Here is a 57104-nt window from a genome sequence, read left to right on the forward strand (position 1 = left end):
TGGACCTTCGTGACCTTGGTGTTTTCCGAGATCAGCGCGCCGCGCTGGCGGGCGCCCTTGGCCAAGGCCATCGCGATGTTGGCAGGGTCGCACTGCCCGTCCAGCGGCAGGTGCACCGCGCCGACGACATCGGAGACGTTCAGGTGCGGATACATCTGCTTCACTTCGGCGGGCGAGATTTCTCGCACATCGACGTCGAAGGCGCGCGCCACGGTGGCCTGGCGGTAGAGCTCGTGCTTGCGCTCCTCGGTCAGCGCCACCGAGATGGAGCCGACCTGGCGCATGCCGGTCGCGACGCCGGTTTCGGCCTCGAGCTTGACGTAGAGGTCGGCCGAATATTTCGCCAGCCGCGTCATGTTCTGCGAGCCGCGCAACTGGCCGATCAGGCCGGCGGCGTGCCAGGTGGTACCGGAGGTGAGCTGCTTGCGTTCGAGGAGAACCACGTCGGTCCAGCCGAGTTTGGTGAGGTGGTAGGCGACCGAGCAGCCGGAGACGCCGCCGCCAATGATCACCGCGCGGGCCTTGGACGGAAGTGCGGTCATGCAAGCCCTCTCAGGGAATGCCGCAGGATCAGCTTGTGCGGAAGCAGGACGGCGGCGAGATAGAAGCGGCCGGACCAGTGGTTGAACCAGATCCGGGTGGTGACGGCGGCGCGGCCCCCCGAGAGCGCGGTCTCGATCGCGAACGTCAGGTGTTTGTCGGCGAGGCCGACTTCAAGGCGGTCGGCGCTTTCATGAACCACCGGAAGCGTCGCCATCAGCTCACCGCCCTCCGCGCCCTCCGTGCGCAATCCGAACGGGGCGACGATGCGGTTGCGCAAGCGCAGCGCCATCCGGGCCCATGCGGGAAAGCCGTGGATCGCCTTCAGATAGGCGGTGCGCGCGTCACGGATCGCGGGACTGACGCTTCCCTCATGCCGGTCGCTCCAGTTCGGCGCGCGGTCAGGCCGTGCCAGACTGGGACGATTGCCATGAACGGGCTCTGCCATCACATCGAATCCTGGCCGAGATCGACGATATGCCGCTTTAGCCGCGCCGCCGCCTCGCGCAAGACATCCTCGGGCTGGCAGAGCGAGATGCGGATGCAGCCGGCGGCCGCGTCGCCGAAGGAGGAGCCGGGCATGACGGCGACTTTCTCCGCGTTCAGCAGTCCCCAGGCGAAGGCCTCGTCGTCGGGCTCGACCGCGCGGATGTCGAGCATGACATACATGCCGCCTTCCGAGCCGCGGACCGTGATGCCGTTGATGCCGCGGATGGCGTCGAGGAAGGCGAGGCGTCGTGTGTCGTAGATCCTGGCGATTTCCTCGACGCCCCAGTCGTTCTCCAGCGCCTCGATCGCCGCGCGCGACACGAAGTCGGGCAGGCCGTAGGTCGAGACGAGGTTGAGGCTGATCAGTAGCGAGATCATCGGCTCGGGGCCAGTGAGCCAGCCGATGCGCCAGCCGGTCATGCCATGGCTCTTGGACATCGAATTGATGACCAGCGTTCGCTCCGCCATCCCCGGCAGGCTGCGCGGCGAGATGTGTTCGCCATGCGCGATGGTCCAGTAGACCTCGTCGGCGAGCAGCCAGAGATCGTGGCGGCGGCAGATGCCGGCGATGGCTTCGAGGCTTTTGCGCGTATAGACCGCGCCGGTCGGGTTGTTCGGCGAGTTGATCAGCATCGCCCGCGTATTCGGCTGGATCGCCTTCTCGATCGCGGCCGGGTCGGGCTGGAAGCCGTCTTCGGCATGGGCTTCGACCACGGTGAAGCCGGCGCCGGCGGCGCGGAACGTGCCGGGATAGGTGGCGTAGTAGGGCGCGACGACAATCGCGTGCTGGCCGGGATCGAGGGCCGCCTGCACGGCGGCAAAAAGCGCGGCCTGCCCGCCGGGGGTGGCGAGGATCTCGGCTGCGCTTGTCGCTACGCCGGTGCACCGGGTGGAGAGCTTCGCCATCGCCTCGCGAAGACGCGGCAGGCCAGGAAGCTGGGTGTAATGATGATAGCCGCCCCGGACATATTTCACCGCCGCCTCGACGGTCTCGGAGGGCGTGTCGAAGTCGTGGTCGCCGACCGACAACATGATGATGTCCTCACCAGCCTGCTTGCGTGTCATCGCCTCGAAATGGACTTCCCAGCCGTCCTTGCCGGAGGGGGTGATGCCGGAAATACGGGAGGAGGGGTAAGGCATCTTCGATCCTAGTCCGGTCGGGTCAGACGTTCGATCGACGACACGATGATCGGCCAATCCCGCGGGTTGAGCTCGTGGCCGGCTTGCTCGAGCGCCACGAGTTTCGCGTTCGGCAGGGCATCCGCCAAGCGCTCGGCATGCTGGAAGGACAGGATCGGATCGTGACGGCCGTGTATGACGAGCGCTGGAACCGTGATCCGGCCAAGCATTCCGCGCCAGGCATCGCCGCCCACAAGCATCGAATGATTCATCGCCGACTGCGGATTTCGGGCGCGGTCGTATTCACGCTCGGCCAGCGAACGTGCCGCTTCGCGATCGAAGGCGGCGTCCGCGCCGGGGCTGATGCGATAGTTCTCGACCTGGAAGTCGACAACCGCGTCGCGATCGCTCCAGTCGAGATCGGCCATCTTCTCGTAATGCGCCATCAGCGCCGGGTCCATGTCCGGCAGGCTTGGATCGTCCTCGTCGAAGCGCGAGGAGCTGATGGCGGTGAGCGTGAGAACACGCCCCGGCTGCTTCAACGCCGCGAGCTGGCCGATCATCGCGCCCAGCGACACGCCGACGAGATGCGCGCGTTCGATGCCATAGGCGTCGAGGATGGCAAGGGCGTCGTCGGCCATGTCATCCATCGAATAGTCGATATTTCCCGGCACGCCGGTGGTCGACTGTCCGGTGTCACGGTTGTCGTAGCGGATGACGAAGCGGCCTGTGGCGGCAAGCGCTTCGCACAGGTCTTCCGGCCACCACAGCTTCGACACCGTGGCGCCCATGATCATCAGAATGGCCGGATCCGCCGCATCGCCGAAGGCTCCCGTCGAGAATTCCAGCCCGCCGTGTCGGACGGTCTTGATCGTTTCCATGCGTCTATCTCTTCGCCGAGCTGAACATCAGCCGGCCGGCGCCTTCGAGGCGGGGCTGGACGTGGTGGTAGCTGGCAATGGTGGGGTGGGGCGTCTCTGGCGCATGCGCATGGGTGGCGGTGACGACGAGCACCCGCATTCCGGCTGCCTCCGCGGCCGCGATGCCGGCGGCGGCGTCCTCGAAGACGAGGCAGTCGTGCGGGGCCTGGCCCAGACGTTCTGCCGCCAGAAGAAAACAGTCGGGCGCGGGCTTGCCGTTGGAAACATCCTCTCCGCTGACCATCGTGGCAGGCACCGGCAGGCCGGCGGCCTCCAGCCGGCGCAGTGCGAGGCGGCGCGGCGCCGAGGTAACGATCGCCCAGCGGTCGGCGGGGAGCGCGGCGAGAAAGGCTTCCGCGCCGGCGATGGAGACGACGCCCTCCACGTCGTCGATCTCCGCCTGCGCCAGCGCTGTGGCCTCGGCGACGATGTCCATTCCGGGGATGTTCAGCTGCCGGATCGTCTCGCTCGCCCGCCTCCCATGGATTGTCGGCAGGAAAGACGGCACATCGACGCCGTGCCGCATCGCCCAGGCCGACCAGACGCGCTCGGCGGCGGCGATGGAGTTGAGGATCGTGCCGTCCATGTCGAACAGGAAGGCGCCGAAGCTCTCGTCCGGGAAGGGCAGGTTCGTCATACGCGCAATCTCTCGTTTGTCGGGTCCCAAAGGGGCTCGTCCTTCTGCACGATCGCCCGGAACCGGTCACCGAAAATCTCGACCTCGACCGCCGTGCCCGGCTCCGTGAGGTCCGCGCGCAACATGCCCAGCGCCAGCGATTTGTCGACCCGGTGCCCCCAGCCTCCCGACAGCGTCTCGCCGACGATGGCGCCGTCATGCCAGAGCGTCGACATATAGGGCGCGTCGCAGGGGCCGGGATTCTCGATCACGAGCGTGACGAAGCGCCTCGTCACGCCCTGCTGCTTCTCGTTGAGAAGCGCCGCCTTGCCTTTGAAGTCCGGTTTGTCCCACCTGACGAAGCGTTCGAGCCCACCCTGGAGGACCGAATAGTCGGTCGACAGGTCCTGCTTCCAGGCGCGGTAGCCCTTCTCGAGCCGGAGCGAATCCAGCGCGAACATGCCGAAGGGCTTCAGGCCGTGCGCCTGCCCGGCCTGCCAGACGGCGTCGAAGACGGCCGCCGTCTCCTCGACCTTGGTGTGCAACTCCCAGCCGAGCTCGCCGGCGAAGGAGACGCGCACGAGCTGGAGCCACTGGCCGGCGATCTGGCAGGACTGGTGGGTGAGCCAGGGTTTCGTGAGGTCCGCGTCGGTGACCTTCGAGAGGATGTCGCGTGCGCGGGGGCCGGTGAGGATTTGACAAGTGAAATCTTCGGTCGCGTCTTTCAGAGCAATTTGAGCGCCTTGTGGCAGGTGACTTGCAAGCCACTCGAAGTCGTGCAGCTGCGCGACGGCGGCGGTGATCAGGAAGAAGAAGTCTTCCGCCAGCGCCATGATCGACATTTCGGTGACGATGCGGCCCTTGTCGTCGGCGAAATAGCCTAGGCCGATGCGGCCGGGCTTCGGCACGACGCCGGTGATCAGGCCCGACAGCCACTCGCGGGCGCCTTCGCCCTGCACCCGGAAGCGTGAGAAGCCGGGCAGGTCGAGGATGCCGGCGGCGTCGCGCACGGCGAGGCATTCCTCGCGGATGCGCTTCTGCCAGGGTCCGTCACGGTCGAAGGTCTGGGTTGCTTCCTCCGACGTGTCGTCGCCGGGCTTCGCATACCAGGTGGCGCGCTCCCAGCCATTGTAGGGCGCGAACTGGGCGCCGAGGGCGGCGATGCGGTCGTGGATTGGCGAGAGTTTTCTGTTGCGGCCGTCCGGCCAGGCATGGCGGGGGAAGGAGATGGCGTATTCGTGGCCGTAGATCTCCAGCCCCTTGGCGACGGCGTAATCGGGGTCCGCCGCGAATTGGGTGAAGCGGCGCGGGTCGCAGGACCACATGTCCCATTCGGTCGCGCCTTCGATCACCCATTCGGCGAGCACCTTTCCGGCACCGCCCGCCTGCGCGATGCCGAAGGTGAAGACGCAGGCCTCATAGGCGTTCGGCACGCCCGGCATCGGCCCGATCAGCGGGTTACCGTCGGGCGCATAAGGGATCGGGCCGTTGATGACCTTGGACAGGCCGGCCGTGCCGAGGATCGGGACGCGCGCGATGGCGTCGTTCAGATACCATTCGAGCCGCTCCAGATCGTCGGGGAAGAGCTGGAAGGAGAAATCGTCCGGCATCCGGTCGTCGGGCGTGGCCCAGTGGGCGCGGCAGTTGCGCTCGTAGGGGCCGAGATTCATGCCGGCCTTCTCTTGGCGCAGGTAATAGGACGTGTCGACGTCGCGCAGCAGCGGCAGCTTGTGGCCGACCTCCTTCGTCCAGGCGGCGAGCTCGGGGATCTCCTCGAACAGGATATACTGATGGCTCATCACCATCATCGGGATGTCGCGGCCGAACATCTTGCCGACCTCGGCGGCACGGTAGCCGGCAGCGTTGACGACCTTCTCGCAGCGGATGTCGCCCTTCGGCGTCGAGACGATCCATTCGTCGCCGTCGCGTCGGACGGCCGTCACCGGGCAGAAGCGCTCGATCCGGGCTCCCATGTCGCGCGCGCCCTTGGCGAGCGCCTGCGTAAGCTGTGCGGGATCGATGTCGCCGTCATTCGGGTCGTAGAGCGCGCCCTCGAGGTCATGCAGTTCGATAAAGGGATATTTCGACTTGATCTCGTTCGGGCCGATCACGTCGATCGCCATGCCCTGGTAGCGGCCCATGCCCTTGGCACGCTGGAACTCGCGCATCCGCTCCTTGCCGTGGGCGAGCCGGAGCGAGCCCGTGACGTGGTAGTTCATCGGATAGCCGACGGCTTCGGCCAGCCCGCGATAAAGCTCGGCCGAGTAGCGCTGCATGTTCATCAGCGACCAGGACGACGAGAAGGTCGGCACGTTGCCGGCGGCATGCCAGGTCGAGCCCGAGGTAAGTTCATTCTTTTCCAAAAGCACGCAGTCGGTCCAGCCGGCTTTCGCGAGGTGATAGAGCGAGGACACGCCCACCGCGCCGCCGCCGATGATGACCACGCGGGCCTGGGTGGGGAAATCAGCCAAGACGATCCTCCTCAATACACCGGCGGGCTTACCACCCAGATGACGACGGCGGGCACCGTGCCCGGGTTGCGCCAGCGGAAGGGCTTTTCGCGGAAGCGGAAGGAATCGCCCTCGCGCAGGGCGTGCCAGACGCCGTCGATCTCGATCTCGAAACGGCCCGACACCAGATAGCCGGCCTCCTCGGTGGCGCGCAGCGACGGCTTGTCGAGGGCGGCACCGGGCGCGAACTCCGAGCGCAGGATCTCGAAACTGCCGCCGAGGTCGGGCGAGAGAAGTTCCTCCACGAGGCCGGTGTCGCTCGAGCCCAGCCGGCGGCGGCCGACCGCGCGCACGATTACGCCGCGCTCGGCCTCCGGCCCATCGTCATTGGCGAAGAACAGACTGAGCGGCACGCCGTAGACCGTGGCCAGCGCACGCAGATCGGCAATCGCGGGCGAGGAGATGCCGCGCTCGACCTGGCTGACCCAGCCGAGCGAACGGCCGAGGCGGGCGGCGAGCTCCGCCAGCGTCATGCCGCGCGCCTTGCGCAGCGCCCTGAGATCCGAGGCGAGATGCCTGATCCTCGGTGGCTGGGGAGGCCGTGAAATATGGTTCATGATTTTCATCATTGCCGATGGCATGAAAAAATCAAGCCGGATTTCACTGCTGGCACAGGGGTTGCGGTCGGCTGTGCCTCGTGCGAATTGCAGGGACGCCTGCCCGCCGCGAGTGGGCCGGAAACGAGTCGAAGGGCCACCCGATGGCAGCACCGCAACTGAAACCGGAGTTTGTCGACGAGAGTGCGATCGTCGACGCGGCGATCATGTCGCGTAAGTCGGTGCGCGCCTTTCTCCCAGACATGGTGGACGAGCAGACGATCCGCGACATCCTTACCGTCGCCTCGCGCGCGCCCTCCGGCACCAACATGCAGCCGTGGAAGGTCTATGTCGTCACCGGCGAGAAGCTGAAGGCGGTGTCCGAGGCCGTGCTCAACTCCGGCATCCGTGCCGAGAAGATCGCCTGGGACGAATACAAATACTATCCGGACAAGTTCTTCGAGCCGTATTACGCGCGGCGCCGCGCCGTCGGCTTCGCGCTCTATGACGCGCTCGGCATCCCCAAGCGCGACGTCAACCAGATGCGCGCCCAGCACGACCGCAACTTCGTCTTCTTCGACGCGCCGATGGGGCTGATCTTCACCATCGACCGGCGGCTGAACCAGGGCTCGTGGATCGACCACGGCATGTTCCTGCAGTCGATCATGATCGCGGCGCGGGGCAGGGGCCTGCACACCTGCCCGCAGGCGGCGTTTGCGCCCTATCACAAGCAGATCCGGCCTGTGCTTGGCATTCCAGACGAAGAGATCCTCACCTGCGGCATGGCGATCGGCTACGAGGACACCTCGAAGCCGGAGAACAATTTCAGCACCGAACGCGCCTCGCTGGACGAGTTCGTCACCTTCGTGAAGTGAAGAACGGAAGCCTCAGGCTTCCTCGAGTGGTCCCGGGCTGCGGCGCAGGCGCTCGATGTCGCGGCGCGGCGGGGCGCCGAACAGGCGGCTGTATTCGCGGCTGAACTGGGACGGACTGTCATAGCCGACGCGGTGGCCAGCGGTTGCCGCATCGAGCCCGTCGCCAAGGATCAGCCGCCGCGCCTCCTGCAGCCGCAACTGCTTCTGGTAGTTGAGCGGGCTGACGCCCGTGACCTCCTTGAAGTGGAAATGCAGCGAGGACAGGCTCATGCGGGCCTCCTGCGCCAGCGCCTCGGCGCTGAAGGAGACGGCGTAGTTGCTCCTGAGCCAGGCGATGGCGCGGTTGATCTGGCGCATCCGGCTGTCGCCGATGGCGATCTGGCGCAGTTTTGCCGACTGCGGCCCGCGCAGCAGGCGATACAGGATCTCGCGCTCGGCCAGCGGCGCGAGCATCGCGATGTCGTCCGGGGAGGCGAGCAGCGAGACCAGCCGCATGAAGGCGCCGGCCAGCTCCGGCGTGGTGCGGGCGAGCGCCATGCCGCACTCGCAGCGCCGCTCCTCGGTCTCAGGCAGGCGCATGTCGAGGATGAGCTCCGCGAGCATCGCCGGATCGATGTCGAGGCGGACGCAGAGATAGGGCTCTTCTTCGGTAGCGGTGACGACTTGGCCGACGATCGGCACGTCGACCGAGACGGTGAGATAGTTGTCGGCGTCGTAGACGAAGACCTGATCGCCCATCATCACCCGCTTGCTCCCCTGCGCGATGATGCAGACCGACGGCTGGTGCACGCCGTGGAGCGGCTCCGTCGGCGCGGACTTCCTGATCAGGGTGAGGCGCGGGATCGCGGTCTGGTGGATGCCGTCTGTTGTGGCAAATCGGGCAATCTCAGAGGCAAGTGCGTTTCGCATGGGTCCGCTGCCTTTCGGTGGAACAGGCTGGTTGTACCTGTTTATATAGCATCTGAACTGACATCCAGCTAGCGACTTCGATCGCGACAGGAAAGGCTTGTCAGGCCAGACTTGGAGGATCGTGCAATCATTTGCGACGATCGGTCTACCGCCCGAGAGCCCTGTCGATGCATTTTGCACTGGCCCGATCGGGGCAGACGCAAACGGAAGGAGCCTCCCATGCAGCAGATATCCTCAAACGCATTCATCGGACGGTTCGTGGCTCCTTCCTGGGCGGTGGTTCGCGGCGCTCTTGCGGGCCTGCGCCGCCGGCGCGCTCCGCGCAGGTCGATGAATGGATAGGTCCGATTTCTCCCGGCTGCTGCCGGGATTTGCCGTCGCGGCTGCGATGTTCGCGGTCGCGGCGCTCGCCACTCCAGAAACGATTGACGTCGACAGGTCCAATACAGGAAGCATTCTGATGCAGGCTGACAAGGTCAAACCAGCCACCCACACCTATGCCGGCATGTGGGTCACGGCCAATCGCAACATCCGGCACGAATTGCTGCCGAACGGGCGCTATGTCGAAGCCCGCGGCAGCCGCGAAAAGGCATATCAGGGCCGCTACTGGATCATTGGCGACCATATCGAATATGTCGATGACACCGGCTTCACCGCCAATGGCGACTTCCGCGACGGCGTGCTCTACCACGCCGGGATGGTGATGACCCGAGAGCGGTAGACCGTTCGCCTCTAGCGTATCGCGGCCGTCAGGGCGTTCAGCCCCGCGCGCAGTCGTGCGGGGTCGTCCAGCAGCACCTCGACTTTCCGGTGGGCCTCGATCCAGATCGGCAACGCCTCGGCGAGGCGGTCGCGTCCGGCGTCGGTCAGCGCGAGCATGCGACCGCGGCGGTCGTCCGGGTCGGCCTGCGTGGCGACCAGCCCGCGCTTCTCAAGCGTTTTCAACGCTGCAGTCAGCGTGGTGCGGTCCATGCCGAGCAGGGTGGCCACCTCGCGCATGCGCACGGGGCCGGGCCGGTTCATCGACATCAGCATCGAGAACTGGCCGTTGGTGAGGCCAGCCGGCCGCAGCGCCTCGTCGAAGCGTCGCGCAAGGACCCGAGCGGCGCGCTGCGCGTGCAGGCACAGGCACGTGTCGCGCACGTGCAGTGTCATGAGGATGTCAGGAGGGGCTGGCGTTGCTGTCGACATGGCCCAATTACGTTGATACCAACATAATTGTCCAGCGCCTTCGAACGAGGCAGAATGCCCGGGCGCTGCGGAGCTGGAGGAGATTGGACATGTCGCGCGTGCTCGTTCTGGTCGGGACAAAGAAAGGCGCCTTCATCGCGGAGAGCGACGGAGAGCGCAGGCAGTGGAGCCTGCGCGGACCCTACTGCAACCACTGGCCGATCCATCATTTCATCGCCGACCCCGCGACGGGCGCGCTGCATGGCGCGGGCGGCAATGCGTGGTTCGGGCCGGCGGTTTGGACCACGCGCGACCTCGGCGAGACCTGGACGCATTCGAGCCAGGGGCTGGCCTACGAGGCCGGGAAGGACCCGGTCGCTGCCGTGTGGAGCATCGCGCCGCGCGAGGGCGAGCTGTTCGCCGGTGTCGAGCCGGCGGGACTGTTCCGCAGCGCGGACGGCGGCGAGACATTCGAGCATCTCGAAGGATTGCAGGACCATCCGACCCGGCCTGAATGGAACCCGGGCGGGGCGGGGCTGATCCTGCATTCGATCGTGCTCGACCCGGAGCACCCGGAGCGGATCTGGATCGGCATCTCGTCGGCCGGCGTGTTCTACACCGAGGACGGCGGCAGGACCTGGGAGCCGCGCAACAAGGGCACGCGGGCGGATTTCTTCCCCGAAGGACAGAACTATCCCGAATTCGGCCAGTGCGTGCACAATCTCGTCAAGGCGCCTGGCGGCGGCGACCGGCTCTACCAGCAGAATCATTGCGGCATGTATCGTTCGGAGGACGGCGGCATCGTCTGGGAGAGCATCGAGGACGGTCTGCCGTCGAGCTTCGGCTTCCCGGCCGGCGCGCATCCGCGCGACCCCGACACGCTGTTCCTGATCCCGCTCAACGGAGCGGAGGAGGGACGCTACGTGCCCGACGCGAAGGCGGCCGTCTGGCGGACGCGCGATGGCGGGCGAACGTGGCAGGATCTGCGCGAAGGCCTGCCGCAGGAGAACGCTTATTTCGGCGTGCTGCGCCAGGCGATGACGACCGATCGACTAGAGCCGGCGGGCGTCTATTTCGGCACCGGATCGGGAACCTGTACGCCAGCGCCGACGAGGGCGAGAGCTGGACGGCGATCGCCGACCACCTGCCGACCATCTCGTCCGTCGAGACCTATGTGATCGACTGATGGGCGAAGGCTCTGCCGGCAATCCGGTCATAGTGCGCCTTCAGGGCGTGATGGTTGACCTTTTCCCCGGCTCGACGCGGCGCGTCGAGATGTCGGCGCGGACGGTGGACGAGATGATCGACGAACTCGACCGCCGCTGGCCCGGCATGGCCGACCGCATCCGCGACACGCGGCCGGCGATCCGCAGGCACATGAACGTGTTCGTGGACGGCGAGCGGGCGAATCTGGACACGAAGCTGCCGCCGGGAACGGAGGTGTTCGTGTTCACGGCGATCAGCGGGGGGTGAGAAGCCTCCTCTCTAGCGAGGTCATGTCATTGCAATCCACTTTGTCGTTTCCAGAAGATTGACTACTTCACCTTTCTTTGCATCATTAAAGTAAATTTTTAAAACTCTTGGGAAACGTTCAAAGTATGAATTTTGCGGAGCAATATATCCAAGCCGAGCGTGTTTTGCTTGGGTCATCAAGCGGGCTGAGCGAAAAATGGCTGCAAGATCTGATTGCGAAGGATCCGAGCATCCTGGGGTTGGGCGAACTTGAGCTTCGGCAAAAAGAACGAATTCAGCCAAAAGCCGGGCGGCTTGATCTATTGCTCCAAGATGCTGATTCTAAGCGCCGCTATGAAGTCGAGATTCAGTTGGGCTCCACGGACGAAACGCACATCATTCGTACCATAGAGTATTGGGATATAGAAAGAAAACGCTATCCGCAGTATGATCACTGTGCGGTAATAATAGCTGAGGATATTACAAGTCGATTCTTAAACGTAATTTCATTGTTCAATGGTGCAATCCCTCTCATTGCAATTCAAGTCCAAGCATTTCGTGTCGGCGGTCACTTTACGGTGATGTTTACCCGTGTTGTTGACGAGCTTTCCAGAGGTCTTGTTGACGAGGACGAGGATGCCGAGGCGCAACCCGCCGATCGAAGTTATTGGGAGAATAGAGCATCAAAAATTACGATCGGCGCAATAGATTCGCTCTTGAATTATGCAAAAGAGATAGATGGGGTTTTGTCTCTAAGATACAATAAATACTATATTGGCATCACTAAATCTGACCAAGCGTTTAATTTCATATCATTTAGGCCGAAGAAGAATTTCCTGAGACTTGAAGTCAAATTACCCAAGTCTCAAGATGTAGATGATCACATAGATCAAGCAGGTTTTGATGTGATGGACTACGATTCGAGATGGAGTCTATATCGTATCCGGTTAAAGCCTGATGAGGTTCAGACAAAAGCTACGGCAATTCGACACCTGATCAGGCTCGCATATGAGCGTTGGGCAGCCTAAAGCCACGCTATGATATGCTACCGCACCTCGTATCCGACCTCCGCCGCCGCATGGCACAGCGTTGTCCAGAACGACCGCGCGAAGGAGCGGAAGATGTAGAGGTCGAAGCTGTCGGCGCCGGTGCGCTGGATCTGGGTGAAGACGTCGTGGTGTGTGGTCGAGCGGCCGGCGTGGAGTGGGAAGGCGGGGAGCGCGAAGTCGATCGGGTAGAGCTTTGCCAGCACCCATTCGGCCCTCGGGCCGGCCACGCGCAGCGCGGTGCGGCCGTGCGAGAGGCCGGTGACCGTGCCGAGGGCGATCGGGATCGCCTTCACAAGCTCCGCTTCGATGCCTTCGATCTGCGTCACGACCAGAAACTTGCCCGGGGCGAAGCCGAAGGCGGCCTTGTGCTCGGTTGCGATGCCGCCGCCGGCGCCGTCCGGCAATTTCAGGCCGGTGACGGAGCGGATGGCATCGATCACCGCCTTTTCCTCGCCCGGCCAGGCAGCGACCTGCACGATCGAGCCGGGCTTCGTTTCGGAAAGCGTCACGCCGGGCGCGCCTCCCGCGACGTTATGACGGCCGGGTTTCCAGGCGGACCCGAGAGGGGAAAGCTGCTCAACCATGCATGCGTTTCCCTTCCGGATCGAACATATGGTGGTTCACGATCTCGACGGGGCCGAAGCGGTTGCGGAGCGGATCGGAGACATAGGCACGAGTGCCGTGGCGGGCCTTGCCGCCCTTCACCAGCGCCAGGCCGATATATTTGCCGAGCGAGGGCGAGAAGCACACGGCGGTGATGTGGCCAATCGAGTCGCGCAGGACGGTCGGGTCGTTGTGCTCGACCAGATGCGCGCCGCCGGCGAGCGGCCGCCCGTCGAGCGAGACGAGGCCGACGAGGCGGATGCGGTTTTCGTCCATCAGCCCTTCGCGGTCCATCATCGCGGAGCCGATGAACGGCTTCTTCTTCGACAGCATCCAGTCGAGATAGAGGTCGCGCGCGGTGGTGCGGCCGTCGATCTCGGCACCGGTGACGTGGCCCTTTTCAATGCGCATGGTGCCGAGCGCTTCCAGTCCGTAGGGCACCATGCCGAACGGCTTTCCGGCCTCGGTCAGCGCCTCCCACACCTCTCGGCCGTGACCGGCGCCCGAATAGACCTCGTAGGCCAGTTCGCCGGAAAAGGAGAGGCGGCAGATTATGACGGGGATGCCCGCAACCTGGCCGCGGACGATGCCCATGAAGGGCAGGGTGTCGTTGTCCACTTCGGTGCCGGTGACGACGGAAGCCAGGATGTCGCGGGCGCGCGGGCCGGCGATCGAGGCGCCTGCCCATTCGTCGGTGACGGAGGTCAGCGTCACCTTCAGGTCCGGCCAGTAGACGTCGAGGAAATATTCGAGGTTCTGCATGACCTTGCCGGCGTTGGCCGTCGTCGTGGTCATGAGAAAATCGTGTTCGGACAGCCGCCAGGTCGTGCCGTCGTCATAAGCGATACCGTCCTCGCGCAGCATCAGGCCGTAGCGGGCCTTGTTCACCGGCAGGGTGGAGAACAGGTTGGTGTAGACGCGGTCGAGGAATTCGGGCGCGTCCGGACCCTGGACCATGATCTTGCCGAGCGTCGACACGTCGACGATGCCGGCGGCGGAGCGCGTGGCCCTGGTCTCGCGGATATAGGCCTGCTCCACCGTCTCGCCCGGCGCGCCGTAGACCGCAGGGCGATGCCAGAGGCCGGCGGGATACATCTTGGCACCCTGTTCGACATGCCAGTCATGCATAGGCGTCAGGCGGTCAGGCTTCAAATCGCCGATGCGCTCGGCGCCGATGGCGCCGATGGAGACCGGCGAGAACGGGGCGCGGAAACGCGTCGTGCCGACTTCGGGGATCGGCTTGCCGCTGGCCTCAGCCATAATGGCGAGGCCCGGCACGTTCGAGGTCTTGCCCTGGTCGGTCGCCATGCCGAGCGTCGTGTAGCGCTTCAGGTGCTCGACGGCGACGAAGCCTTCGCGGTGGGCGAGGCGCACGTCGTCGGCGGTGACATCGTGCTGGAGGTCAACGAAGGCCTTGCCGCTCGCTCGGATTTCGAAGACGGGGGCAGGCGCGATGTCTAGGCCGAACCCGCCGGAGAAGTCGCCCGCGGCAGTGCCGACGGCTGTCCAGTCCTGCGCCGGCTTCGGCGGCAGGAAGGCCTGCAGCGTCGCGTCCCATTCGGCCTTGCCGGCGCCCGCCTGGCTGGCGAGATGGATCGCGGGCGACCAGCCACCGGAGACGGCCAGAAGGTCGGCGGAGACCACGCGCGGATCGCCCGAAAGCGCGCCGCTGGCCGCATCGAATCTCTGCACCTTGAAGCCCGACAGCGCCTTGCCGCCTTCGGTGCCGACGACAGCGTAACCGGTGAGCAGTTCGCCGCCGCAGTCGGCGGCGAGGCGGCGCGCTTCGTCCGAGATCGCCGCGCGCACGTCAACGATCGCGACGATCGCGGCCCCTGCCTCGCGCAGCAGCGCGGCATTGGCGTAGGCGCTGTCATTGTTGGCGAAGATCGCGATACGCTCGCCAGGCAGCACGCCGAAATCGGAAGCGAAACGCGCTGCCGCCGAGGCCAGCATGACGCCCGGCCGGTCATTGCCTGGGAACACGATCGGGCGTTCGAAGGCGCCGGTCGCGAGCACCACCTGTTTCGCTCGGATCACCCAGTGACGCTGGCGCGGTTCGCCCTTCGCCGCCTCACGCTTGTGGTCGGTCACCCGTTCGGTTGCCGCGATCGTGTTGCCGTCGTAATAGCCCCAGGCGGTGGTGCGCGGCAGGAGCCTGACGTTCGGCAATTCGCCGAGGCCCGATATGGTCTCTTCGACCCAGTCGGCCGCTGACTAGTACCTTCGATCCGTCCGCCCGACCAGCGTGCCGAGCCGCCCAGCAGCGGGTCGGTCTCGACCAGGATCATGCGGCCGCCGTCGCCCGCCGCATCGCGCGCTGCCTTCAGGCCCGCAGGCCCGGAGCCGACGACGAGCACGTCGCAGAAGGCGTTCATGCGCTCGTAGCGGGCGGTGTCCTTCGCCGTCCCGGCGCGGCCGAGGCCAGCTGCGCGGCGGATGAAGTGCTCGCAGAACATCCAGAACCGGGTGCCCCTTCAGCGGGCCGACCACCGGACCCATAAAGGTCTTGTAGTAGAAGCCGGCACCCAGCAGCTTGCCGCCCAACTGGTTGATTGCTCCGACGTCGAAGGAAAGCGACGGAAAGCGGTTCTGCGAGACGGCTTCGAGGCCTTCATAGATCTCGACCTGGGTGGCCGGAAGGTTCGGCTCGCGGATGGCGCCGCGGATCAGCGTCACCAGCGCATTGGGCTCGTCGACGCCGGCGGTCAGCACGCCGCGCGGACGATGGTATTTGAACGAGCGGCCGAAGACGGTAACGCCGTCGGCCATCAGCGCGGAGGCGAGCGTGTCGCCGGGATGACCGGTGTAGATGCGGCCGTCGAAGGAGAAGCGTATCGAGCGCGAACGGTCGACGCGGCTTGAGGCATTGGCGCGGCGTGGGCTCATTTCGCGCCTCCCGGCTTGCGGCGGCCGGCAGATTTCTTCTCGCCGTGATCGCGAGCGAAGGCGACGGACGAGATCGCGTGGGTGAGCGTGGAGCGCACCACCTTCAGATGCGCTCGGCAGCCGCCGGAATGCTGCCAGAATTCCTGATGGTCGCCCAGCGTGTTGACGCGATCATAGGTGTAGGCGTTCCATGCCGCCTGGTCGGTCGAGGTGAGATCGGGGCGGATGCGGTTGGCATCGCCCTGGTAGGTGAACTCTGAGAGATCGCGAGGGCCGCAATAGGGGCAGGTGATCAGCATGACAGCGACATCTCAATGCAGCCTTGGCGTGGAGCCCTGGCCCTTCTCGTCGATGACGAGGCCGCGATGAAAGCGGTCTAGGGTGTAGGCGGCGTTGTAGGGATGCGGCTCGTCGCGGGCGATGGTCCAGGCGAAGCACCAGCCGGAGGCGGGGGTCGCCTTGAAGCCGCCGTAGCACCAGCCGGTGTTGAGATACATGCCGGGCAGGGGGCCGGTGGTGATGATTGGCGAGCCGTCCATCGACATGTCCATGATGCCGCCCCAGGAGCGCAGCAGGCGCACGCGGGACAGGCCGGGGAACATGGCGGCGATCTCGCTCATCACGTCCTCGACGATCGGCAGGTTTCCGCGCTGGGCGTAGGTGTTGTAGCCGTCGATGTCGCCGCCGAAGACCATGCCGCCCTTGTCGGATTGGGTGACGTAGAGGTGGCCGGCGCCGAAGGTGACGACCGTGTCCATGAACGGTTTCAGCCCCTCCGAGACGAAGGCCTGCAGCACGTGGCTCTCGATCGGCAGGCGGTCGACGCCGGCCATCTTCATCAATTGCCCGGTGTGGCCAGCCACCACGACCGCGACCTTCTTCGCGCGGATCTCGCCGCGCGTCGTCTGCACGCCGATGATCCGGTCGCCGTCGCGCAGGAAGCCGGTGACCTCGCAGTTTTCCAGCATGTCGACGCCGCGCCGGTCGGCGCCGCGCGCATAACCCCAGGCAACGGCGTCGTGGCGGGCGGTGCCGGCGCGGCGCTGCATCAGACCGCCATAGACCGGGAAGCGGCCGCCGAAGTTGAGGTCTAGCGCGGGTACGAGCGACTTGATCTGCTGCGGCGTCATCAATTCGGCGTCGATGCCGACATGACGCATGGCGTTGCCTCGGCGGGCAAAATCGTCGAGCTGTCCCGGCGAGTTGGCGAGGTTGAGGCAGCCGCGCTGCGAGAACATGACGTTGTAGTTGAGTTCGTGAGAGAGGTTCTCCCACAGCTTCATCGAATGCTCGTAGAAATGCTGGTTCTTGGGCAGCAGGTAGTTCGACCGGATCATGGTCGTGTTGCGGCCGATATTGCCCTGTCCGAGCCAGCCGCGCTCGACGACCGCGACATTGGTGATCCCGTGCTCCTTGGCGAGATAGTATGCAGTCGACAGTCCGTGCCCGCCGCCGCCGACGATCACCACGTCGTATTCCGGCTTCGGATCCGGCTTGCGCCAGGCGGGCTTCCAGTCGGGCGACGCCGAAAAGGCGTTCCTCAGCAGGGAGAAGACCGAATATTCCGCCATGAATGCCGACACCTCGCAGATTCCCGGCTACAGTATAGAGCGGTCTCGGTGGCGAAGGCGAGGAAAGCGCCATCGCTTTTCGAAAGGCCGACGCGACCGCCCTCGCGCCTTGCCGCGTCCGGCCAGCCTCACTATTGATGGGCGGACGAATCCGACGGCACGAGCGCGTTGAACACCAATCCCCTCCAAAAACTGGCTGCTCTCCTGATCGCGCTGCTGATGGCCGCGGTGCTTGTCGTCCCGTCGTCCGCGGAAGGGCCGGTGCCCGAGATCGTCGCGACGCAGCAGACGGTGATCCAGGATCTGGGCCGCAAGGCCGACGAGCTCGAGAAGCGGATCGAGGCGAATGCGAATGACGATGCGCGGCTCGCCGACCTTCGTCTGGAACTCGATGCGCTGAACAAGGATATCCTGAAGGCGGGCGTTGCGTTCCGCCCGCGCCTCAGCGAGATCAACGCCCGCCTCGAATCTCTGGGCTCGCCGCCGGCGGAAGGGCAGCCGCCAGAAGCCGAGATGGTGACCACCGAGCGGCAGGCGCTGCTGAGCGAGAAGAGCCAGATCAACGTGCTGATCGGCGACGCGGAGGCGACCTCGCTGCGGGTGAACCGGCTGATGGAGGAGGTCTCGCAAATGCGGCGCGATCTCTTCGCCAACACGCTGTCGAAGCGCTACGAGATCGACTATGCGCTGCTGGGCGAAGTGGCCGAGGATTTCTCCGACGAGCTGTCGCGGCTCTATATGACCGTGTCGTCCTGGCTGAAGTTCGTCGTCCAGTACAAGCTGTCCTCGGTGCTGACGGCCGCGTTCTTCGCCCTTGCCGGCGCGCTGGTGCTGAGGATCGGCGGCGGCCGCCTGTTCGGCCGGCTGATCTATGCCGACCCAACCGATCCGGATCCGCCGTATATCAGCCGCCTGTCGGTGGCGTTCTGGTCGACCTTCCTGCGCTCGGCGGCGATCGCGGTGTTCTTCCTGAGCACCTGGTTCTTCTTCGACTATTTCGACGTGCTGCGCGGCGACATCGGCGCGATGCTGCGGTCGCTGTTCATCGTCCTGGCGCTCGTCCTGTTCGTCAACCGGCTGTCGCATGCCGTGCTGTCGCCGAAGCTGCCGAACTGGCGGCTACTGGAGATCGAGCCGCGCCCGGCACGCCTGCTCGTGTGGCTGATCACGGCGATGTCGATCGCCACGGGCGCCGACTACCTGTTCAGCGAGATCTTCCGCATCCGCGGCGCGGCCCTCGCGCTGACGGTGGGCGAATCGCTGCTGGCCACCGTCATCGTCGGAATCCTGCTCATCCTGATCGCGACGGTAAAGCCCTTCGCCGACGCGGAGGGCAGGCCAAAGGCCTGGCCGGTGCTGCTGCGCATCGCCTTCTACATCGTCGGTGCGGCGACGGTGCTGGCAGCGCTGCTCGGCTATATCGGCATGGCCAAGTTCGTTTCGCAGCAGATCGTCGTCACCGGCGCGATTCTCGCCATGATGTATATCGGCGTGCTCAGCGGTCGCGCGCTGTCGGAGGAGGGTGCCTTCGCCGGAACCGCGCTCGGCCGGCGGCTTGGCGAACGGTGGCGGATCGAGGAGGCGACGTTTGACCAGCTCGGGCTCGCAAGCAGCATCCTGATCAACATCTTCGTCCTCTTCGTTGGCCTGCCGCTGATCCTGCTGCAATGGGGCTTCCAGTGGGGCGACATCCGTTCCTGGGCCTATTCGATCGCCACCGAGATCCGCATCGGCACGGTATCGTTCTCCCTGATCGGCATCTTCACCGGCATCCTGGTGTTTGCGATCGGCTTCTTCGCCACGCGCTGGTTCCAGAGCTGGCTGGACGATTCCGTCATGACGCGCGGCCGCGTCGATGCCGGCGTGCGCAATTCGATCCGCACCGCTGTCGGCTATGCGGGTGTGGCGTTGGCGGGGCTGATCGGCATTTCGGCAGCCGGCATCGACCTCTCCAACCTCGCGCTCATCGCCGGCGCGCTGTCGCTCGGCATCGGCTTCGGCCTGCAGAACGTCGTGTCGAACTTTGTCTCTGGCTTGATCCTCCTGGCGGAGCGGCCGTTCAAGGTCGGCGACTGGGTGGTGGCGGGCACAACCTCCGGCACGGTGAAGAAGATCAGCGTCCGCGCGACGGAGATCGAGACGTTCCAGCGCCAGACCGTGATCCTGCCGAACTCCGAACTCATCAACGCCGCCGTCGGCAACTGGACGCATCGCAACAAGCTCGGCCGCGTCGAGATCAAGGTCAACGTCGCCTACGGGTCGGACGTGCACAAGGCGCACGAGATCATGGCCGCGGTGGCGAAGGCGCATCCGCTGGTGCTGAAGAACCCCGAGCCCTTCGTGCTCTTTGCCAATTTCGGCCCGGCGGCGCTGGAGTTCGAGATCCGCGTCTTCCTGTCCGACATCCTCAACGGCATGCGGGCACAGAACGACATCCGCTTCGCCCTGCTGGACGCATTCGCCGAGGCCGGCATCGAAATACCGTCGACGCCGCGCATGATGCCGACCAAGGAAGAGGACGAGGAGGCGGCACAGGAAAAGGCGCACGCGGAGGAGCAGATGATCGTGGCCGCCCGCGACAAGGCCGCGAAGGCGCGGCCGAAGCGCCGGCGGAGCCGCATCGACCCGGACGGCGACGCGGGCGGGGACGACGAGACCTGAATGGCCCGTTCAGTTGCCGTTCAGGCTGAATTGCATATAAGCTCATTCGCAAAGGACGAGAACGTCCTCGCATTGGACAGAAGGCGGTGGAAACACCGGTTCAGGCAATGAAGAAGTTTCTGGTGATGACCGCGGCGCTGGTTGCGCTTACCTCGCAGGGGAATGCCGCGAGCATCGTGAACAATGACAGCGAAGCGCGCACGGTCGTCGTGACCGAGGGCGGCAGCCAGCAGGAGCTTTCGCTGGCCGGCGGCGAGAGCGCCGAGTTCTGCCCGAGCGGCTGCTTCGTCTCGCTTTCGGGCGAACGCGAGACGCTGCTCGGCACCGAGCAGGTGGAAATCTCCGGCGGCAAGATGCGCATCCGCTAAGCATTGGTCGCTCCGGTTTGGTCTCCCTGGCGGCCGGGCGCTTGCCCGGCCTTTTATGTTTTGCGGCAAGGCTCCGTTAAGAGTAATCTCGAATTCCGATCCGCACGGCCTTTTCACGGCTGGCCCGATTCAGCTTTCCGTAGCGTGCCCCGGCTATGGTCCGGTCAACCGCGACAGGGACGCACGCGGACAGGGATGCAGGGTAAACCGATCATGGACGCCAGGACGGACAACACGGCGATACCGCTCGCCGTCGACCTCGACGGCACGCTGATTGCGACCGACCTTCTGTGGGAAGGCCTGTTCCTGCTAATCCGCAAGAACCCGCTCTATCTGTTCGCGGCGATCTACTGGGCGCTGTCGGGCGGGCCGGCGCGTCTCAAATGCGAGATCGCCGAGCGGATCGACATCGATCCCGCTTCCCTGCCGTACCGGCCCGAAGTGGTCGCCCGCCTGCGCGAGGAGCAGTCCGCCGGCCGGCGGCTCGTGCTCGCGACCGGCACGCCGCGCAAGTTCGCCGACGCGATCGCCAACCATCTCGGCCTGTTCGACCTGGTGCTGGCGACCGACCGGCTCGGCAACCTGACCTCGAAGCGCAAATGCGCGGCGCTGGAAGATGCGTTCGGCGACGGCGGCTTCGACTATGCCGGCAACAGCAGGCACGACCTTGCCGTCTTCGACCGCGCCAGGACCGCCCTGATCGTGGCGCCGGACCGGGCGGCGGCAAGCTGGCACCGTCGCAACGGCGGCGAGCTGATCGAGACGCCGAAGGCATCGGCGAAGACCATCATCAAGATGCTGCGCGCGCATCAGTGGCTGAAGAACGTGCTGATCGCCGTTCCGATGGTGCTGAGCCACGAATACTTCAATCCCAGCATGCTGCTCGCCTGCGCGATCGCCTTCGTATCGTTCTCGTCGGCGGCATCGGCGATCTACATCGTCAACGACTTCTTCGACCTCGCTCTCGACCGTCGCCATGCCACGAAGCGCAACCGGCCGTTCGCGAGCGGGCTCCTGTCGATGCCGTTCGGCCTGGCCTGCGCCGCCGTGCTGCTGCTGATCAGCGTTGGCACGGCGCTGCTCCTGCCATGGGAATTCGGCGCGGTGCTCGCCGGCTATCTGGTGGCCACCACGGCCTATTCGCTGTCGCTCAAGCGCATGCTTCTGATCGACGTGATGACGCTCGCCGGCCTCTACACGATGCGCATTCTGGCGGGGGCTGCGGCGACCGGCACGGACGTGTCGTTCTGGCTGCTGGCGTTCTCGATCTTCTTCTTTCTGTCGCTGGCGCTGGTGAAGCGCTATGTCGAGCTGCGCACCACCGTGATCAAGCCGGGCGAGCGCATCGCCGGGCGCGGCTACAGGTCGGAGGACCAGGAGATCGTGGCGCAGGCCGGCATGGCCTCGGCCTTCTCCTCCGCGCTCGTTCTCGCGCTTTATATCGACAGCGCGGCCGTGCGCGAGCAGTACGCGGAGCCGGCGCTGATCTGGCCGCTGGCGCCGATCGTGCTCTACATGACGATGCGCATCTGGATTCTCGCTCGCCGCGACGAGATGCACGACGACCCGATCGTCTTCATCATCCGCGACTGGCGAAGCCAGCTCGTCGCCGCCTTCGGCGCCTTGCTGCTCTTCGCCGCGGTCCTGATCAAGTGACCGCGCGACATCAATCCTTCGGCAGGGTCTTTCCCGCCGCAAGCGCCCTGATGGAGCCGCAGGAGGCCGCTCGCCGGCTCCGGGACGGCCGCCAGAGGGCCGGCGCGATGCTGGCCGTCGGCAACATGCGCTCCTATGGCGATTCCTGCCTCAACTCGTCGGGCACGATCGTCGACATGCGCTCGATGAACCGTCTCGCCGCCTTCGACACCGAGACCGGTATCCTGGAGGCCGAGGCGGGTATCCTCTTGCCGGAGATCATTGCAGCCGGCGCGCCGCACGGCTTCTTTCCGGCGGTCGTTCCGGGAACCCAGTTCATCACGCTCGGCGGCGCGATCGCCAACGACGTGCACGGCAAGAACCATCACCGCCGCGGTACGTTCGGGCGGCATGTGATCTGGCTCGACCTGATGCAGTCCGACGGCCAGGTGCGCCGGTTGAGCGCGCAGGACAACACGCCACTGTTCGCCGCCACCATCGGCGGCATGGGAATGACCGGCATGATCCTGCGCGCAGCGATCCGGCTGATGCCGGTCCCGTCGCTGGACGTTGCCGAGAAGATCGAGCCGTTCGACAGTCTGGACGAGTTCTTCGCGATCGCCGAGGAGGCCGATGCGAAGAACGAATACGCCGTCGCCTGGATCGACCAGCTTGCGGGCGGTCGCGGCGCGGGCAGGGGGCTGCTGCTCACCGGCAACCATGCCGAGGGCGGCTCGCGACAGGCCCTGCCGCCCGGCGGCAAGCTTGCCGTGCCGTTCCAGCCGCCGTTCAACGTGCTCAACCGGCCGTTCCTCAAGGCGTTCAACATGGCGTACCGGCTCGCCAAGGGCCGCCGCCGCGACGTCGCGGTGTCGGGTTACCAGGGCTTCTTCTTCCCGCTCGACGGCGTGCGCGACTGGAACCGGCTGTATGGGCCGCGCGGCCTGTTCCAGCACCAGAGCGTGGTGCCGTTCGCGACGGCGCGTGAGGCGATCCCGGCGCTGTTCGACGCCGCGCGCAAGGCGGGGCAGGGCTCGTTCCTTACCGTCCTGAAGCGGTTCGGCCACCTGCCGTCCCCCGGCATGCTGTCCTTTCCGCGGCCGGGCTATACGCTGACGCTCGACTTTCCCAACCGGGGTCAGTCGACACGCGCGCTGCTCGACCAGCTCGACCGGATCACGGTCGAGGCGGGCGGTGCGATCAACCCCTACAAGGATGCACGGATGGGAGCGGCGACCTTCGCGGCCTCGTTCCCGCGCTGGCGCGAATTCGGATCGCTGCGCGACCCGGCCTTCGTCTCGGACTTCTGGCGCCGTACGGCGTTGGCGCTGCCCGCGTCTGGCACCGGCTTTGCATCGGCCGCCGAGTAGGCGCGGCGCGAGCGGACACCTGTGCCATAACGGGACTTATGTGTTATTCCGGCACATTAGGTAAAATTTGAAAGGGTCGTTCACCAGTTCGTTTCCATCTGTGTGGTACGTCTGGCGTGAGGACGGGGAATTCGCATGAAATACATAGGCTTCATCTTATTCACTGTGATGACCAACGCCGCGGCGCAGCTCATGCTGAAGCAGGGCATGATGTCGCTGGGCGATATTTCATTCGCCGGTACCAACCCGGTGATCAAGATCCTGCAGATCGTGTTCAGTCCCTGGGTCTTCTTCGGCCTCTGCACCTTCGTCATCTCGATGGCGTCGCATCTCTACGTGCTGTCGAAGGTCGAACTATCGTTCGCCTATCCGTTCCTCAGCCTGGCTTATGTGGCTGTCGCCGTGTTTGCCTATTTTGTCTTCCGCGAGGATCTCAACGGCTTCCGGATAGCCGGCATCGCGGCGATCTGCGTCGGCACGATACTGATCGCCCAGGGCGGCAGCGGCCACGCCGAGACCTCCAATCAGTCGAATCCCAAATCTGTCCAGTCCAGCGAGCTTACCCAATGAGACACATCATCTTCGGCGGCGACGGTTTCGTCGGCCGTCACCTGGCTCCGAAGCTGCAGGCCGATGGCGAAGAGGTCGTCGTTGCCGATATCGTCAAGAGCGATCTGCCGCACTACGGCAAGGTGCGCTTCGTGCGCTGCGACGTGACCAAGCCGGACGAGGTCCGAGCGGTCGGCATCAAGCCGGACGACATGGTCTACAACCTGTCGGCCAAGATGCTGTCGCCGATCCAGGTGCGGGCCAAGCGCCACGAGTTCTTCTGGCCGGTGAACTATCACGGCACCGAGAACATCATCGAGGCGATGGCGGCCGCCGGCGCACCGAAACTGGTGCACTTCACTACCGACATGATCTACGGCCACACCGTGTTCCATCCGATGACGGAGGACCATCCGGTCGCCCCGCTCGGCGAATACGGCCTGTCGAAGCTGAAGACCGAGGAACTCGCCGCCGTATGGCGCGACAAGGGGATGAACATCTCGCTGTTCCGTCCGCGTCTCATCATCGGTCCCGGCCGCCTCGGCATCCTGGAAAAGCTGTTCAAGCTGATCGACTTGAACCTGCCGGTGCCGATGATCGGTTCGGGCAAGAACCCGTATCAGTTCATCTCGGTGTTCGACTGCGCAGAAGCCTGTCGCGCCGCCTGGAAGGCCGGAGTGCCGAACGAGGCCTACAATCTCGGCTCGCTCAATCCGCCTTCGGTGCGCAAGCTGCTCGGCGACCTGATCAAGCATGCCGGCTCGAAGTCGATTCTGATCCCGACGCCCGGCTGGGCGGTCAAGCGCACGCTCGATCTGCTCGACGCCATGAACATGCCGATCATGGATCCGGAACAGTATCTGATCGCCGACGAGGATTGCTTGCTCGACGTGTCGAAGGGCAAGCGCGACCTCGGCTGGGTGCCGCAGTTCCGCGACGAGGACATGCTGATCGCGGCCTATCGCGAATACAGGGCCAAGAAGGAGGGCAAGGCGGTCGCAGCCGCGCACTCCGTGCCGGCCGAGTGAATTGAATCAAGGGGCAGACGATGACCGTGATGACCAAGCCTGAGACGACGAACACCCGCGCGATTGTCGACGCGCCGACGCTGACGCCGAACGCCACCCGCAAGCCGAAGTTGATCTCGGTGGAGGAGGCCAAGGCCATGGACGTGGCCCGCATGACGGACCTGTTCAAGGCGCACCAGAACCCGGGCCAGCTGCATTTCATGAAGCTGCTCGGCTTCCACAAGATCAAAGTCGAGCGCGCCGAGGGGATGTATTACATCGACAAGAACGGCCGGAAGATCCTCGACTTCTTCGGCGGCTTCGGCTCGCTGGCCTTCGGCCACAACCATCCGCGCCTGCTGGAAGCCCGCAAGAAGTTCCAGGACGAGAAGCGGCACGAGATCGCGATCGCGTTCATGTCGCAATGCACCAGACCGCCTTCGCGCACAATCTGGCGGCCTGCTCGCCGGGCGACCTCGACATGGTCTTCCTCGGCTCCTCGGGCTCAGAGGCTATGGAAGCGGCGGTGAAGCTCGCCGAGCGCGCCGCCGGGCCGAAGCGGCCCAAAATCGTCTATGCGGAGAATTCCTTCCACGGCAAGACCAAGGGCGTGCTGGCCATCACTGACGGCCAGCTCTACCGCGGCGAATTCAAGCTGACCGGCAATACGGTCAAGGTGCCCTTCGGCGACATCGACGCCGTCGAGAATGCCTTCAAGTCCGATCCCGAGATCGGCGCGATCGTGCTGGAGACGGTGCAGGGCGGCGGCGGCATCATTCAGGCGTCGCCTGAATTCTGGACCAAGCTGCGCGCGCTCTGCGACCAGTACGGCGTGATCTGGGTCGCCGACGAGGTGCAGTGCGGCTACGGGCGGACCGGGCGCTTCTATGCCTTCGAGCACTACAACGTCGTGCCGGACATCACAGCGCTGGCAAAGTCGCTCGGCGGTGGCAAGACGGCGATGGGCGCGATGATCGCAAAGCGCGACATCTTCATGAAGGCCTACGGCACGCCGAAGACGGCGATGATCCATGCGCCTGCTACCTTCGGCGGCATGGGCGAGGCCTGCGCCACTTCGATCGAGGCGCTGAACGTGCTCTACGACGAGGGCCTGATCGACAATGCGGCGGATGTCGGCGACTACCTGCTCGACCGCCTCAACGCGCTGAAGGCCAAGTACCCGCAGATCATCAAGGATGTGCGCGGGCGCGGGCTGATGGTGGGCCTGGAGTTCCACGACTTCTCGCAGACGCTGCCGATGGTGCTGCGCCCGGTGGTGGCCATGCTCGACGACAAGCTGAAGGGCTCGCTGTCCGGTTTCGTCGGCGCGTTGCTTCTGCGCGACTACGACTGCCTGGTGGCCTTCACCGAATACAACCGCAACGTCATCCGGCTGGAGCCGCCGCTGATCTGCCAGCGCGAACATGTCGACACCTTCGTCGACGCGTTCGACAAGCTGCTCGGCCGCGGCATCATCTCGATCGTGAAGGATTTCGTGAAGAGCCAAGTGACCTGATCGGGGGGCGATCAGGTCACAAATAGGGGCAGGGGAGCGAAGGGCATGCAAGGGGCGCAGCAGGGGACGCTGATCGGCTGGGCGTTGCGGACGGGGCTGGGCGAAACCGTCGTGCGGACGGTGTCGCGGGGCCGCCTGCTGGACCGCCTGGCCGCGCTCTTCATGGTGCTGTCGGTCGCCGCGATCGCCGCTTATGCGACGTTCAAGCCCGACTACAATTGGGACATGGTCGCCTATGTGGCGACCGCGCTGGAGAATCGCGTCCAGGATGCGCAGGAACTGCACCGGGAGACCTGGGCACAGATCGACGCCGGCTCGTCGCCCGAGCAGCAGTTCAAGCTGAAGCAGTCCAATCCCTATAACCTGAATCAGTGGGAAAATCCGGCCGACTTCCAGTCGCAGCTGTCGATGTATCGCGTGAAGATCGCCTATGTCTGGCTGCTGCGCGCGCTGGAACCGGTGGCCGGCCTCGTCAACGCATCGATCCTGCTGAGCGTGCTGCCCAGCATCGGCTTCGGCCTGATCGGCCTGTGGTGGCTGTGGCGCGAGAACGCGCTGCAGGCGGCCTTCATGCTGGTGCCGATGCTGCTTCTCGCCGACTATTCGCGCATGACGACGGCGGTGACGCCCGACATGCTGCTCGCGCTGGTGTCGGCCGCCGCGCTCTACTGTCTGTGGCGGGGTCGCGACACGCTGGCCGGCGTGCTGCTGTTCGCCTCGGTGTTCGTGCGGCCTGACAACATCATCCTGATCTTCGCGCTGCTGATCGCAGCGGTGCTCTTCTCCTGGCGCTGGCTGCCGATGGCGGTCACCTTCGTCGCCTCGCTCGTCGCCTGCATGCTGATCTCGAAGTATGGCGAGCATCCCGGCTGGTGGGCGCATTTCTATTTCTCCTGCGTCCAGATCCAGAACTCGATGGCCAACTTCCATCCGGATTTCTCGCTGGTCGCCTTCGCCAAGGGTTATGCGCGCGGCGTGGTCGTGTCGCTGCAGAACAATGACTGGCCGGCGCTGCTGGCGCTGATGACGGCCGCCTGGGCGCTGCTCAACAAATACGGCATGATGCGCGGCGGCCGTGCCAACGCGCTGGCCTTCGCGCTTGCCATCGGCACGCTTGGCAAGTTCGCCTCCTTCCCGCTGCCCGACGACCGGTTCTACTTCGTCTTTATCTCCGGCATGGCGCTGGTGCTCGCCGCCGCTTGGAAGCCGCGGTTCGAGGCGCCCTGACGGGTCGGCACGCATCTCCTGGATATTCATGTCGCGATCCGGACAGCGGTCACATCGTGACCCGCAGGACGTTCGCTGATCGCCAGTATGCGCCCGTGGTCGCGGCGCGTTTCGACGATGTCGCAAACAGGCTGCACTCTCGCCCGGCCGCTCTATAGTCTGCCGAGAAAATTCGATTTCGGAGCAGCAGTCCCATGGCAGGGTTTCCGACCAAGGCGAAGGTCGTCATCATCGGTCTCGGCGGCATCGTCGGCGCGTCGGTCGCGCACCATCTGATCGAGCGCGGCTGGGACGACATCGTCGGCGTCGACAAGTCGGGCATCCCGACCGACATCGGCTCGACCGCGCATGCATCGGACTTCTGCTACATGACCAGCCACGACTTCCTGTCGTGCTGGACCTCGCTCTACTCGATCGATTTCTACGAGAAGCTCGGCCACTACGAACAGAATCGGCGGGCTGGAGGTGGCGCGTGTCGGCGACGATGCGCGCATGGACGAGATCAAGCGCAAGATCGCCTCGGCCAAGGCGTTCGGCACGCGGGCGCGGCTGATCGAGCCGGCCGAGATCAAGGAAAAATTCCCGCTGATCGAGGAATCGGTGGTGCAGGGCGGACTGTGGGACCCCGATGCCGGCCTCGTCATCCCGCGCTCGCAGACCGTTGCGCACAAGCTCGTCGACATGGGCGAGAAGTCAGGCAGGCTGAAGGCCTTCGCCAACACGCCGGCCAAGTCGCTGGTGATCGAGGACGGGAGGATCAAGGGCGTCGTCACCGACCGCGGCACCATCATGGCCGACTATGTCGTCGTCTGCACCGGCCTGTGGGGGCGGCTGATCGCGGAAATGGCAGGTGAGGACCTGCCGGTGATTCCGATCGATCATCCGCTGACGTTCTTCGGTCCGTATACGGAGTTTGCCGGCACCGGCAAGGAGATCGGCTTTCCGCTGCTGCGCGACCAGGGCAACTCTGCCTATATGCGCGACACCGGCGATCCGGTGACCGCCGAGGGCGGCATGATCGAGTGGGGATATTACGAGGAGCACAATCCGCGCCTCGTCCACCCGCGCGATCTGCTGGAGAAGGACCAGGCGCGGCTGTCGCCCTCGCAGCGCGACCTCGACATGGAGCAGATCATCGCGCCGCTGGAGCGCGCCATCGAGCTGACGCCGATCCTCGGCGAGCTCGGCTATGACGAGCGCCGTTCGTTCAACGGCCTGCTGCAGGTGACCGCCGATGGCGGCCCGTCGATCGGCGAGAGCCAGAAGGTGAGGGGCCTGTGGTATGCCGTCGCCATCTGGGTCAAGGACGCGCCCGGCATGGCCAAGCTCGTCGCCGACTGGATGACGGACGGGCGCACCGAGATCGACCACAACAAGATCGACTATTCGCGTTATTATCCGCACCAGCTCAAGGAAGACTTCATCGCCGGCCGCTGCGGCGAGGCGGCGCAGAAGGTCTACAATCCGGCGGTCCACCCACGCGAGCCCTATGCGACCGGGCGCAACATCAAGCGTTCGCCCTTCTACGAGCGCGAGAAGGAACTCGGCGGCTACTTCATGGAACTCGGCGGCTGGGAGCGCGCGCACGGCTATGCCGCCAACGAGCACCTGCTGGAAAAATACGGCAACCGCGTGCCCGTCCGCGAGAACGAGTGGGACAACCGCCACTTCTGGCGTGTCTCCAACGCCGAGCACCTGGCGATGAGCGAGGACTGCGGCATCGTCAACCTGTCGCATTTCCACATGGTCGACATCGCCGGGCCCGACCATGTCGAGCTGCTCGAATGGTTGTGCGCGGCCAGGATCGGCGGTGACGCCAACATCGGCAAGGGCATTTATACCCATTTCCTCGACGATGAGGGCATGGTGCGGGCCGATTTCACCGTCTTCCGCATGGCCGACCGCTGCCGGTTGGTCAACGGCGCCGATGCCGGGCCGCGCGACTTCCACTACATGCGCCGCGTCGCCGAGGACCGCGGGCTCGACGTGACGATCACCGACGTGTCGGAAAAGTTCGTCACCATCGGTATCTGGGGGCCGAACGCCCGTGCGACACTGAAGAAGGTGGTTGAAAATCCCGCCGGCCTCGATCCCGAGAACTTCGCCTTCGCGGCGATCAAGCCGGTCCGTATTGGCGGCAAGGACGTCACCGCCTTCCGCATCTCCTATGTCGGCGAGCAGGGCTGGGAACTGCATATGAAGTACGAGGACGGACTGGCCGTCTGGGATGCGCTGCGCTCCACCGGGGTGATGGCGTTCGGCGTCGAGACTTACGCGAACAGCCGCCGCATGGAGAAGAGCCTGCGGCTCCAGAACGCCGATTTGCTGACCGAATACAATCTGTTGGAAGCTGATCTTCAACGCCCGAAGGTCAAGGAGGCGGATTTCCGCGGCAAGGCGAGGCATCTCGAACACCGCGCCCGGCCGCACCAGCCGGCGACGCTGTGCACGCTGACGCTCGAAAGCAATGTCGATTCGAAGGGCGTGGCGCGTTATCCGGTCGGCACAAGCCCGATCCTCGATCCCGCGACCGGCGAGACGCTGGTCGATTCGCTCGGCCGCCGCTCCTTCACGACGTCGATGGCCTATGGCCCGACGATCGGCAAGACGATCATGCTTGCCTACCTGCCGCACGAGCACGCTGTGAAAGGCAACGATTTCGAGATCGAATATTTCGGCGAGCGCTACCCGGTGAAGGTCGCCGGCGTCGGCTACGAGCCGCTTTACGATCCGGAGAACCTCAAGCCGCGGACCTGATTGCCGCGGATCTGTGCCATTCGGTGCGAGTTTTCCAACTTTCCCGGCGGGAGCGAACGGCCGCTTCCATATTCCGCCGCAATCCGTGCTACAAGACGCCCCATAAGGGACAGAATCCGCCGGATGCGGGAAGTAAGGAGAGGGAATTCATGAAGACCAGGATCGTCGCGGCCTTCACCGTCGCGCTGTTTGCCAGCGCCTGCACCACCGACCCCTATACGGGCGAGCAGAAGATTTCGAACACGGCGGGCGGGGCGCTTCTCGGCGCCGGCGTCGGCGCGCTCGCGGGCCTCGCAGTCGGCGGCTCGCCGCGTGCACAGCGCAATGCGGTGCTGATCGGCGCCGGCCTCGGCGCGCTGACTGGCGGCGCAATCGGCGCCTATATGGACCAGCAGGAGGCAGAGCTGCGCCGGACGCTGCAGGGCACGGGCGTCGGCGTCGTGCGCAACGGCAACAACCTGTCGCTGATCATGCCGTCCAACATCACCTTCGCCACCGACCAGGACCAGATCAACGCCGGCTTCTACCCGACGCTGAACGCCGTCTCTCTGGTGCTGAAGAAATACAACAAGACCCTCGTCGACGTGAACGGCCACACCGATTCGACCGGCGACGACAATTACAACTACCGCCTATCCGAGCGCCGCGCGCTTTCGGTCGCGAACTACCTGACCTCGCAGGGCAACGATCCGCGCCGCTTCTCGGTGCTGGGCTTCGGCGAGACACAGCCGATCGCGTCCAACTCCACCGAATCCGGCCGTGCGCAGAACCGCCGCGTCGAGATCCAGCTCGCGCCGATCACCTGATCGGCGTGTAGAGCTCAGGCGGCGAGAGCCTTTGCGATCTTCGCCGCCAGCCAGGCATTGTTCTCGACCAGCGCGATATTGGTCTTCAGGCTCGCGCCGTCCGAGAGTTCGAGGATCTTCTGCAACAGGAACGGCGTCACGGCCTTGCCGCTGACGCCGTTTTCGTCTGCGGCTTTCTGCGCTGCGTCGATATAGCCCCGCATCCGCGCGGCCGGGATCTCGTCCAGCTCCGGTACCGGATTGGCGATCAGCATGCCGCCCGGAAAGCCGAGGTCTTCCCGCGTGCGCTGGAAGCGGGCTATCGCCTCGGCGCTGTCGAGGCGCAGCGGGGCGGGAAAGTCGGAGTGCCGCGACCAAAAGGCGGGCATCACGTCCGCGCCGTAGCCAACCACCGGCACGCCGCGCGTTTCCAGCACTTCCAGCGTCTTCGGAATGTCGAGGATCGCCTTGGCGCCGGCCGAGACGACGATGACGGCCATGCGCGCCAGCTCGTCGAGGTCGGCAGAGACGTCGAAGCTCAGCTCTGCTCCTTTGTGCACGCCGCCGATGCCGCCGGTGGCGAAGACGCGGATGCCGGCGAGGTGCGCGGCGATCATCGTGGCCGCGACCGTGGTGCCGCCGGTGCGGCCCTCGGAGATCGCGAAGGGCAGGTCCGCCCGCGACAGCTTCATGGCGCCCGGCGTCGTGGCGAGTGCCGCCCGCTCGCCGTCCGACAGGCCGATCTTGAGACGGCCGCCCATGACGGCGATCGTGGCGGGCACCGCGCCTTCCTCGGCAACGATTGCCTCCACCTTTGCCGCCATGTCGTTGTTGGCTGGGTAGGGCATGCCGTGGGTGATGATCGTGCTTTCCAGAGCGACCACCGCGCCGCCGCGGCGCAGGGCGTGGCTCACCTCCGGATGGATGTCGATATGGGTGTCGTTCAGCATGGCTGTCTCCCTGGCCGCCTCATGCCACCCGCACCGGCATGGGCACAAGAGCGAGCGCTTGCGCAAAGGCGTTGGTGTCGAAGGCGGGCACGGCGAGAGGCGATTCGAGCGCGAGCATGGCCGCCGCCAGGCCTTCGCGGGCGGCGTCGGCAAGCGGCAGGCCGCGCGTCAGCGCCGCCACGGTGGCGCCTGCCAGCGCGTCGCCGGCTCCGGTGACATCGGCGATATGGCGTGGCGCGGGCGGTACGATGGCCGTCCGGCTCTCCGCATCGAAGATCGTCACCGCGCCCGCGCCGTCGGTGATGACCGCGCCGCGCAGGCCCCTGGCGCGCAGCGGCGCGACCGGATCGGCCGAAGAGTCCGCCTCCTGCCCGAGTAGGGCGTTTGCCTCCTTGCGGTTCATGAACAGGCAGTCGACGCGTTCGAGCATGCCGGCCAGTCGCACGACCTTCGCCGGCGAGATGCCGATCGCGTGGAGCGGCTTGTCCGCAGCGGTCTCCGCCAGCACTTGCAGCGCCGCCGCAGGCAGGTTGGCGTCGCACAGGATGGCATCCGCGCCGGCGATTGCCTCGCGGCAAGCGGAGCGGCGAAGCTGCCGCGGGAAGAGGTCGTAGAGACCCATGTCGGCGAAGCCCGCGATCAGGTCGCCATCGCGGTCGATCAATGCGGTGTAGCTCGCCGTCACGCGGTCGAGGAACACGGCGGACCGGTCCTCGATCCCCGCCTCCGCGATCTCGCGCGCAACGCGTTCGCCGCCCGCGTCGCCGCCGCGCAGTGAAATGAGCGCGCAGGCCACGCCCCGGCGGCGCGCAGTGCGCAGCGCGTTGAAGACCACGCCGCCGACATCTTCGCGCATCTTTCCCGGATTGGACGCGCCCGGCACGTAGATCCCGGAGACCTGTCCGCGCCGGTCGATATGCGCGCCGCCGATGCCGAGAAGCAGCGGGTCCCTTGAGGTGGAGTTGGTCATGCGAAGCCGAGGATCGGGGTGATTTTCTGGTGCCGAGAGTAGGGCTGGGCGGGCCGCGGTTCAATGCGGCGCGCCTATTGCCGTGACGGCCTATGTCAACATGATTGCCCAAAAAAAAGCAAGGCCCGAAGGCCTTGCAGATTAACGCGTCCGATCTGTTTCCGGTGGCCGGCGGCAGCGGAAAATCGCGCCTAGATCGCATCCTCCCAAGACTTTGACCGCGTAAAGGGGCAAATTTGCTTCGCCCATCTGATTATGGCGGGAACCCTAGACCAAATTTCACATGCTTGTCACGAAGAATTTTGCTGTGAAACCGGCATTGATGTGGTGCGCTGCACAATGAAGTCGCATGTGCTGCCGACTAAATGATCAAAAAGCCGGGGGCTAGCTCCGGGCGGATGCGGGCGGGTTTTCATTTCGCCATGAAATCGCTATGAAGCGCGCGCAAATCCTGCCCGGATGCCGTTCGATTCCGTCCGGGCGCGTCCTCCCTCACGGAATAGATGATGCGTCTGTCGCGCTACTTCCTGCCGATCCTTAAAGAAAATCCGCGCGAGGCCGAGATCGTCTCGCACCGCCTGATGCTGAGGGCGGGCATGATCCGCCAGCAGGGGCAGGGCTCCTTCACGATGCTGCCGCTGGGCAAGCGCGTGCTGGACAAGGTGTGCCGCATCATCCGCGAGGAGCAGGATCGCGCCGGCGCCCTCGAAATCCTGATGCCGACCATCCAGTCGGCGGAGCTGTGGAAGGAAAGCGGCCGGTCAACGACTACGGCAAGGAGATGCTGCGCATCAAGGACCGCCAGGAGCGCGATCTTCTCTACGGCCCGACCAACGAGGAGATGGTGACGGAGATCTTCCGCGCCTACGTCAAGTCCTACAAGGACCTGCCGCTCAATCTCTACCATATCCAATGGAAGTTCCGTGACGAGGTGCGGCCGCGCTTCGGCGTGATGCGCGGGCGTGAATTCCTGATGAAGGACGCCTATTCTTTCGACCTCGACTATGAGGGCGCTCGCGCGGCCTACAACCGCATGTTCGTCGCCTATCTGCGCACCTTCACCCGCATGGGCCTGAAGGCGATCCCGATGCGCGCCGACACCGGCCCGATCGGTGGCGATCTTTCGCATGAATTCATCATTCTCGCCGACACCGGCGAGAGCCAGGTGTTCTGCCGCAAGGAATTCCTCGAGCTTGCCGTGCCCGGCGAGACTGTCGACTTCGGCAACGACGCCGAGATCGCCGGCATCGTGAAGGACTGGACGACGCCCTACGCCGCGACCGACGAGATGCATGACGAGGCCGCCTGGGATGCGATTCCCGAGGACGAAAGGCTTTCTGCTCGCGGCATCGAGGTCGGACACATCTTCCACTTCGGCGAGAAGTATTCGAAGCCGATGGGCGCCAAGGTGCAGGGCCCCGACGGCAAGGAGCACTTCGTCTCGATGGGCTCCTACGGCATCGGCCCGACGCGCCTGATCGCGGCGATCATCGAGGCGAGCCATGACGAGGCCGGCATCATCTGGCCGGAGAGCGTGGCGCCATTCGAGGTGGTGATCATCAACATGAAGGCGGGCGACGCCGACTGCGATGCAGCCTGCGAGCAGCTTTATGCAGCCTATCAGGCAGCCGGCGTCGACGTGCTCTACGACGACACCGACCAGCGCGCTGGCGGCAAGTTCGCCACCGCCGACCTGATCGGCATCCCCAACCAGGTGATCGTCGGGCCGCGCGGCGTGGCCGCAGGCGAGGTCGAGCTCAAGCGCCGCGCCACCGGCGCGCGCGAGACGACGAAGCTCGCCGACCTGCTCGCCTTCATCGGGACGACGGCATGACCGACGCGGCCGCCGCCTCGCAGCCTGTGCGCGCCGGCAAGGCGACGCCCGCGGGCGCCGGCCCGTTCTCGCTGTTCGAGCGCATGGTCGCCTGGCGCTACCTCCGTTCGAAGCGCAAGGAGACGGTGATCTCCGTCATCGCCTCGATCTCCTTCGTGGGCATCATGCTGGGCGTGGCGACGCTGATCATCGTCATGGCTGTGATGAACGGCTTCCGCACCGAACTGCTGACCCGCATCCTCGGCATCAACGGCCATCTGATCATGCAGCCGATCGACCGGCCGCTGGATGACTACGCCGAGGTCTCGGCGCGGATCGCCGGGGTGCCGGGCGTGAAGTTTGCGATGCCGCTGGTGGAGGGCCAGGTGCTGGCGCAGGGGCGCCAGGGCACCAACGGCACAGGCGCGCTGGTGAAGGGCATCCGCGAGGCCGACCTGAAGAACATTTCGCTCGTCGCCGGCAATGTGCGCCAGGGCGAGTTGAACGGCTTCGATGCCAGTGAGGGTGTCGCGATCGGCACACGTATGGCGGAGAATCTCGGCCTCGGCATCGGTGATTCCATCACGCTGGTCTCACCCGACGGCGATGTGACGCCGCTCGGCGTCAATCCGCGTGTGAAGGCCTATCCGGTGACCGCGATCTACGAGATCGGCATGTCGGAATACGATTCGCTGATCGTCTTCATGCCGCTGGCGGAGGCGCAGCTCTTCTTCAATTCCGAAGGCGTGGCGCAGACGATCGAGATCTTCGTCGACGACCCCGACAAGGTGGACGAGCTGAGAGAGCCGATCGAGGCGGCGGCGCAGCGCCAGCTTTACCTCACCGACTGGCGCTTCCGGAACCAGACCTTCTTCTCGGCGCTCCAGGTCGAGCGCAATGTGATGTTCATGATCCTGACGCTAATCGTGCTGGTGGCGGCGCTGAACATCATCTCCGGCCTGATCATGCTCGTGAAGGACAAGGGTCGCGATATCGCCATCCTGCGGACCATGGGTGCGACGCGCGGGGCGATCATGCGCATCTTCATGATGACGGGGGCGGCGATCGGCATGACCGGCACGTTGGCCGGCGTCATCCTCGGCATCATCGTCTGCCTGAACGTCGAATCGATCCGGCAGTTCTTTTCCTGGATTTCGGGCACCACAATCTTCAATCCGGAACTCTACTTCCTGTCGAAGCTGCCGGCCGAGATCAACATGAGCGAGACGGTGTCGGTGGTGGTGATGGCGCTGGCGCTGTCCTTCCTGGCGACCATCTTCCCCGCCTGGCGGGCCGCCCGGATCGATCCCGTCGAGGCATTGCGCTACGAATGAGCACTGTTCTCGAACTCAAGGCGGTGCAGCGCCATTACGACCAGGGCGACGAGCACCTCGCGATCCTGGCCGATGCCGATTTCTCGCTGTCGAGAGGCGAGATGGTCGCGCTGGTTGCGCCGTCCGGCGCGGGCAAGTCGACGCTCCTGCATCTCGCCGGCCTGCTCGAGCGGCCGAATGCGGGCGACGTCGTCCTCAACGGCCGCGCCTGTGGCGCACTGAGCGACGACGAGCGGACCGCGATCCGCCGCAACGAGGTCGGTTTCGTCTACCAGTTCCATCATCTCCTGCCCGAGTTCACGGCGCTGGAGAACGTGATGATGCCGCAGATGGTGCGCGGTCTCGACCGCACGGAAGCGGCCCGCCGCGCCGCCCAGCTCCTCGACTACATGCGCGTCGGCCCCCGCGCGCAGCATCGGCCGTCCGAACTCTCCGGCGGCGAACAGCAGCGCGTCGCGATCGCGCGCGCGGTTGCAAATGCGCCGTCGCTGCTGCTCGCAGACGAGCCGACCGGCAATCTCGATCCCGACACCGCAGTCTACGTCTTCGAGGCGCTGGAGGCGCTGGTGCGGCAGTCGGGGCTCGCGGCGCTGATCGCGACCCACAATCACGATCTCGCTGCCCGCATGGACCGTCGCGTCACGCTGCACGGTGGCAAGATCGTCCCGCTCTGAGCGGACGCCTCATTCTCCGACATTAACCATGACGCAACGTCTGCCGGCCCCGGCGGGCTTTTTGCCATTGACGCATGAACAGAAGTGGAACAAAATAAAAACATAACCAGTTTTTAGGAGAATCTTCCATGACCGACATGATCCAGGACGTCGTCGCGCTGGTTTCCGTCAGCACCTTTCTCGTCTCGCTCGCCATGTGGATCGGCGCATTCTGATTCCCGCTTCAAAGCTGCGTGATCGCCGCCGGCGCGGCGCTCGCGCTTAAACGTTTCTTCCACATCTTGCCGTAGCGTCCCGCCGAAACAGGGATGCATTCGATGGCAGGCTGGACGGCCACGGCGCTGATCGTCGTCAATCTCGGGCTGATCTTCCTGCTGATCGCGGCACCGCTTGGCATCCGCACGATCAGCCGGAGTTTGCGCATCAAGGCTCCCGCCGCGCGGGTGTGGAACGCGGTCTATCCGCTGGGCGGGGAGGCCGGTTGGTCCGGCGAGATCGTCTCGGCCGAGCCAGTCGAGGGGCAGCCCGGGCGGGCCCGCCTCGTCACCGACTGGGAAGGGCGCGACGGCCAGCCGATCGACCGCGTCGCGGAGCTTTCGGACGTGGTTCCGGGCCGGTCCTTTGCGATGCGCGTCGTGGAGGACAGTTCGCTCGATGCCGGCTTCTGGGCGACGTTTTCGCAACAGGTCGCGCTCGAACCGGAGGGCGAGGGCGTCCGCCTGACGATTTGCCAGACCGATTCGTACCGGGGCGCTGCGTTCCTCGTCTTCCGCTACTTTGCGCTGCGCCGCATGATGGCCAAGCTGAAGCGCTGGGCAGAGACGGGCGAGTATCGCCGCGGCGGCATGTTCGAGCACCCGCTGACGCAGGTCGCGATGGCGGCGGCCTCGGTGATGATACTGTGGTCGCTGACCGGCTTCACGGTCGGCGGGCTGGCCTTCGCGGTGATGATTACCGTGGTGGTGGCCCTACACGAGCTCGGCCACATGGCCGCCTTCCGCGTCGCCGGCCACCGGCGCACGCGGATGATCTTCATCCCGCTGCTGGGCGGCATCGCCATCGGCGGCCGGCCGCACAACAGCCATTTCGAGGTCGCCTTCGTGGCGCTGATGGGCGCGGGCTTTTCCGCTTTCCTCGTGCCGCCGCTGGTGCAGGCGGGCGTGTTCGCGGCGGCGAGCGGCAATGTGCACGGCGGCAACTTCATGGCCGCGCTCGTTGGCTGCATCGCCCTGTTCAACCTCGCCAACCTGGTGCCCGTGTGGAAGTTCGACGGTGGCCAGGTGCTGCGGCAGATCTGCCCGCCGGGCCCGGCGCTCGCGGCGAGTTCCTTCGCTTTGCTCGGCCTGTTTCTCGGGGTGGGCTGGCTGGCGGGGTTCTCGCCGGCGATCGTACTCGTCTCGGGCGGTGTCTTCGCGGCGCTGAGCCTGATGACGTCGGGCGACGCGGTGAAGCCGCGCCATGCGCTAGTGCCGCTCGATCGGCGCGGCAGGGCAGCACTTGCCGCAGCCCTCGTGGCCGTGATCTTCATCCACGGATCGGGCGTCATCTGGGCGTTCAACCACTTCGCGTGAATACTCAGCGGTCCTTCACCGTCTCCATCGCGACATAGGTCGAGGTCTGCGCCACGTGGGGCAGAGCGGAGATGCGCTCGCCCAGCACCCGCCGGTAGGCGCCGATGTCGCGGGTGCGCACCTTGAGCAGGTAGTCGAAGTTGGCCGCGATCATGTGGCACTGCTCGATCTCCGGCACGAGGCGGACCGCGCGGTTGAAGGCATCGAGCGCGTCAGAACGGGTGTCCGACAGCTTGACCTGCACGAAGGCGACATGGCCTTCGCCCATCTTCTCGCGGTCGACGATCGCCTGGTAGCCGCGGATGTAGCCGCTCTCCTCGAGTTTTCGCACCCGCGCCTGCACCGGCGTCTTCGATAGGCCGACCTTGGCGCCGAGCGCGGCCATGGAGAGACGCCCGTCCGCCGAAAGCGCGGCGATGATGTTGCGATCGATGCGGTCCAGATGGTCTGTCGTTTCCATGCTTGGTGCTCATTCATAGCGGGACAGGCCACAAGATCAGTGCGTTCGGCCTGCCGCGTCAAGATGTTTGGACCGGCGCGGGTTTTGCGCCATGCTATCCTCGCGCGTTCATTCCATCCGGGGCCTGACCATCGATGCCGACGCTCGCATCCATCCGCGACACCTTGCGCGAAAACTATCTCGTCGAGGAGGACGCGGCGCTGACGGCGCTGGTCGAGGGAGCGGCACTGAGCCGGGAGCAACGGGCGGCGATTTCCGCCCGCGCGGTCAAGCTGGTGGAGGCGGTGCGCGCCTCGGCCGATCCGAAGCTGATGGAAGTGTTTCTGTCGGAATACGGCCTCTCCACCAAGGAGGGCGTGGCGCTGATGTGCCTGGCCGAGGCGTTGCTGCGCGTGCCGGACGCCGAGACGATGGACGATCTGATTCAGGACAAGATCGCGCCGCACGACTGGTCGGCGCATTCGGGCGAATCGAGCTCGATCTTCGTCAACGCCTCGACCTGGGCGCTGGCTCTGACAGGCCGCGTGCTGGACGAGGGCGAGGGCGGCATCGAGCGGACGCTGCGCGGCATGGTGCGCCGGCTGGGCGAACCGGTCATCCGCACCGCCGTGTCGGCGGCGATGCGCGAGATGGGCGAGCAGTTCGTGCTCGGCCGCACCATCGAGGAGGCGGTGCGCCGCGGCAAATCCTACACAAAGAAGGGCTATCTCTATTCGTTCGACATGCTGGGCGAGGCCGCGCGGACGGAAGCCGACGCGCTGCGCTATCTTCACGCCTATGCCGACGCGATTTCCTCGCTCAACAGCGGCTCGAGCGGCACCAACATCCGCTACAATTCCGGCATCTCGGTCAAGCTGTCGGCGCTGCATCCGCGCTATGAGCAGGCGCAGCGCGAGACGATGCTGCCGGTGATGACCGAGCGGCTCTTGTCGCTGTGCGTTGCCGCCCGCCATGCCCGCATGGGCCTCAACATCGACGCCGAGGAGGCGGACCGGCTCGACCTGTCGCTCGACGTCATCGAACGCGTGCTGGCCGATCCGGAACTGACCGACTGGGACGGCTTCGGCGTCGTGGTGCAGGCCTATGGCCGGCGCGCGCCGCATGTCATCGACTGGCTCTACGCGCTGTCGAAGCGGCTCGACCGGCGCATCATGGTCCGGCTGGTCAAGGGCGCCTACTGGGACACGGAGATCAAACGGGCGCAGACGCTGGGGCTCGCCGGCTATCCGGTGTTTACCCGCAAGGCCAATACCGACGTCTCCTACATCGCCTGCGCCAAGAAGCTGATCGGCATGACCGACCGCATCTACCCGCAGTTCGCCACGCACAATGCGCATACGGTGGCCGCGATCCTGGCGATGGCCGAGGACAAGTCGGCCTTCGAGTTCCAGCGCCTGCACGGCATGGGCGAGGCGCTGCACGAGGCGGTGCGCGCGAGCGAAGGCACGCGCTGCCGCATCTATGCGCCGGTGGGCGCGCACCAGGACCTGCTCGCCTATCTGGTGCGGCGCCTGCTGGAGAACGGCGCCAACTCGTCCTTCGTGCACCAGATCGTCGACGAGGAGGTGAGCGCCGAGACAATCGCGCGCGATCCGTTCGAGATCGTGGAGAACCAGGGCAGCGCGCATAATCCGCTCATTCCTTTCCCGTCCGAGATCTTCCTTCCTGCCCGCCAGAACTCCATCGGACACGACCTCAACGACCCGATCGCATTGTCGGACATCCATGCCGGGCGTGGACAGTTTTCCGACAAGAACCGCTGGACGGCGGGCGGCGCGGGACGCGAGCGGCCGATCGTCAACCCTGCGAAGCCGAACGACATCGTCGGCACCGTGCGCGAAGCGGGCGCGGAGGCAGTGAAGGCCGCCGTCGGCCGCGCGGTCGAGGCGTTTCCGGCCTGGGCGGCAACGCCGGCGGCGGAACGGTCGGCGACGCTGCTGCGCGCCGCCGATCTCTACGAGGCGCACGAGGCCGAGTTCCTGGCGCTGTGCACCCGCGAGGCGGGCAAGACGCTCGCCGACGGCGTGGCGGAACTGCGCGAGGCGGTCGACTTCCTGCGCTACTACGCGGCGGAGGCCGCGAAGGCGGAGGTGGGGACTTCCGCGCGCGGCGTGATCGCCTGCATCTCGCCGTGGAATTTTCCGCTGGCGATCTTCACCGGCCAGGTGGCGGCGGCGCTCGTCACAGGCAATGCGGTGATCGCCAAGCCCGCCGAGCAGACGCCGCTGATCGCCGCGCGGGCGGTCGCGCTGCTGCACGAGGCGGGGGTGCCGGAAGACGCGCTGCAGCTTCTGCCGGGCGACGGCCCGTCGGTCGGCGCGCCGCTGACGGCCGACCCGCGCATTGCCGGCGTCTGCTTCACCGGCTCGACCGAGGTTGCCCGGATCATCGAGCGGCAGCTGGCCGAGACGGCGGCGCCAGACGCGATGCTGATCGCCGAGACCGGCGGGTTGAACGCAATGGTGGTCGATTCGACCGCACTCCCCGAGCAGGCGGTGCGCGACATCCTGGCCTCGGCCTTCCAGAGTGCAGGCCAGCGTTGCTCGGCGCTGCGCATCCTCTATGTGCAGTCGGACGTCGAGGACAAGGTGCTGGAGATGCTGACCGGCGCGATGAAGGCGCTGGTTGTCGGCGATCCCTGGCTCTATCCGACCGATGTTGGGCCGGTGATCGATGTCGAGGCGCGCGACACGATCTCGGCCTATTGCAAGGCGATGGCGGCGAAGGGGCGGCTGGTCGCAAAGCTCGACGCGCCGGGCGAGGGGCTGTTCGTGCCGCCGCACATCTTCCGCGTCGACGGCATCGCCGAGATGGAGCGCGAGGTGTTCGGCCCGGTGCTGCACGTCGCGACCTTCGAGCCGGAGGAGCTCGACCTCGTGGTGGCGAACATCAACGGCAAGGGCTACGGCCTGACTTTCGGCCTGCATACCCGTATCGAGGCGCGCGTGCAGCGGGTCATCGACCGCATCCATGCCGGCAACGTCTACGTCAACCGCAACCAGATCGGCGCGGTGGTGGGCTCGCAGCCCTTCGGCGGCGAGGGCTTGTCGGGCACGGGCCCCAAGGCCGGCGGACCGCATTACCTGCGCCGCTTCCGCACCTCGGCGGTGGCCACGGGCGACGTCGGCCAGGCCGCGGCAGTGGCGCTGCCGCGCCGCTTCCCCGATGCGCGGATGGACAACTGGTCGACGCGGACGGACCGGATCGCGGTGCTGCGCAAACACCTGCGCGGCAAGGCGGGCGAGGCGATCGCGGCCGCCGCCGCGACCGAGTTCGGCCCGGTCGACCTGCCGGGACCGACGGGCGAATCGAACACGCTGACGCTGGTGCCGCGCGGCAAGGTGCTGTGCCTGGGACCCGACGCGGACACGCTGCTGGCGCAGACGGTGCAGGCGCTCGCTGCCGGCAATTCGGTGGTCGCCGTGGCGCCGAGGGCCGCGGCAGCGCTCCAGCCGCTTATCGGCAAGGGCCTGCCGCTCGACGTGCTGGACGGGACGCTTATGCAGGGGGAACTCGCCGCGACAACGGTCGACGCGGTGGCCTATTCGCGCGCCGGAGCGACCGCGCGGGAGATCAGGCGCATACTTGCCGAGAAGCCCGGCCCGATCGTGCCGCTGATCGCGGAGACGATCCACCCGGCCGCCTATGCCCACGAGCGCTCGGTCTGCGTCGACACCACCGCCGCCGGCGGCAATGCGAGCCTGTTAGCGGCAAGCTGAGGCGCGCCTCCTTCTTCCCGTTCATGGAGAAGGTGCCCGAAGGGCGGATGATGGCATGGCGCAAGCTTGCGGAAGCTGGGCAGCTCCCTCGCTATCCTGATCTGCGCTCTGACGTGGTCGCGACAGTCGAACTGCTTGCTTGCCCGACGCTCTGGATTCCGGGTTCGCTGCGCGGACCCGGAATGACGGGCGCGCGCGATTGTCCTCCCCGTGTGAGGGAAGGCCGATCTCATATGTATTGACCACTGCGAGAAGGGGCACGACAGGCGCACCTTCAGGATGTGTCATGGAGTTCGACCGGAACGACGGCTATGGCGCGCCTCTCGATGAGCGCGCTCAGGCCATGGATCGCGGCGCCCTCATTGCCGGCCTCATCGGAGGCCTGACCCCGATGCAGGAACGAGAGATGCAGCAGCTGCGCCGCGATGGCCTGCATGTAGAGCCCAAACGCCCTGAGTGAATCGGCGATGTCCTCGGCATCGAAGGGATTGCTGCCGAAGCCGGCCGGCATCGGGACGGGCGTCCAGGTTCCGCGTGCGGAGCTCCGAAGCGAGCCCTCGACATAGCCCCTGAGCAGCGCATTGGCCTGCCAGGCGGCCCACAGCACGCACCAGCGGACCCAGAACGAGCGGCTGGCAGCCTGTTCGGCCATGTCGGCGATCGAGAACAGGCGCATGACGATCCTCGCCTTTAACGCCTGTTCCCTCCCCGCCTTCGCCCTCCAGCCCATCGCCGGCTCCCGTTTGACTGGGCACAGTGTGGTGCATGCTGGAAGAGGGTGGATGGAAAAGATTTGCGCGTCAGCAGGAACAAGGGGTTAGCGGAGAACAGGCGGAAATTGGTCCATCGAATGGATGTACCGGAACCGACCGCCGAGGCTTTCCCAAGTCGGCGCTCGCCCCTTCGCGCGACGTCATCCCGGCGACCGGAGGTCAGCCGGGATCGATTAACCTTGGCGGGTCGGCGCTACCCTGTTCTGCGACCGTGGGGTGTTTCGGCGTATAACCGGAGAGAGGAATGGGTCCCGGCTGACCTCCGGTCGCCGGGATGACGGTCGCGTAGGGTGGGCGTTGCGCGGGGCGGGCGAGACGGACGGCTCGTCCCGGCAAGGGACCGCCGAAGGCGGTGGAGGGCGCGCCGGGGCGTGACTGCTCGGCGGGCGGCTGCGCTTACGCGCCTTCGACGATCGAGAAACCTTCGAAGGTCGGGTGGCCGAGATAGCTGGGTTTGGTCGTGCCGGCATTGCGGTGCGAGGCGCGGAACTGTTCGGATTTGGTCCAGGCGCTGAAATCGTCGAAGCTGTCCCACACGGTGTGCGAGGCGTAGAGCGTGTAGCCTTCGGCCTCGTTGACCGGCCCTTTCAGCAGATGGAACTGCTTGAAACCCTTCATCTCGTGCAGGTTCGAATCGCGCCCCTTCCAGACGTTCTCGAAGCCCTCCTCCGAGCCGCGAACGACCTTGAAGCGATTCATGGCGATATACATCAACGGGTTCCTTTCAGGCTGCGGGAGTCGCGGTCGGGCAGCTTTTCCTCCGCTGCGCGGCCGATGACGCTTAGAACGTTGCCGGGGACAAATAGGCCGGGGCGACCCGACGGGGAAGGGCCTGCCTGCTCCGGCACGCCATGATCGGCCAGGCGCACGACCTGCGGGTCGGCCTCGAGGCGCGCGCGTTCCTCGAACAGGCGGAGGAGATCGGGGTGGAGGCCATCGCCGAAGGCGCTGGCGAGCTCGTGGAGGCGCAGGAGGTTCATGGTCATTTCCTCTCTACCGCGCCAGGCCGAGCGGAATCGTGAACTGCCAGCTGCTGCGTCCGGCGCCGTCAGGAATGGCAGGGAAGGGGGCTGCACGGCGCACCGCAGCAAGCGCGGCCTGATCGAGTGAGGCCGAGCCGGAGCTGCGGGCTATGCCGAGGCTGCCCAGCCCGCCGCTGGCGGTGACCGTGAACGCCACCGTCACGTCGCGCTCAGCGCCGGCGCGATCCCTGCGCGAGATACGCGCGACGGCGCGGCTGATCTTCTGCCTGACCTTGCCAGGATAGTTGGTGACCGCGGAATTGCCAGCGGCCGACGCCTTGCCCTTGCCGGCGTTGTCGGCGCGGGTTCCGCTCGCCTCGCCGTCGGCGACACCCTTCCTGCCATCGGCCTTGTTCTTGCCGCCCGCACCCGCCGTTGACTTCTTCTCGGCCTTTTTGGCCGGAGCGTCGGCCTTGGCGGGTTGCTTATCCGCCGGCTTGGCCTCGGCCTTCTTTGCCGGCTTCTCCGCCTTCGGTTTCTCGGCCGGCTTCCGCTTTGCTTCCGGCACCTTCGGCGACGGGGCAGGTTCGGGCTTTTCCGGCTCGGACGTTTCGGCCACGGCCGGCTCCTCAGGCACCTCGACCACGTCGTCGGGGGGAGGCAGGGCGGCCGCCTGGGGCACGACGGGGGCGACGGCCTCCTCGTCGGGCACGATCTCGGCCGTGTCGACGGCCAGCACCTGCTGCTGCACCGGGGAGGGCGCGGCGGTCGCGGCATCGGCCGGCACCGGTTCAACGCGCGGCGGCTCGGCCAGCTCGGCGATCCGTTCGGTGGCGCTTTCCTCGACGGGACTCACCGTCTCCTCGACCGGCTGCACCGCTTCGACCGGCTCGACCTCGGAGGCGTCGACGGTCTCGACAGGTTTTGCCGGCGTCATGGTGATGATGGAGACGTTGGTGGCGTCTTCCTCGCCCTCCGGCGTCATGTCGGCATCGGAATTGCCATACATCGCGACACCCGCCTCCTGCGAGCCGGCGATCTGCACACCCTCGTCCTCGCCGCGCAGCAGGAAGAAGCCGGCGATGGCGGCGTGGAGCGCGACAGAGGCAAGTAGCACCGTCATCCACTTGCGCGGCGCGCGCGAAGCGACGGCTGTCTCGGCAAGCGGCGCGACCGGCAGCGGCGCAAGGTCGGGATTTTCGGTCTCGATCCAGGCCGGGCGCTGAGGTTCGCGCAGGAAGACATGATGCGGCGCCTGGAACGCGTTCGGCGGGTCAAGCCGCGCACGCCGTGCCGCCTGCCGAAGCGGGACCGGAGATCGCGGCAGCGATGGTGCGGGCTGGACCGACATTGAATCTACCGCCCGAAGGAGATGCCCGAGGTGGACTGGGTCCTCAGCGCGGCGAGGCAGGCGTCGGGGGCGGTGCCCGCGCCTGTGCATTCCGTGGCGTCGTTGATCAGCACGCGGCTGACATTGGCGCAGTCCACGCCCTTGAGGTCGAACCGGCTCACCTTGGTCTTGCCGGCCGGCAGCGACTTGAAGTCGAGCACGGTGAGGCGGTCGACCACGCCGGCCTTGTCGAACAGCGCCATCTCGAAAGCCGCGCGATCGACCGGGGTGGCGAGGTTGTTCGCCACCACGAAGGTCAGCCTGCAGCCGCCTTCCGACGGCTGCAGGGCATTGAGATCGAGGGAGACATGCTGCTCCGGCGAGGCGCTTTGCGCCGCCGCCGGAGCGAGCGGCATCGCGACCAGGGAGGTCAATACGAGGAGGGATGCCGCAAGGCGCATGATCACCAGCCGATTTGCTTGGACAGGGAGAGCTTGAACGTACGGCCCTTGGCCGGATCGTTCATGAGGAACTCCTTGTACGGGCGGTTGAAGACGTTATCTATGCCCGCCTGGACCTCCCAACCGCGCGCAGCACCTTCCTTCGGAGTCCAGGAGAGGAAGATGTCGTGGACGTCGAAGGCTGTAGAGTAACGCGTAGTATTTGTGCTCGGAGGGACGTCGCTATTACGGAAGTCTGCCATCGGCCCTGCCACGAAACGCGCGTTCCAACCAAAGCGAACGTCATGCTGCGGAACCTTGCCCCCGAGTGTGAGCTTCAATTCATGCGGTGCAACGGAGGTCAGATACTCTTCGGTGCGGGTAGCCGACAGATTGTGACCCACCGTGTACGTATACGCCGCGTTCGCGAATACGTAGTCTGAATCATAGGCCGTCTCGATTTCGAAGCCGTAGATTTCAGCGCTGTCGAAATTAACAAATCCCTGAAGATCGGGGTTATCGCCAGCGACGAGCTCCGGATTGAATGCGATCAGGTCAGTCACGTCGTTGTAGAAACCGGTGAACTTGAGCTGACCGGCGTCGCCTGCCTGAAGCATGTCGTAACCGGACAGGGCAAAGCCCGCCTCATAGTTGGTGGAAAACTCCTTCTTAAGATCAAGGCTCGGAAGGAAGGTTGCACTCGACCCGCTCGTCGAGAACACTTCGTCGATCGTCGGGAAGCGCTCGGTGTGCGCGATCGAGCCGAAGACGGCAATCGTGTCGTTCAACTTGTAGTGTGCCGCAAGCTTCGGCGAAATCGCCGTGTCTGTGAACAGAATCGGAACCAGAGACCGCGTCTTCCGGCGTCAGTTCATGCCAGTCGAGACGGACGCCCGGGATGAGCGTGAGGCGGTCATTCCAGATGAACTCGTTCTGCACGAAGAGACCAGCCTTGAGGTCGGTTCCTTCGGGATGGAACTGAAGATCCATCGGAGTTCCGTCGTTTTGATAAACGGACGCAACACGCGACTGATGCGCGATCTGGGTGCCGTACGTGAGGTAGTTCTCCCAGCTCGCGCCGCGCCACTCCATCGTGTTCTGCGCGTTGAACTGCACAGTCTTGTAGGCGTAGTCAGAGTCGCAAACGACGGCGAACGATCCGGGGCTACAGGCCATCCGCAGGTCAGCGTCGCGCTGCTTGTTGTTCGTGTCGGAGTAGGACAGCGCCACCTTCACGTCGAGCATGTCGTTGTCCGAGAAGGGGTTCTCATACGAGGCGATCGCCGTCTGATCGACGACATGACGGTCCACCAGACCGAAGAACGTGGCAGTCGACGTCTGCGAGAGCTGCTGGTCGTCGAGATCGGAATCCCAACGCTGGTAGGAGAGGCGGAGCGTGCCCTCGTCGCCAACCTTGAAGGTGCCCTTCGCCAGGCCAGACCAGGCACGGAAATTGGTGCCGATGATCTCGCTTCCATTGCCTGATTCGTAGACGTCGGCCTGGCGCCAGTTGCCCATCAGCAGGAATTCGGCGTTCTCGCCCATGCGCTGGGCAAGCGTCGCGGAGCCGAGAACTCCCTTGCCGTTGCTCTCCAGCGTGGACTTCAGCTTCAGCGCGCCACGCTCGCCCTCGGCAATGAAGTCTGAGGCGTCCTTGGTGGTGAAGTTGACCACGCCGCCGAGCGCGCCGGAGCCGTAGAGTGTCGACGACGCCGGGCCACGCAGGACCTCGACGCGCTTGAACAGTTCCGGGTCGGAGAAGAATGAACCCAGGCGGTACTGCTCGTAGAATTTCTGCACGCCGTCGACATTGACGATGATGCGGCCCTGGTCGCCGGAGTTTTCCGGCGCGCCGACGCCGCGGATATTGAAGGACTGGCCGAGCACGCGGTCCGAACCGGTGACGTTGACGCCCGGTATCTTGCGGATCACGTCCGCGACGCTGGAGGGCTGCGCGGAGTCGATGTCTTCCTGCTCAAGAACGCTCACCGCCTGCGGCGTATCGATCGCGACTTTTTCCTGGCCGGCGCCCAGCACCAGGCGCTGGAGTTGGGTGACGCGGCCTTTCTTCTGGCTTTCAGTCGTCACCTGTTCCGTCGTGGCGTCTTCCTGCGCCTGAACCATTCCCACATTCGCGAAGATCGCGAGGGCGGTGCCGCATAGCAGCGCCCTGTTTCGTCCCACCAGCCCCATAGTCCTGCTCCTGACACGTTATGGTCATGCTGGCTGGCCCAAAGGCTGGCTCGCTTCATATCTGATCCCGAATTTAAACTTGACTCGTTTACTCCGGTATTGCACTCCCTAATAAAGCTGATAAGCAGTGTCAACAATCCATATCACGATGTCGCCGAGCCAGCCAAGCGAGCAAGGCGCGATGAAGGGGCCGCCACCGTGAACACGAGATTTACCTTCGATCATTCCACAGACGCCGACCGTTCGCTGCTGCGGCGCGAAGGCCTCGCCCGGCCGGTTGCTCCCGTTCCGGCGCGCCGTGTCGACAGCGCGACCCTGTTCCGGGGCGAGCACGAGATCGGCATCGAACATCATGGTGCGCTCTACCGCCTCAAGATCACGCGGCAGGGCAAGCTGATCCTAAACAAGTAGCCACACAGACAGCCAGGACGGGACCAGACTTATGAGTGCAGACCGACCCACGCCCGACGCAATCCGCCGTGCGCGCGCCGAAAACCCCAAGATGCGCGAGCGCGACCTCGCCGGTCAGCTCGGCATTTCCGAGGCCGAGTTCGTGGCCGCCTGGGTGGGCGAGGGGACCAGGCGGATCCGCCCGGACGTCGACGCCTTCCTGACCGGCATGGAGGCACTGGGCGAGGTGATGGCGCTCACCCGCAACGAGAGCGCCGTGCACGAGAAGATCGGCGTCTACGACAAGGTCGTGCTCGGCGAGCACGCCGCCATGACGCTCGGCGAGCAGATCGACCTGCGCATCTTCCCGAAGGTGTGGGCGCATGGCTATGCCGTGTCGAAGACCGACGAGGACGGCACCGTGCGGCGCAGCCTCCAGTTCTTCAGCGCCAGCGGCGAGGCCGTGCACAAGGTGCACCTGCGCGCGGCCTCGAACGTCGAGGCTTACGAAAAGCTGGTCGCGACCCTGATCCATCCCGAGCAGGAGCAGACGCTGCGTGTCGTCGCGCCGGTGACCTCGATCGCGCCGGCTGTCAATCCGTCCGTCGATGTCGAGGACTTGCGCGCGCGCTGGTCGTCGATGACCGACGTGCACCAGTTCATGTCGATCCTGCGCGACTTGAAGCTCACCCGCCAGCAGGCGGTGCATCTCGTCGGTGAGGAATATGCCTGGCCGGTCGATCACGATTCGGTCGCGGCGATGATGCGGATCTCGGCCAACGAGGAGATCCCGATCATGTGCTTCGTCGGCAACCGCGGCTGCATCCAGATCCACAGCGGGCCGGTGAAAGAGATCAAGCCGATGGGCCCGTGGATCAACGTGCTCGACGAGACCTTCCACCTGCACCTGCGGCTCGACCACATCCGCGAGGTCTGGGCGGTGCGCAAGCCGGCAAGCGAAGGCCATGTGACGTCGCTGGAAGCATATGACGCGGCCGGCCAGCTGATCATCCAGTTCTTCGGCAAGCGCAAGGAAGGCGCGTTCGAGCGCGACGACTGGCGCGGCTTGGTCGAGAACCTGCCGCGCGGCCCGCGCTCGACCGCAGCCTGAGGAGAGAATGCCCATGACCCTCTTTCTTCCCAACGCGCGGACGCGCCGCGCGGCCATGTGGGCGGCGGCCGTCGCGCTGACGCTCGCGGCCCTCGCTGCCCCGACGCCCAAGGCACATTCGGCCGAGGACATCGCTGCCGTGGCGAAGGCCAAGCGCATCGTCTCGATCGGCGGCTCCGTCACCGAGATCGTCTATGCGCTGGGCGAGGAGGGTCGGCTGATCGCACGCGATTCCACCGGCCTCTATCCGCCGGCCGCACTCGCCCTGCCGGACATCGGCTACATGCGCGCGATCTCGCCCGAAAACGTGCTCGGCATCAATCCGGACGCGATTATCACGCTCGAGGGCAGCGGCCCGCCGGAGGCGATCGAGGTCTTGAAGAAGGCGAGCGTTCCCTTCGCCACCGTGCCTGAGAAGTTCGACGAGGCCGGCATCCTGGAAAAGATCCGCGTGGTCGGAACCGCGCTCGGCGTCGAGGACAAGGCGGCGAAGCTGTCGGCCGAGGTGAAGGCCGACATCGACGCGGCGATCGCTGCGACGGCCGGAATTTCCGAGCGCAAGCGTGTCCTGTTCATCCTGTCGATGCAGGGCGGCAAGGCGCTGGCGTCGGGAACGGACACCGCGGCCGACGGCATCATCAGGATGGCCGGCGGCGTCAACGTGATCTCGGAATTCCCGGGCTACAAGGCGCTGACCGACGAGGCGATCGTCACCGCCAAGCCCGACCTGATCCTGATGATGGACAGGGGCGGCGACCATTCGGCGGCGAATGCCGACATCAAGGCGCATCCCGCTCTGTCGCAGACGCCGGCTGTGCAGAACGACGCCATCGTGCGCATGGACGGCGCCTATCTCCTCGGCTTCGGCCCCCGGACGGCGGCTGCCGCGCGCGATCTCGCCAAGGCGCTCTACGGCGACCGCGTCCTCAACTGAGTAGGGCCGGTGCTGCAAAAAGTATCAGACATGCCGGCCGCGGTCCGGAAGCCCTCATCTGAGGGCGACCGGCGCCAGCGGGCCCGGATCGCAATCGTCGTCCTCGCCGTCGCGCTTGGCGCGGCTTTTCTTTTCAGCCTCGCCTCCGGCGCCTCGGACGCGTCCGCGGTGGCGGTGCTCGGCGAGCTGCTGGGGATCGGCGCGGAAGGTGCGATGTCGGCGCGCGACCGCATCATCGTCATGGACATCAGGCTGCCGCGCGCCGTGCTCGGCGTGCTGATCGGCGCAGCGCTCGCCGTGTCCGGCGCGGTGATGCAGGGCCTGTTCCGCAATCCGCTCGCCGACCCGGGCCTCGTCGGCGTATCCGCCGGCGCGGGGTTGGGCGCGATCTCGATCATCGTGCTCGGCGGCACCGCGCTTGCGCCGCTGACCGCGCTGCTCGGCATCTATTCGCTGCCGCTGGCGGCGTTCTTCGGCGGCCTGCTGACGACGCTGGTGCTCTATCGCGTCGCGACGCGGCGCGGCCAGACGTCGGTCGCGACCATGCTGCTCGCCGGCATTGCGCTGGGCGCCATGGCCGGCGCGCTGTCGGGCCTGCTGGTCTATATGGCGGACGACCGGCAGCTGCGCGACCTGACCTTCTGGGGCCTCGGCTCGCTCGCCGGCGCGACCTGGATCAAGATCGCGGCCGCCGGCCCGATCATCGCCGTGGCACTCGTCGCAGCACCGTTCCTGGCACGGGGGCTGAATGCGCTGTCGCTTGGCGAGTCGACCGCCAACCATCTCGGCATTCCCGTCCAGCGGGTGAAGTCGGTTGCGATCGTCACGGTGGCGGGCGCGGTGGGCGCGTCGGTCGCGGTTTCGGGCGGCATCGGCTTCGTCGGCATCGTGGTGCCGCACCTGCTGCGGCTGGTGATCGGCCCGGACAACCGCTACCTGCTTCCAGCCGCGGCCCTTCTGGGCGCGAGCCTGCTGCTTCTGGCGGATTCGGTCAGCCGCACCATCGTGGCGCCCGCCGAACTGCCGATCGGCATCGTCACGGCCGCCGTCGGCGCGCCGTTCTTCCTCTGGATCCTGCTGCGCAAGCGCGGCGTCATAGACCTGTGAGACCCGGCATGATCGAGCTCAGCACGGTTTCGGTCGACATCGGAACGAAGCGAATCGTCTCGGACGTCTCGTTCGCAGCGCAGGCGGGCGAGGTGACGGCGATCGTCGGGCCGAACGGGTCCGGCAAGACGACGCTGCTGAAGGCGATCTCGGGCGAGTGGGCCTATCACGGCTCGATCAAGCTCGCCGGCCGGGAATTGCGGACCATGAAGCTGTGGGAAACGGCGGGCTTCCGCGCGGTGCTGCCGCAGGCAACGACGCTGTCGTTTCCCTTCACCGTGCTTGAAATCGTAAGGCTCGGCCTGACGAGCGGGCGTTCCGGCGTAAGCGGATCGGCATTGGAGCTGTTGGCCGAGGAGGCGCTGGAGCGTGTCGACCTGGCGGGCTTCGCCGGGCGGTTCTACCAGGAACTCTCGGGCGGCGAGCAGCAGCGCGTGCAGCTTGCCCGCGTGCTGTGCCAGGTCTGGCAGCCGGTGCTCGACGGCCAGCCGCGCTTCCTGCTGCTCGACGAGCCGGTGTCGAGCCTCGACATCAAGCACCAGCTGGTCATCATGGGCATCGCGCGGGACTTTGCCAAAGCCGGCGGCGGCGTGATCGCCATCCTGCACGACCTCAACCTGACGGCGATGTTCGCCGACCGGATCGTGATGATGCACCGGGGCAGGGCGGAGGCGGTCGGAAGCCCGTCGGAGGTGCTGGTGGACGAACGGATCAGCCGGGTGTTCGAATGCGGCCTGCGTGTCGGGATCACGCCGGCCGCGGGCGCGCCGTTCGTGCTGCCCCAGTCGGCGACGCTGTAGAAAAACGTTCGTCATGCCGGAGGCCGAAGGCCATGCGGTATCCATTGGCATGCGCGATTGAAGCGCGGCTTTTCGCCGAAACAAAACGGCGTCAGAGGCGGAATCAGAACAGCGCCAATCCTCCTAGAAGAATGGGTCCCGGATCGCCTGCGGCGTCCGGGAAGACGTTCGTCTGTTGGATGACGCGTATAGTGACTTATGCCGTCGAAATTCTCAGGCCGCGGCGACAGGCTGCGCGGGCTGGGGGATGCCGAGAAGCAGGCGGACGTCTGTCCGATCCTTGACGAGATCTTCGATGGTGAAGCTCTCCAGAACGTCGAAGAAGGCGCCGAGCGCCTTGCGCAGCGCGCTGTTGAGGGCGCAGGAATCGATCAGCGGGCAGTCGACAGCGTCATTCTCGAAGCACTCCGCCATGGCGAAGTTCTCTTCCGTGACGCGCACCACGTCGAACAGGGTGATCTCGGAGGCGGCGCGCGCCAGCCTCACACCGCCATTGCGGCCACGGACGGTCTCCACCAGGCGCGCTTCAACAAGCGGCTGCAAGATCTTGAAAAGAAATAGTTCCGACACGTTATACGCCGACGCGATCTCGGGGATCCGGCTCAGCCGACCGCTGTTGGCCGCGCAATACATCATAATGCGGACGGCATAATTGGTCTGACGGGTAAGGCGCATTGGATCGCTTTCCTTGGACGTTCCGGGTTTGCCACCGGTTAACGTCTATATGCGCCCCTTTTTGGAATTATTCCAGACTAGATTGAGATAAGCTGACAAAAAAGTTCAACTTAACTTGTCTGCCATCGAACGCCGCCGCCTCTGCCGGTAGCTGCCTCGTAACCGGCGGCCGCGCGCAGCACGTCGGCGTCGCGCCGCGGCGGGCCGATGAGCTGGAACCCCATGGGGCGTCCTCGCCCGTCGAGGCCCGCCGGCAGGCTGGCCGCCGGGCAGCCGGCCATGGTGGCGAGCGCCGTCACTTCCATCCAGCGATGGTAGCTGTCCATCTTCCGGCCGCCGACCTCGTCCGGCCAGTGGGTGTCGACGCTGAAGGGGAAGACCTGCGCAGTCGGCAGAGCGAGGAAGTCATAGCGCTCGAACAGGCGCAGCACGGCCTTGTACCACTCGGAGCGGACGACCGAGGCGGCATGAATGGCCGGGGCCATGAGATCGATCGCGCCCTCGATCTCCCAGACCGCCTCGGGCTTGAGCAGCGGCCGGCGGGCGGGGTCGTCATAGTGCACCTTGAGCGCACAGCCGCTGGTCGCGTGGCGCAGCGTGATGAAGGCCTGCCAGATCCGCTCGAAATCGACGTCCGGGATATGCGGCTCGACCGAAAGACCGATCGGCTCGAAGTCGCCAAGTGCGGCCTCGCAGAGCGCCAGCACGCCGTCCTCGGTCGCAAGGTGCCCGCCGAGATCACCCAGCCAGGCGATGCGGCCGCGTTCGAAAGGGCGCGACAATTGCTTGGGGAAGTCGGTGTCGACGCCGCCGAGCGACAGCGGCGCGCCGGGCTCGTAGCCGGCCTGCACGGAGAGAAGCAGCGCGAGATCGGCGACGTTGCGGGCCATCGGGCCTTCGACGCCCATCTGGCTAATGAACAGCTCGCCGCCCGGCCCGCCGGGCACGAGGCCCTGCGAGGGCCGGAAGCCGTAAATGTTGTTCCAGGCAGCGGGATTGCGCAGCGAACCGCCCATGTCGCTGCCATCGGCGAGCGGAACCATGTGCAGCGCGGTGGCCACCGCGGCACCTCCGCTCGATCCGCCCGAGGTAAGGTTCTGGTCGAAGGCATTGCGGGTCGGGCCGAACACCTCGTTGTAGGTCTGCGACCCGAAGCCGAATTCCGGCACGTTCGTCTTGCCGATGAAGATGGCGCCGGCGGCGCGCATGCGGGCGACGAAGAAATCGTCTTCTTCAGGCACGAAGTCGGCGAAGATGCGCGAGCCGTAGGTGGTCCGCAGCCCCTTGGTGCCGGCAATGTCCTTCACCGCGATCGGCAGGCCGAAGAGCGGTCCCGCCGTTCCACCTGCCGCCAGATGCCTGTCGGCCGCCTCGGCCTCGGCAATGATCTCGGCGCGCGGGCGCAGCGACACGATTGCGTTCACCGCCGGGTTGACCGCCTCGATGCGGTCGAGGAACGCCTCGGCGACCTCCCGGCACGAAAGTTCGCGGGCGCAGAATCTTCCGGGAGATCTCGACGGCGTCGAGGCTGCAGATCAGGCCGGGAGCGGGGAAAGGCGTCGTGTTCGTCATGCCGACTGGATGCGCGCGGTGCGGGCCGCTTGTCAATTTCCAGCATGTGACAGAACTTTGGGTCTCGCGCGGCGTTCCGTTGACGCTCCGTCGCCGCGAGAAATCGTGGCTAGTATATATACGCACTTGAATTTTATTGTGCGCTGCACAATATCAGCTCCGACAACACGTCGATGACTCGCGGGAGGAACACCACGAGGATCGCGCCGATGATGAAGAACAAGCACTCGCACCCCAGGCTCACAGGACAGATCCGCCAGTTGCGGCCGTCCGACCTTGCGAATTTTCGCGAGCACCTGCTGCGGCTCGACCCGGAAAGCCGGCGCGACCGCTTCAACGGCATGACGGACGATGTCTTTGTCGCCTCCTACGCCGCGCGCTGCTTCTCGCAGGGCGCCACCGTGATCGGCTATGTCGAGAACGGCGAGGTGCATGGTGCGGCCGAACTGCACGAGCGCCCCGACCTCGACCCGCCGACCGGCGAGATCGCCTTCTCTGTGGAACGGCACCTGCAGCACAAGGGTATCGGCAGCCAGCTGTTCAAGCGTCTGATCGGCCATGCGCTTGCGCTGGGCTATGAGAGCCTGCGCGTCACCACGCATCCGAACAACCAGGCGATGAAGTCCCTGGCGCGCAAGTTCGATGCGAGATCTGCACTTCGAAGACGGCGAGACGGTCGGATCGATCGACCTTACCGGCATGCACATGTCGTTCACGACGCACCTGCCGACAGGCAGCGTCATCCGAGCGGTCGTATAGGTCTTTCACTGCCAAACACGCAGCCGGAACAACGGTTTGCGTGGCTCGCCGGAAATTTTTCGCGAGCCCCTTGAAAGGCAAAAATCCCAGAACCAAATCATCGTCCGCGCGGTGCCCCCGGGGCCGCGCTTGCCCCGCGTCCGCCGCTACGGAGGCGGCCGCGGAGGAATTTCAAAACCTGTTTGTCCTTGAAGGAGAACGTCATGAAGTTCCGACCCCTCCACGACCGTATCGTCGTGCGCCGCATCGAAGCCGAGGAGAAGACGGCCGGCGGCATCATCATCCCCGACACCGCCAAGGAAAAGCCGAGCGAAGGCGAGGTGATCGCCGTCGGCCCCGGCGCCCGCGACGAGAGCGGGAAGCTGGTCGAGCTCGATGTGAAGGTGGGCGACCGCATCCTGTTCGGCAAGTGGTCCGGCACCGAGATCAGGCTCGGCGGCGAGGACCTGCTCATCATGAAGGAGAGCGACGTGATGGGCGTGATCGAGCAGACCGCAGAACTGAAGAAGGCCGCCTGACGGCTTCGCCACCACCAGTCAACGAATGCTGCCTATCGAAGGAGTGATCCAATGGCTGCCAAAGAAGTGAAGTTCCACAGCGAGGCGCGCGAGAAGATGCTGCGCGGCGTAGACATCCTCGCCAATGCGGTGAAGGTGACGCTCGGTCCGAAGGGCCGCAACGTCGTCATCGACAAGTCGTTCGGTGCGCCCCGCATCACCAAGGACGGCGTGACCGTCGCCAAGGAGATCGAACTGGAAGACAAGTTCGAGAACATGGGCGCGCAGATGGTGCGCGAAGTGGCCTCGAAGACCAACGACCTTGCCGGCGACGGCACCACCACCGCGACCGTGCTCGCCCAGGCCATCGTCAAGGAAGGCGCGAAGGCGGTCGCCTCCGGCATGAACCCGATGGACCTGAAGCGCGGCATCGACAAGGCGGTGGACGCGATCGTCGGCGAACTGAAGGCAAATGCCCGCAAGGTGACGAAGAACGACGAGATCGCCCAGGTCGGCACAATTTCTGCCAACGGCGACGCCGAAATCGGCCGCTTCCTGGCGGAGGCGATGCAGAAGGTCGGCAACGAGGGGGTGATCACGGTCGAGGAGGCCAAGACCGCCGAGACCGAACTCGAGGTCGTCGAGGGCATGCAGTTCGACCGCGGATATCTCTCGCCCTATTTCGTCACCAACCAGGACAAGATGCGCGTCGAGCTCGAGGAGCCCTACGTGCTGATCCATGAGAAGAAGCTGTCGAACCTGCAGGCGATGCTGCCCGTGCTGGAGGCGGTCGTGCAGTCGGGCAAGCCGCTGCTGATCATCGCCGAGGACGTGGAGGGCGAGGCACTTGCGACGCTCGTCGTCAACAAGCTGCGCGGCGGCCTGAAGATCGCCGCCGTCAAGGCGCCGGGCTTCGGTGACCGTCGCAAGGCAATGCTGGAGGACAT

At 65.6% G+C, this 57104-nt stretch carries 47 protein-coding genes and 6 pseudogenes (2 of these 53 cut by a window edge); 28 read left to right on the forward strand and 25 right to left on the reverse strand.

All coding sequences use genetic code 11. The annotated features are described in order from the left end of the window. The 7 genes in view from LRS09_RS23370 to LRS09_RS23400 are tightly spaced (at most 11 nt apart) and all read right to left on the reverse strand, a layout consistent with a single transcriptional unit that may run on beyond the window. Positions 1–542, reverse strand: partial view of an FAD-dependent oxidoreductase gene (locus LRS09_RS23370; protein ID WP_257809400.1) — the beginning only. Its footprint begins 1909 nt before the window's first position; the window shows 542 of its 2451 coding nt (coding positions 1–542); its start codon is at positions 540–542; its stop codon lies off the left edge, out of view. Beyond that, complete coding sequence (locus tag LRS09_RS23375) at positions 539–988, reverse strand: DUF2867 domain-containing protein (RefSeq protein ID WP_257809402.1); 450 nt, start codon at positions 986–988, stop codon at positions 539–541. The genes LRS09_RS23370 and LRS09_RS23375 overlap by 4 nt, the downstream gene beginning before the upstream one ends. Further along, positions 988–2169, reverse strand: a complete 1182-nt coding sequence (locus LRS09_RS23380; protein ID WP_257809404.1) for a pyridoxal phosphate-dependent aminotransferase — start codon at positions 2167–2169, stop codon at positions 988–990. The genes LRS09_RS23375 and LRS09_RS23380 overlap by 1 nt, the downstream gene beginning before the upstream one ends. An 8-nt stretch (positions 2170–2177) precedes the next feature. Next, complete coding sequence (locus LRS09_RS23385) at positions 2178–3029, reverse strand: alpha/beta fold hydrolase (protein ID WP_257809406.1); 852 nt, start codon at positions 3027–3029, stop codon at positions 2178–2180. Positions 3030–3033: 4 nt separating this feature from the next. Beyond that, the gene (locus LRS09_RS23390; RefSeq protein WP_257809407.1) at positions 3034–3705 is read right to left on the reverse strand and encodes an HAD-IA family hydrolase; all 672 of its coding nucleotides are present in this window, start codon (positions 3703–3705) and stop codon (positions 3034–3036) included. Further along, entirely contained in the window at positions 3702–6155 is a 2454-nt protein-coding gene (locus LRS09_RS23395) for an FAD-dependent oxidoreductase (RefSeq protein WP_257809408.1), read from the reverse strand. The genes LRS09_RS23390 and LRS09_RS23395 overlap by 4 nt, the downstream gene beginning before the upstream one ends. 11 nt (positions 6156–6166) lie before the next feature. Beyond that, positions 6167–6751: a helix-turn-helix domain-containing protein gene (locus LRS09_RS23400; RefSeq protein ID WP_257809409.1), complete on the reverse strand. Its 585-nt coding sequence runs from the start codon at positions 6749–6751 to the stop codon at positions 6167–6169. A 143-nt stretch (positions 6752–6894) separates the two neighbouring features. Between LRS09_RS23400 and LRS09_RS23405 the strand changes: the two genes are divergently transcribed. Further along, on the forward strand, positions 6895–7605 hold the full coding sequence (locus LRS09_RS23405; RefSeq protein ID WP_257809411.1) for a nitroreductase: 711 nt from the start codon (positions 6895–6897) through the stop codon (positions 7603–7605). A 12-nt stretch (positions 7606–7617) separates the two neighbouring features. Here the strand turns inward: LRS09_RS23405 and LRS09_RS23410 are convergent, their stop codons facing one another. After that, the gene (locus LRS09_RS23410) at positions 7618–8514 is read right to left on the reverse strand and encodes an AraC family transcriptional regulator (RefSeq protein WP_257809412.1); all 897 of its coding nucleotides are present in this window, start codon (positions 8512–8514) and stop codon (positions 7618–7620) included. A 460-nt stretch (positions 8515–8974) separates the two neighbouring features. On the opposite strand from LRS09_RS23410, the gene LRS09_RS23415 reads away from it, so the two are divergent. Continuing rightward, a complete protein-coding gene (locus LRS09_RS23415; RefSeq protein WP_257810298.1) occupies positions 8975–9235 on the forward strand; it encodes an Atu4866 domain-containing protein in 261 nt (86 codons plus the stop codon). 11 nt (positions 9236–9246) lie between these two features. Here the strand turns inward: LRS09_RS23415 and LRS09_RS23420 are convergent, their stop codons facing one another. After that, the gene (locus LRS09_RS23420; RefSeq protein ID WP_257809413.1) at positions 9247–9669 is read right to left on the reverse strand and encodes a MarR family winged helix-turn-helix transcriptional regulator; all 423 of its coding nucleotides are present in this window, start codon (positions 9667–9669) and stop codon (positions 9247–9249) included. A 125-nt stretch (positions 9670–9794) separates the two neighbouring features. Between LRS09_RS23420 and LRS09_RS23425 the strand changes: the two are divergent. The 3 genes and pseudogenes from LRS09_RS23425 to LRS09_RS23435 all read left to right on the forward strand — a co-directional run bounded on the left by LRS09_RS23425 (position 9795) and on the right by LRS09_RS23435 (position 12164). Further along, positions 9795–10870, forward strand: a pseudogene (locus tag LRS09_RS23425) (WD40/YVTN/BNR-like repeat-containing protein). Next, complete coding sequence (locus LRS09_RS23430; protein WP_257809414.1) at positions 10870–11157, forward strand: MoaD/ThiS family protein; 288 nt, start codon at positions 10870–10872, stop codon at positions 11155–11157. The pseudogene LRS09_RS23425 and the gene LRS09_RS23430 overlap by 1 nt, the downstream one beginning before the upstream one ends. Positions 11158–11282: 125 nt before the next feature. Next, positions 11283–12164 carry a hypothetical protein gene (locus LRS09_RS23435; RefSeq protein WP_257809415.1) on the forward strand — a complete coding sequence of 294 codons (882 nt, stop codon included), beginning with the start codon at positions 11283–11285 and terminating at the stop codon, positions 12162–12164. Positions 12165–12181: 17 nt separating this feature from the next. Here LRS09_RS23435 and soxG read toward each other — a convergent pair whose 3' ends face one another. The 4 genes and pseudogenes from soxG to LRS09_RS23455 form a co-directional block, all read right to left on the reverse strand. Beyond that, positions 12182–12769 (reverse strand): sarcosine oxidase subunit gamma family protein, encoded by a 588-nt coding sequence (gene soxG / locus LRS09_RS23440; RefSeq protein ID WP_257809416.1) that lies wholly within the window; start codon positions 12767–12769, stop codon positions 12182–12184. Further along, positions 12762–15677 (reverse strand): annotated as a pseudogene (locus tag LRS09_RS23445) (2Fe-2S iron-sulfur cluster-binding protein). Before LRS09_RS23445 ends, soxG begins: the two are co-directional and overlap by 8 nt. Further along, positions 15674–15976: a sarcosine oxidase subunit delta gene (locus LRS09_RS23450; protein WP_257809417.1), complete on the reverse strand. Its 303-nt coding sequence runs from the start codon at positions 15974–15976 to the stop codon at positions 15674–15676. Before LRS09_RS23450 ends, LRS09_RS23445 begins: the two are co-directional and overlap by 4 nt. A 12-nt stretch (positions 15977–15988) precedes the next feature. Continuing rightward, on the reverse strand, positions 15989–17248 hold the full coding sequence (locus LRS09_RS23455) for a sarcosine oxidase subunit beta family protein (protein WP_257810299.1): 1260 nt from the start codon (positions 17246–17248) through the stop codon (positions 15989–15991). Between the two features lie 168 nt (positions 17249–17416). On the opposite strand from LRS09_RS23455, the gene LRS09_RS23460 reads away from it, so the two are divergent. The 10 genes and pseudogenes from LRS09_RS23460 (at position 17417) to LRS09_RS23505 (ending at position 31144) form a co-directional block, all read left to right on the forward strand. Then, positions 17417–19909 carry a mechanosensitive ion channel family protein gene (locus LRS09_RS23460; protein ID WP_308240336.1) on the forward strand — a complete coding sequence of 831 codons (2493 nt, stop codon included), beginning with the start codon at positions 17417–17419 and terminating at the stop codon, positions 19907–19909. A gap of 107 nt (positions 19910–20016) precedes the next feature. Next, on the forward strand, positions 20017–20277 hold the full coding sequence (locus LRS09_RS23465; protein ID WP_257809418.1) for a hypothetical protein: 261 nt from the start codon (positions 20017–20019) through the stop codon (positions 20275–20277). A 213-nt stretch (positions 20278–20490) separates the two neighbouring features. Continuing rightward, positions 20491–21933 (forward strand): UbiA family prenyltransferase, encoded by a 1443-nt coding sequence (locus LRS09_RS23470; protein ID WP_257809419.1) that lies wholly within the window; start codon positions 20491–20493, stop codon positions 21931–21933. A gap of 50 nt (positions 21934–21983) precedes the next feature. Then, entirely contained in the window at positions 21984–23282 is a 1299-nt protein-coding gene (locus LRS09_RS23475; RefSeq protein WP_257809420.1) for an FAD-binding oxidoreductase, read from the forward strand. A 135-nt stretch (positions 23283–23417) separates the two neighbouring features. Next, positions 23418–23852, forward strand: coding sequence for a transporter (locus tag LRS09_RS23480; protein ID WP_257809421.1), 435 nt, complete (start codon positions 23418–23420; stop codon positions 23850–23852). Further along, on the forward strand, positions 23849–24859 hold the full coding sequence (locus LRS09_RS23485; RefSeq protein ID WP_257809422.1) for an NAD(P)-dependent oxidoreductase: 1011 nt from the start codon (positions 23849–23851) through the stop codon (positions 24857–24859). Before LRS09_RS23480 ends, LRS09_RS23485 begins: the two co-directional genes overlap by 4 nt. A 29-nt stretch (positions 24860–24888) precedes the next feature. Then, positions 24889–26354: pseudogene (locus tag LRS09_RS23490) on the forward strand (aspartate aminotransferase family protein). A gap of 45 nt (positions 26355–26399) precedes the next feature. After that, positions 26400–27581, forward strand: coding sequence for a hypothetical protein (locus tag LRS09_RS23495; protein WP_257809423.1), 1182 nt, complete (start codon positions 26400–26402; stop codon positions 27579–27581). Positions 27582–27775: 194 nt separating this feature from the next. Then, positions 27776–30338, forward strand: a pseudogene (locus LRS09_RS23500) (FAD-dependent oxidoreductase). Between the two features lie 149 nt (positions 30339–30487). Then, positions 30488–31144 (forward strand): OmpA family protein, encoded by a 657-nt coding sequence (locus LRS09_RS23505; protein WP_257809424.1) that lies wholly within the window; start codon positions 30488–30490, stop codon positions 31142–31144. Between the two features lie 14 nt (positions 31145–31158). Here LRS09_RS23505 and LRS09_RS23510 read toward each other — a convergent pair whose 3' ends face one another. Further along, entirely contained in the window at positions 31159–32073 is a 915-nt protein-coding gene (locus LRS09_RS23510; RefSeq protein WP_257809425.1) for a pseudouridine-5'-phosphate glycosidase, read from the reverse strand. Between the two features lie 19 nt (positions 32074–32092). Next, positions 32093–33043 (reverse strand): carbohydrate kinase family protein, encoded by a 951-nt coding sequence (locus LRS09_RS23515; protein ID WP_257809426.1) that lies wholly within the window; start codon positions 33041–33043, stop codon positions 32093–32095. 506 nt (positions 33044–33549) lie between these two features. On the opposite strand from LRS09_RS23515, the pseudogene proS reads away from it, so the two are divergent. The 4 genes and pseudogenes from proS (at position 33550) to LRS09_RS23535 (ending at position 38435) form a co-directional block, all read left to right on the forward strand. After that, a pseudogene (proS, locus tag LRS09_RS23520) lies at positions 33550–34877 on the forward strand (proline--tRNA ligase). Continuing rightward, entirely contained in the window at positions 34874–36190 is a 1317-nt protein-coding gene (locus LRS09_RS23525) for a lipoprotein-releasing ABC transporter permease subunit (protein WP_257809427.1), read from the forward strand. The pseudogene proS and the gene LRS09_RS23525 overlap by 4 nt, the downstream one beginning before the upstream one ends. After that, positions 36187–36864 carry an ABC transporter ATP-binding protein gene (locus LRS09_RS23530; RefSeq protein ID WP_257809428.1) on the forward strand — a complete coding sequence of 226 codons (678 nt, stop codon included), beginning with the start codon at positions 36187–36189 and terminating at the stop codon, positions 36862–36864. The genes LRS09_RS23525 and LRS09_RS23530 overlap by 4 nt, the downstream gene beginning before the upstream one ends. Before the next feature lie 317 nt (positions 36865–37181). Next, the gene (locus LRS09_RS23535; RefSeq protein WP_257809429.1) at positions 37182–38435 is read left to right on the forward strand and encodes an SRPBCC family protein; all 1254 of its coding nucleotides are present in this window, start codon (positions 37182–37184) and stop codon (positions 38433–38435) included. Positions 38436–38439: 4 nt separating this feature from the next. Here the strand turns inward: LRS09_RS23535 and LRS09_RS23540 are convergent, their stop codons facing one another. Continuing rightward, a complete protein-coding gene (locus LRS09_RS23540; protein WP_257809430.1) occupies positions 38440–38895 on the reverse strand; it encodes an Lrp/AsnC family transcriptional regulator in 456 nt (151 codons plus the stop codon). A 134-nt stretch (positions 38896–39029) separates the two neighbouring features. Between LRS09_RS23540 and putA the strand changes: the two genes are divergently transcribed. Then, positions 39030–42614 (forward strand): bifunctional proline dehydrogenase/L-glutamate gamma-semialdehyde dehydrogenase PutA, encoded by a 3585-nt coding sequence (gene putA, locus LRS09_RS23545; protein ID WP_257809431.1) that lies wholly within the window; start codon positions 39030–39032, stop codon positions 42612–42614. A gap of 274 nt (positions 42615–42888) precedes the next feature. On the opposite strand, the gene LRS09_RS23550 is transcribed toward putA, so the two are convergent. From LRS09_RS23550 to LRS09_RS23580, 7 genes are all read right to left on the reverse strand, one after another. Further along, complete coding sequence (locus LRS09_RS23550) at positions 42889–43344, reverse strand: hypothetical protein (RefSeq protein ID WP_257809432.1); 456 nt, start codon at positions 43342–43344, stop codon at positions 42889–42891. Positions 43345–43783: 439 nt separating this feature from the next. Continuing rightward, on the reverse strand, positions 43784–44098 hold the full coding sequence (locus tag LRS09_RS23555; protein WP_257809433.1) for an antibiotic biosynthesis monooxygenase: 315 nt from the start codon (positions 44096–44098) through the stop codon (positions 43784–43786). After that, positions 44098–44367: a hypothetical protein gene (locus tag LRS09_RS23560; RefSeq protein ID WP_257809434.1), complete on the reverse strand. Its 270-nt coding sequence runs from the start codon at positions 44365–44367 to the stop codon at positions 44098–44100. Before LRS09_RS23560 ends, LRS09_RS23555 begins: the two co-directional genes overlap by 1 nt. A gap of 13 nt (positions 44368–44380) precedes the next feature. Next, positions 44381–45700 (reverse strand): energy transducer TonB, encoded by a 1320-nt coding sequence (locus LRS09_RS23565; protein WP_257809435.1) that lies wholly within the window; start codon positions 45698–45700, stop codon positions 44381–44383. 5 nt (positions 45701–45705) lie between these two features. Next, on the reverse strand, positions 45706–46140 hold the full coding sequence (locus LRS09_RS23570; RefSeq protein ID WP_257810302.1) for a hypothetical protein: 435 nt from the start codon (positions 46138–46140) through the stop codon (positions 45706–45708). 2 nt (positions 46141–46142) lie between these two features. Continuing rightward, complete coding sequence (locus LRS09_RS23575) at positions 46143–46907, reverse strand: TonB-dependent receptor domain-containing protein (protein WP_257809436.1); 765 nt, start codon at positions 46905–46907, stop codon at positions 46143–46145. Next, positions 46795–48312 carry a TonB-dependent receptor domain-containing protein gene (locus LRS09_RS23580; RefSeq protein WP_257809438.1) on the reverse strand — a complete coding sequence of 506 codons (1518 nt, stop codon included), beginning with the start codon at positions 48310–48312 and terminating at the stop codon, positions 46795–46797. The genes LRS09_RS23575 and LRS09_RS23580 overlap by 113 nt, the downstream gene beginning before the upstream one ends. A 246-nt stretch (positions 48313–48558) precedes the next feature. On the opposite strand from LRS09_RS23580, the gene hemP reads away from it, so the two are divergent. From hemP to LRS09_RS23605, 5 genes are read left to right on the forward strand one after another with little or no spacing between them, the layout of a single operon-like run. Continuing rightward, positions 48559–48723 (forward strand): hemin uptake protein HemP, encoded by a 165-nt coding sequence (gene hemP / locus LRS09_RS23585; RefSeq protein WP_257810303.1) that lies wholly within the window; start codon positions 48559–48561, stop codon positions 48721–48723. Between the two features lie 31 nt (positions 48724–48754). Further along, positions 48755–49813, forward strand: a complete 1059-nt coding sequence (locus tag LRS09_RS23590; protein ID WP_257809439.1) for a hemin-degrading factor — start codon at positions 48755–48757, stop codon at positions 49811–49813. 7 nt (positions 49814–49820) lie between these two features. After that, positions 49821–50747, forward strand: coding sequence for a hemin ABC transporter substrate-binding protein (locus LRS09_RS23595; protein ID WP_374684877.1), 927 nt, complete (start codon positions 49821–49823; stop codon positions 50745–50747). Positions 50748–50777: 30 nt separating this feature from the next. Beyond that, on the forward strand, positions 50778–51854 hold the full coding sequence (locus LRS09_RS23600) for an iron ABC transporter permease (RefSeq protein WP_257809441.1): 1077 nt from the start codon (positions 50778–50780) through the stop codon (positions 51852–51854). Then, a complete protein-coding gene (locus LRS09_RS23605; protein WP_374684878.1) occupies positions 51851–52654 on the forward strand; it encodes a heme ABC transporter ATP-binding protein in 804 nt (267 codons plus the stop codon). The genes LRS09_RS23600 and LRS09_RS23605 overlap by 4 nt, the downstream gene beginning before the upstream one ends. Positions 52655–52867: 213 nt before the next feature. On the opposite strand, the gene rirA is transcribed toward LRS09_RS23605, so the two are convergent. Both rirA and LRS09_RS23615 read right to left on the reverse strand, forming a co-directional pair. Further along, positions 52868–53329 carry an iron-responsive transcriptional regulator RirA gene (gene rirA, locus LRS09_RS23610; protein ID WP_257809443.1) on the reverse strand — a complete coding sequence of 154 codons (462 nt, stop codon included), beginning with the start codon at positions 53327–53329 and terminating at the stop codon, positions 52868–52870. A 110-nt stretch (positions 53330–53439) separates the two neighbouring features. Beyond that, positions 53440–54901 (reverse strand): annotated as a pseudogene (locus LRS09_RS23615) (amidase). Between the two features lie 209 nt (positions 54902–55110). Between LRS09_RS23615 and LRS09_RS23620 the strand changes: the two are divergent. The 3 genes from LRS09_RS23620 to groL all read left to right on the forward strand — a co-directional run. Beyond that, complete coding sequence (locus tag LRS09_RS23620) at positions 55111–55734, forward strand: GNAT family N-acetyltransferase (protein ID WP_257809444.1); 624 nt, start codon at positions 55111–55113, stop codon at positions 55732–55734. A gap of 129 nt (positions 55735–55863) precedes the next feature. Further along, positions 55864–56178 (forward strand): co-chaperone GroES, encoded by a 315-nt coding sequence (locus LRS09_RS23625; RefSeq protein ID WP_257809446.1) that lies wholly within the window; start codon positions 55864–55866, stop codon positions 56176–56178. A 51-nt stretch (positions 56179–56229) separates the two neighbouring features. Continuing rightward, positions 56230–57104, forward strand: the 5' portion of a protein-coding gene (gene groL, locus LRS09_RS23630) for a chaperonin GroEL (RefSeq protein WP_257809449.1). Its footprint extends 751 nt past the window's final position; the window shows 875 of its 1626 coding nt (coding positions 1–875); its start codon is at positions 56230–56232; its stop codon lies beyond the right edge, outside the window.

The sequence above is a fragment of the Mesorhizobium sp. J428 genome (assembly GCF_024699925.1).
Taxonomy (GTDB): domain Bacteria; phylum Pseudomonadota; class Alphaproteobacteria; order Rhizobiales; family Rhizobiaceae; genus Mesorhizobium_A.

What these genes read in the sequence shown, in the direction of transcription:
- LRS09_RS23375 (WP_257809402.1), bottom strand. Translation starts at nt 988, where the DNA reads ATGGCAGAGCCCGTTCATGGCAATCGTCCCAGTCTGGCACGGCCTGAC.
- LRS09_RS23380 (WP_257809404.1), bottom strand. Translation starts at nt 2,169, where the DNA reads ATGCCTTACCCCTCCTCCCGTATTTCCGGCATCACCCCCTCCGGCAAG.
- LRS09_RS23385 (WP_257809406.1), bottom strand. Translation starts at nt 3,029, where the DNA reads ATGGAAACGATCAAGACCGTCCGACACGGCGGGCTGGAATTCTCGACG.
- LRS09_RS23390 (WP_257809407.1), bottom strand. Translation starts at nt 3,705, where the DNA reads ATGACGAACCTGCCCTTCCCGGACGAGAGCTTCGGCGCCTTCCTGTTC.
- LRS09_RS23400 (WP_257809409.1), bottom strand. Translation starts at nt 6,751, where the DNA reads ATGAACCATATTTCACGGCCTCCCCAGCCACCGAGGATCAGGCATCTC.
- LRS09_RS23405 (WP_257809411.1), top strand. Translation starts at nt 6,895, where the DNA reads ATGGCAGCACCGCAACTGAAACCGGAGTTTGTCGACGAGAGTGCGATC.
- LRS09_RS23410 (WP_257809412.1), bottom strand. Translation starts at nt 8,514, where the DNA reads ATGCGAAACGCACTTGCCTCTGAGATTGCCCGATTTGCCACAACAGAC.
- LRS09_RS23415 (WP_257810298.1), top strand. Translation starts at nt 8,975, where the DNA reads ATGCAGGCTGACAAGGTCAAACCAGCCACCCACACCTATGCCGGCATG.
- LRS09_RS23420 (WP_257809413.1), bottom strand. Translation starts at nt 9,669, where the DNA reads ATGACACTGCACGTGCGCGACACGTGCCTGTGCCTGCACGCGCAGCGC.
- LRS09_RS23430 (WP_257809414.1), top strand. Translation starts at nt 10,870, where the DNA reads ATGGGCGAAGGCTCTGCCGGCAATCCGGTCATAGTGCGCCTTCAGGGC.
- LRS09_RS23435 (WP_257809415.1), top strand. Translation starts at nt 11,283, where the DNA reads ATGAATTTTGCGGAGCAATATATCCAAGCCGAGCGTGTTTTGCTTGGG.
- soxG (WP_257809416.1), bottom strand. Translation starts at nt 12,769, where the DNA reads ATGGTTGAGCAGCTTTCCCCTCTCGGGTCCGCCTGGAAACCCGGCCGT.
- LRS09_RS23450 (WP_257809417.1), bottom strand. Translation starts at nt 15,976, where the DNA reads ATGCTGATCACCTGCCCCTATTGCGGCCCTCGCGATCTCTCAGAGTTC.
- LRS09_RS23455 (WP_257810299.1), bottom strand. Translation starts at nt 17,248, where the DNA reads ATGGCGGAATATTCGGTCTTCTCCCTGCTGAGGAACGCCTTTTCGGCG.
- LRS09_RS23465 (WP_257809418.1), top strand. Translation starts at nt 20,017, where the DNA reads ATGAAGAAGTTTCTGGTGATGACCGCGGCGCTGGTTGCGCTTACCTCG.
- LRS09_RS23470 (WP_257809419.1), top strand. Translation starts at nt 20,491, where the DNA reads ATGGACGCCAGGACGGACAACACGGCGATACCGCTCGCCGTCGACCTC.
- LRS09_RS23475 (WP_257809420.1), top strand. Translation starts at nt 21,984, where the DNA reads ATGGAGCCGCAGGAGGCCGCTCGCCGGCTCCGGGACGGCCGCCAGAGG.
- LRS09_RS23480 (WP_257809421.1), top strand. Translation starts at nt 23,418, where the DNA reads ATGAAATACATAGGCTTCATCTTATTCACTGTGATGACCAACGCCGCG.
- LRS09_RS23485 (WP_257809422.1), top strand. Translation starts at nt 23,849, where the DNA reads ATGAGACACATCATCTTCGGCGGCGACGGTTTCGTCGGCCGTCACCTG.
- LRS09_RS23495 (WP_257809423.1), top strand. Translation starts at nt 26,400, where the DNA reads ATGCAAGGGGCGCAGCAGGGGACGCTGATCGGCTGGGCGTTGCGGACG.
- LRS09_RS23505 (WP_257809424.1), top strand. Translation starts at nt 30,488, where the DNA reads ATGAAGACCAGGATCGTCGCGGCCTTCACCGTCGCGCTGTTTGCCAGC.
- LRS09_RS23510 (WP_257809425.1), bottom strand. Translation starts at nt 32,073, where the DNA reads ATGCTGAACGACACCCATATCGACATCCATCCGGAGGTGAGCCACGCC.
- LRS09_RS23515 (WP_257809426.1), bottom strand. Translation starts at nt 33,043, where the DNA reads ATGACCAACTCCACCTCAAGGGACCCGCTGCTTCTCGGCATCGGCGGC.
- LRS09_RS23525 (WP_257809427.1), top strand. Translation starts at nt 34,874, where the DNA reads ATGACCGACGCGGCCGCCGCCTCGCAGCCTGTGCGCGCCGGCAAGGCG.
- LRS09_RS23530 (WP_257809428.1), top strand. Translation starts at nt 36,187, where the DNA reads ATGAGCACTGTTCTCGAACTCAAGGCGGTGCAGCGCCATTACGACCAG.
- LRS09_RS23535 (WP_257809429.1), top strand. Translation starts at nt 37,182, where the DNA reads ATGGCAGGCTGGACGGCCACGGCGCTGATCGTCGTCAATCTCGGGCTG.
- LRS09_RS23540 (WP_257809430.1), bottom strand. Translation starts at nt 38,895, where the DNA reads ATGGAAACGACAGACCATCTGGACCGCATCGATCGCAACATCATCGCC.
- putA (WP_257809431.1), top strand. Translation starts at nt 39,030, where the DNA reads ATGCCGACGCTCGCATCCATCCGCGACACCTTGCGCGAAAACTATCTC.
- LRS09_RS23550 (WP_257809432.1), bottom strand. Translation starts at nt 43,344, where the DNA reads ATGGGCTGGAGGGCGAAGGCGGGGAGGGAACAGGCGTTAAAGGCGAGG.
- LRS09_RS23555 (WP_257809433.1), bottom strand. Translation starts at nt 44,098, where the DNA reads ATGTATATCGCCATGAATCGCTTCAAGGTCGTTCGCGGCTCGGAGGAG.
- LRS09_RS23560 (WP_257809434.1), bottom strand. Translation starts at nt 44,367, where the DNA reads ATGAACCTCCTGCGCCTCCACGAGCTCGCCAGCGCCTTCGGCGATGGC.
- LRS09_RS23565 (WP_257809435.1), bottom strand. Translation starts at nt 45,700, where the DNA reads ATGTCGGTCCAGCCCGCACCATCGCTGCCGCGATCTCCGGTCCCGCTT.
- LRS09_RS23570 (WP_257810302.1), bottom strand. Translation starts at nt 46,140, where the DNA reads ATGCGCCTTGCGGCATCCCTCCTCGTATTGACCTCCCTGGTCGCGATG.
- LRS09_RS23580 (WP_257809438.1), bottom strand. Translation starts at nt 48,312, where the DNA reads ATGGGGCTGGTGGGACGAAACAGGGCGCTGCTATGCGGCACCGCCCTC.
- LRS09_RS23590 (WP_257809439.1), top strand. Translation starts at nt 48,755, where the DNA reads ATGAGTGCAGACCGACCCACGCCCGACGCAATCCGCCGTGCGCGCGCC.
- LRS09_RS23595 (WP_374684877.1), top strand. Translation starts at nt 49,821, where the DNA reads ATGCCCATGACCCTCTTTCTTCCCAACGCGCGGACGCGCCGCGCGGCC.
- LRS09_RS23600 (WP_257809441.1), top strand. Translation starts at nt 50,778, where the DNA reads ATGCCGGCCGCGGTCCGGAAGCCCTCATCTGAGGGCGACCGGCGCCAG.
- rirA (WP_257809443.1), bottom strand. Translation starts at nt 53,329, where the DNA reads ATGCGCCTTACCCGTCAGACCAATTATGCCGTCCGCATTATGATGTAT.
- LRS09_RS23620 (WP_257809444.1), top strand. Translation starts at nt 55,111, where the DNA reads ATGATGAAGAACAAGCACTCGCACCCCAGGCTCACAGGACAGATCCGC.
- LRS09_RS23625 (WP_257809446.1), top strand. Translation starts at nt 55,864, where the DNA reads ATGAAGTTCCGACCCCTCCACGACCGTATCGTCGTGCGCCGCATCGAA.